Below are 55,156 nucleotides of genomic sequence, written 5' to 3'. Positions count from 1 at the left end.
CGGCGGCGCTCGTCTTTCTGATGACGCTCGGCTGGATCGGGGTGAACACCTACTTCCCCGTGAAGATCTCGATGGGCATCCTCGGCCAGTTCGGCGTTCCGGACACGGCGGGCCCGAACCTCGTCGTCATCACGATCATCATGGCGCTGCAGATCGCCATCGGCACGTACGGCTTCTATGCGATCCGGACCTTCGAGAAATATACCGTGCCCGCGACCATTGCGATCATGGCTGTGATCAGCGTCGGCGCCTGGACCCAGCCGGGCGTCGTAAACTGGGACCTGACCAGTTCCCTTCCGCCCGCCGAGCGTTTCGCCATGCTGACGCTTCTGATCGCCGCCATCGGAATCGGCTGGGGCATCTCCTGGGTCACCTGGGCGTCGGACTACTCGCGGTTCGTACGCAAGACGGAGTCCTCCACCTCCGTCTTCTGGCACAGCTTCTTCGGCATGTACGTCCCGGTGGTGTGGCTCGGCGTGCTCGGAGCGACGATCGCGAGCGTCACCAACGACGCCGATCCGGCGAAGATGGTGAGCGCGGTGTTCGGGGGACCGATGGCGGTGCTGGTGCTCGCTCTCGTGCTGCACGGGCCGATCGCGACCAACATCCTGAACGTCTACTCCGCAACGCTCGCCTTGCTGAGCATGGGCATCAAGATCCCGCGCATCGTGCTCGCCTTGCTGGTCGGCGCCGCGGGCTACGCCGTGACGTTCTACTTCGTCTTCGCGCCGAACTTCGCACAGGCCTTCGACCACTGGATGATCGGCCTCATCATGTGGCTGAGCCCGTTCGCGGGCGTGGCGCTGGCGGACTTCTACATAAAGCGGAAGGGCAAGATCGACGTCGCGGAGCTCTACCGCTCGCCGGAGACCAGCGCCTACGGCGACGTCAACTGGCCCGGCGTCATCGCTTTCCTGGTCGGGCTGGTCGCAGGCTGGTTGTTCCAGAACGGTCTTCTGCCCGTCTTCCAGGGGCCGATCTCCGTCAACCTGCTCGGGGGAGCCGATCTGAGCTGGCTTGCAGGCACGCTCGTCGCAGGCGGCGTCTATCTGGCGCTCAGCCGGAAACCCGCCATCGCCGGGGCCGTGGTCGCGCGCTGACAAAACGGACCTTAAGCTGGAGGCCGCCACGTCCGGCGGCCTCCAGCCGATTCTTACGATATCAAGGCTCGCGGCGTCCGCTGCCGACGTTCGATCCGTCGCGGGCGAACGCGCCTCCAGCCGAACGAGCGCCCCGATGCATCATGATCTCATCGTCCGCAACGCCAGGCTGCCCGACGGCCGCGACGGACTGGACATCGCCGTGCGCGGCGGCCGCATCGTCGCGATCGAGCGGGACATCGGCGGCGAGGCTGCGCGCGTCATCGACGCCGCTGGCCGTCTCGTCGCGCCCCCCTTCGTCGACGCGCACTTCCATATGGACGCGACGCTCTCGCTTGGCCTGCCGCGCCTCAACCAGTCTGGCACGCTGCTGGAGGGGATCGCGCTCTGGGGCGAGCTCAAGCCGCTTCTGACGGTCGACGCGATCATCGAACGCGCTCTGCGCTACTGCGACCTCGCGGTCTCCCAAGGGCTGCTCGCGATCCGATCGCATGTCGACATCTGCGACGACCGGTTGCTGGCGGTCGACGCGCTGCTCGAGGTCAAGCGCCGCGTCGCTCCCTATCTCGACCTGCAGCTCGTCGCCTTCCCGCAGGACGGCTATTACCGATCGCCGACCGCCGCGGCGAACCTCGTCCGCGCGCTCGACCGCGGCGTCGAGGTGGTCGGCGGCATTCCGCATTTCGAGCGCACGATGGCGGAAGGCGCGGCGTCCGTCCGCGCGGCCTGCGAGATCGCGGCGGAGCGGGGCCTTCGCGTCGACATCCATTGCGACGAAACGGACGACCCGCTCTCGCGCCACGTGGAGACGCTCGCTTACGAGACGCAGCGGCTGGGATTGCAGGGGCGGGTCGCCGGCTCGCACCTCACCTCCATGCACTCCATGGACAATTACTACGTCTCGAAGCTGATCCCGCTGATCGCCGAGGCTGGGATGGCCGTGATCGCCAATCCGCTCATCAACATCGTCATCCAGGGCCGGCACGACACCTATCCGAAGCGCCGCGGCATGACGCGCGTGCCGGAACTCCTCGCGGCCGGCGTGCCCTGCGCCTTCGGGCACGACTGCGTCATGGACCCCTGGTACGGGCTCGGCTCCGGCGACATGCTCGACGTCGCCCACATGGCGGTCCACGTCGCGCAGATGACCGGCCGCGATGCGATCCGATCCGCCTTCGAGGCGGTGACCGCGACGCCGGCCAAGATCATGGGTCTCGAGGGCTACGGGCTCGAGGTCGGCGCAAACGCCGATTTCGTCGTGCTCCAGGCGGCCGATCCCATCGAGGCGATCCGCCTGAAGGCGGCGCGGCTGTTTGTCGTGCGCAGAGGGCGCGTGATCGCCGAGACGCCGCCGCGGATCGCCACCCTCGATCTCCAGGGCCGTCCCGCGGAAGTCGATCCCGCGTCCTACGCTCCGGCGTTGCGGGAAGAGCGAGCATCGCTTTGAAGCGCCGAACCACAGCTTTCGCCAACGCGGTGACGCGGCGCAATCTGCACAGCAGGCGCGCAACGCGCGCCTAAGCCGAGGGCATTCCGCTCGCCTGGCGACCCTCGTGCGCGGCGACCGCGCGCTTCAGCAAGGCGATCAGCGTCGCCTGTTCCGTCGCGCTCAAGCTCTCCACGGTCGCCTCATGCGCGGCATGGGCGGCCGCCTCCATGGCTGCGAGCAGGGCTTCGCCTTCCGGCGTCATTCGGCAGGCCTGCGATCGGCGGTCGCGATCGGAGGTGACGCGGCGCAACAGGCCGCGGACCTCCAGGCGTTTCAGAGCGCCGGTCGTGGTCGTGCGGTCGATCGCGACCGCGCGCGCGAGCCTGGTTTGGTCGGCTTCTTCGAGTTCGGAAAGCGCCGAGAGCAGGCTGTATTGGAGCGGCGTGATGCGGAACTTCGCGCAACGCTCCGCAAAGAGGCTCACGTGGATCTGGTGCAGACGCCTGACAAGGAACCCGGGGCGCTCCAGGAGGGGCCAGCTGTCCTTGTAGGCATCTGATCCGACGGAATTTTCTGTCACGGTTTGCGCCTCTTGCGGATCTCGGTCAGTCGCTCGCTGCAGAGCTGCCCTCATCTTGGCATATGGCGTGCATGTGCAATTGCGAAGCATACTTCGCTTTTCAAACCGCTTAGGATGCCCGGCGGGTCTTGGCGATGGAGAACAAAAATGGCGGAAGCGAGCGGTTATGATCTGCTGTTGAAGGGCGGTCGCGTGATGTGTCCGGCTTCCGGCATCGACGCCGTGCGGGATGTGGCCGTCAAGGGCGGCAAGGTCGCGGCGATTGAGGAGGCGATCCTGCCGAGCAGCGCGCGAGAGGTGATCGACGTCTCGGGTAAGCTGGTGCTGCCGGGGCTGATCGACACCCACGGCCATGTCTATCAATACGTCACGGGCCGCTTCGGGCTCGACCCCGATATGGTCGGCGTGCGTTCGGGCGTCACCACTGTCGTCGACCAGGGCGGCCCCTCCTGCATGACTCTGCCGGGCTTCCGCAAGTTCATCGCCGAGCCCGCGAAGACCAACATCTACGCCTTCCTGTCGGCCTACCTCGTCGGCGGGCTCGAGGGGCATTTCTATCCGAACCTCTACAGCCCGGACGGCGTCGACATCGACGCCACGGTGCGCTCGGCGAACGCCAACAAGGACATCGTCCGCGGCATCAAGGGCCACGCCGAGATCGGCGGCTTCGCGCGCTGGGGCATCCGCGTGATGGAGATGGCGGCCGAGATCAGCCGCCAGACCGAGCTGCCGCTCTACGTCCATTTCGGCACGCTCTGGGGCCTGCCGGAGAGCGGCGCCAATGGCGAGGACGCCGACACCATCATCGAGCGCGTCATCCCGCTGCTGAAGGAAGGCGACGTGCTGGCCCACCCGTTCACGCGCCACCCCGGCGGCTTCGTGAATCGCGAGGGACAGGTGCACCACGTCATCCAGGCGGCGCTGGACAGGGGACTGAAGGTGGACGTCGGCCACGGCAGCCACTTCTCCTACCGGCTCGCGCGCAAGGCGCTCGACGCCGGCGTCGTTCCGCATACGCTCGGGGCCGACATGCACGGCTACAACACCGAGGTTCCCGCGCCCGCAGGCACCCCCGAGGAGCACTGCGACGACGAGAACCACCCCTTCAAGGGACAGGCGCGTTTCAGCCTGACGCAGGCGATGAGCTCGATGATGGCGCTGGGTCTGCCCCTGGAGCAGGTCGTGCCGATGGTGACGATCAACCCGGCGAAGATGCTCGGCCGCACGGACGAGATCGGTTCGCTGGCGATCGGTCGCGTCGCCGACATCTCGGTGTTGAACGACGACCGCGGCCGCTTCCTGCTGCGCGACAACGAGGATCACCGCGTCGTCGCCGAGCGGCTGCTGCGCCCGGCCTTCTGCCTGCGCGCCGGCGAGCGCTTCGACGCCGACAGCCCGATCCTGCCGCAGGCGATCGCGGCGTGAGCGACGCCGGCGCCGGCGGGCGCGCGCAGAAGCCCGATTGGCCTCAGGAGGTCTGGGAGACGCTCTCCCAGGCCGAGCGCGACGCCGCCTACAACAACAACCGGGCGGTCCGGAACAGCACGACGCTGATCCGCGAACGCGACGCTCTCGCCGCCGCCTATCGCGCCGCGAATCCCTCGGGGCTCGACATTCCTTACGGGACGGCGCCTCGGATGGCGTTCGATCTGTTTCCTGCGTCCGATCCGGCGGCGCCCTGTCTCGTCTTCATCCACGGCGGCTACTGGCAGCGGAACTCGCGGGAATCCTTCGCGCATTACGCCGAAGGGCTTCGCGCCGCCGGCTGGTCGGTCGCCATGCCGGGTTATTCGCTGGCGCCCGACGCGACGCTCGGCGAGATCGTCGCCGAGATCGGCGCGGCGTTGGACTGGCTCGGGCGCGAAGGGCCGAAACACGGTGTCGCCGGACCGATCGTGGTCTCGGGCTGGTCCGCCGGCGGCCATCTCGCCGCGATGGCGCTCGGGCACCCTGCCGTCGACGCCGGACTCGCGATCTCCGGGGTCTACGATCTCGGGCCGATCCGCGACACCTTCCTGAACGCGCCGCTCGGCCTGACGGACGACGAGATCGCGACGCTGTCGCCGCTCCGTCTCCCGCCGGTCCCGAAGCCGCTCGCGATCGCCTATGGCACGGCGGAGCTGCCCGCACTCGTGCGCGACTCCGAGCGGCTGTCCGAAATCCGCGCCGTCGGCGGCGCTCCGGGCGCCCTGATCCTGATCGACGGCGCCGACCACTTCACCATTCTCGACGAGTTCCGCTCGGCCCATGGCGCGCTGACGCGGGCGGCGCAGGACATCCTTGCGCAGGCGCTCGCCGCGAGGGCGGCCGCGTGACCGGCCCCGGCGCGCCGAAAAACCAGGAGGGCTATTCGAATCCCAGGACTATTGCCCGAGATCCGCACTATTTCCTCAGGCTCATATTATAGGCGGTAATTTTTCTTATCTCCTCGCGAGATTTTTCAATGTGCGTCCTGATAAGTTTTTCGGAGCTTTCGAAGTCGCCAGCGATCAGGGCTCTTACGATCCGGCAATGCTCGTCATAGGTCTCATCGATGCGTCTCTCGGAAATGAAATCGACCCGCCTTATTATCCGTATCCTGTCCGTAATCTCGGAAAACGTACGGAGCATGGATGTGTTGCCCGCAAGACCGACGATCGCCAGGTGAAACTTCTCATCGCTCTCGGCGACGAAATCCGAATCCCTTCGACGTTCGGCTTTTTGCGCGCACCAAAGCTCTGCGAGCGCGTCCAGTTGCGGAAATGGACCGGCCTTCGCTGCTAGCCGGATCGCCAGGGCTTCCAACTCTAGCCGGAAATCGTAAAGATCTTCATAGTAAGAAAAGTCGAGACCCCTTACCTGCCAGCAGTTGTGTCCCCCAACATTTTGTAGATAGCCTTCGTGCTCAAGTATATGAAGCGCGAGACGCAGCGGCGTTCTCGATACGGCCAGCATGTCGGCGAGCGCGGCTTCGGAATAGCGCTGCCCCGGCGGCAGGCTGAAATCGAAAATGCCGCGCTTCAGAGACGCATAGACCTCCTGAGAGAGCTTGCCGCGCTTGATCTCGCTCAACTCGTGGATTTCCACCGTCGACGGAGCCTTGATCACGTCCCGTCTCCCGGCGCGGACCCAAAGCTCGGGCTGCGCTGATGCGCGCACGCAATCAAGGCGCGGAATGGCTGCATCGCCGACGGCTCCATCGCTCGAGATCCTCGGGCGCCCTACGCGTACCGCGCCACGCCGAGATGGTCGCGGAGGTGCGGACCGGAATACTCTTTCCGGAAAATCCCGCGGCGCTGCAGCTCCGGCACCACAAGACCGGTGAAATCTTCCACGCCGCCCGGGAAATGGGTCGGCACGGCCAGGAAACCGTCGCAGGCGTCGCCCTCGAGCCATTCCTGCATGCTGTCGGCGATCGTGGACGGGGAGCCGACCAGCTTCATGTAGCTTCCTTCGGCGAAGAACCGGGCGGTCTGGAGGATCGAAAGGTTCCCGCGACGCGCCAGGGCCATGATCGCCTCCCGATGCGACTTGCCGGCATTGGTTTCCGGCAGATCCGGCATCGGCCCGTTGAGATCGAAATCCCGGAAGTTCAGGCCTCCCGAATGAGGCGCCAGATGGCTGATGGCGAGCTCTTCGGGGATGAGATCTCTCATCCTCTCACGATGGCCCTGCGCGTCCTCGTCGGTCCGGCCGACGATCGGCGTGATGCCGGGAAGCACCTTGATCGTGTCGGGATCGCGGCCGAAGCGGACGGCCCGGGCGCGAATATCGTCGCGGAACGCGCGGCTCTCGGCCAGATCGGTCTGCAGCGTGAAGACCACGTCGGCCGTGCGCGCCGCAAGTTCGCGCCCGGGCTCGGAAGACCCGGCCTGAAAGATCACCGGACGCACCTGCGGGCTTCGCCCCATGGGGAGCGGCCCGCGAACTTTGAAGAATTTCCCCTCGTGCTGAAGGAACCTCACTTTGTTGACGTCGAAATAGACGCCGCTTTCCTTGTCGCGCGTGACGGCGCCCGGCTCCCAGCTGTCCCACAGCCCGGTCACGACATCGATGAATTCGCTTGCGCGCTCATAGCGGAGTGCATGCTGGACATGCGTGTCGAGGCCAAAATTCTGAGCCTCGTTCTCGTTGAACGACGTGACGAGGTTCCAGCCGGCGCGCCCGTTGCTGATGAAGTCGATGGAGGCGAATTTGCGCGCGACGTTGTACGGCTCGTTATACGTCGCGGTCGAGGTCGCGGCCAGGCCGAGATGCTTGGTCTTCATGGCGAGAGCCGGAAGCAGCATCGTCGGATCGAAGTGGATCGCGCGCGGATGCGCGGCCCCGTAGGTGTCGCCCTTCAGCAAGTCGTTGGCGCGCGGAATCGCCGCCTGGTCCTCGAAAAAGATCGCGTCCATCTTGGCGGCTTCCGCAAGCTGCGCGGCCCGAACGTAATGCTCGACGCCGACGTCCAGTTCAGGGATCGCTTCGGGCAGTCGCCATGCGCCAAGGTGCTGTCCCGGAAACAGGAACAGGGCGAGACGCAGCATTTTGTCGGTCATCGGCGGCTCCTCGCCTGAGGACATGCGCCGTCATCCGGATGGCGCCCTCAGATGTGAACTCAGTTTGGGATCCCAATCGGGACTGCATTCAGCTACGGTCGGCCCGTCGGATCGTCAAGCGGAAATCCAACACCGGGGGACCCGCGCGGCATCATGGGACGATCGGGATGAAGGCGACCCCGGCACCCTGCCCGCGCTGCGCGTGTCGAGCCCAGCGAGGCGAGCCGCTTGCCGCCGATTTGAGCCCCGTGCCGCCTTTTCAGGCTCACGTTTCCGACCCGACGGATTGTATGGTTCAGGCACTGAGTTGGCGGCTAGGGTTCCGCGTCGGGTTCGACGGTCTGGTCCGAGAGCTGCCGCCCCGCCGGGAGAAATCCGGCAGGGACACGGCGGGACAAAATCCCGGGAGACCTCAACGGCCTTGAGCAGGCGCCGTGATGGTCCGCGCCCGTTCTCCAAGGTCCGACGACGTTTCGGAACGGAGCTCAGAATGCCTGCTCAGACCGACTCCCCTCTCCACCGGCGACCGATTCCGTCCGTCGTCCGGCTTCGACGCGCCGCTGCGTCGTGACTGTCCGCGCCGTCCTTGACCACGGCGGCGCGGCGACTTCCGTTCGCGCCGCGCCAACCGCGCAGGCGCCCTCCCCGGCCGGGACGCCCCGGCGCCCAAGAGGCACGTCCCCATGACGAGCGACGAAGACAAGGCCGCGCGCATCGCGGAGCACCGCAAGCGTTATCTCGAGCTGAAGGCCGCGGGCCAGACCGCGACGCCGAAGACCCTGCCGCCCCCGACGCCGCGGGACGCCGCCGCCATTGACCCGACCGCCGTACGCGAGCGCGAGACGTTGCCGGGCGGCTGGTACTGGGCGGGCAAGCTCATGCAGGGCGAGGCGCTTCGGGTGCTGAACGCTTCCGGCACGCCGGGCGTCTCGCTGTTCTTCTGGAACGCCGCCGATCCTTCGGAGCGCTACAACAGCGCTGACACGATCAAGGTCCAGTGGACCTCCGAACTCCGCAAGGGCCGCGTGCTGTTCTCCGATATGGGCCGTGCGCTGATGTCGATCGTCGAGGACACCTGCGGCGCGCATGACGCGATCGTCGGCGGCTCGACGCCAAGCTCCAACCTCAGGAAATATGGCGACGCGACGCTGCGCTCGACCCGCGAGAATCTGCTGCTCGCGGCGTCCAAGTTCGGCCTGGGATCGCGCGACGTCGCGCCGTCGCTCACTTTGTTCGCCCCGGTGTTCCACGACGAAAGCGGGCGCATGGCGTTCCGCCCTGGCGTGGTGCAGGCGGGCGATTTCGTGGATCTCCGCGCCGAGATGGACCTGCTGGTCGCCGTCTCGAACTGCCCGCATCCGCTGGCGCCAGACGAGCTCTTCGCCCCCGGCGAGGTCGAGCTGATCGTGCATCGCGTGGCCGAACCCGCCGACGACGACCTCTGCCGCACGGCGACGGCCGAGGCCGCCCGCGGCTTCGAGAACAACGCCCGCTATCTCCGCGTGAACTGAGGAGCGACGCCCATGCAACCATCGTTCTCCGCCGCCCCGTCCTCGACGGCCTTCGCAGCGCCCGTCACGCTCGAGCCCAAGGACGCGTTCTACGACTTCACGATCCCTGCGAACCGGCCATGGTCCGGACTGGTCGAAAAGGGGCAGATCCTGCGGATCATCGACCTCGAAGGCTGCCAGGCCGTCGACACCCTGTTCTACAACGCGCACGACCATGCCGAGCGCTACAGCGCTCAGGACACGATCCTCGCGCAGGGCGCGCCTTACGTGACGACCGGCACGCGGCTGATCTCGAACGAGGGCCGCCTGATGGGCGCCGTCATCGCAGACAGCTGCGGGCGACACGACACCTCGGCGGGCGCCTGCTCCTGCGAGGCGAACACGGTGCGCTTCGGTCAGCACACCCGCCATATGCATGCCTGTCGCGAGAACTTCGTCCTCGAGGTCTCGAAGCACGGCATGACGAAGCGGGACATCGTTCCGAACATCAATTTCTTCATGAACGTGCCGATCGAACCCACTGGCGCGCTTGCGATCGTCGATGGCGTCTCGTCGCCCGGCGATTACGTCGACGTGCTTGCGGCGACCGACCTGCTCTGCGTGATCTCGAACTGTCCGCAGATCAACAACCCCTGCAACGGCTTCGATCCCTCGCCCGTCAGGGTGCTGATCTTCGACCCTTCGAACGCCTGAGGGCTCGTCCTCCTCCGAAGAGCCCCCTCACCCGCTCGCTTTGCTCGCGACCTCTCCCCGCCGGGGAGAGGTCGCCATGGCTGACGCCATGGCGGGTGAAGGGGCGGCCCGTCTCCAAGTATCGATCTCACTCTCACCGGCGGGCGCCCCCCGATGTTCAACAAGGTCCTGATCGCGAACCGCGGCGAGATCGCGGGGCGCGTCATCGCCACGCTGAAGAAGCTCGGCGTCGCCTCCGTCGCGGTCTACTCCGACGCCGATCGGTTTTCGCGGCCAGCGCTTGACGCCGACGAGGCGGTTCGGATCGGGCCGGCCCCCGTTCGGGAAAGCTATCTCGACGTCGACGCGATCATCGACGCCTGCCTGAGGACCGGCGCGCAGGCGGTCCACCCCGGCTATGGCTTCCTGTCGGAGAACGCCGAATTCGCCGAGCGGCTGGCCTCGCACGGGATCGCCTTCGTCGGCCCGCGGCCGGAGCACCTGCGCGGGTTCGGCCTCAAGCACACCGCGCGCGAGATCGCCCGACAGGCGGGGGTCCCGCTGCTCGCCGGCTCCGGCCTGCTGGAGTCAGTCGACGAGGCGGCCGCTGCAGCGGAGAACGTGGGCTTCCCCGTGATGCTGAAGTCGACCGCCGGCGGAGGGGGCATCGGCATGCACCTCTGCCACGACGCCGATGAGCTCCGCGACCGCTTCGGCGCTGTGCAGCGCATGGCTGGCGCGAGCTTCGGCGACGCGCGGGTCTATCTCGAGCGCTTCGTCGCGGTCGCCCGCCATGTCGAGGTGCAGATCTTCGGCGACGGTAAAGGCGGCGTGGTGGCGCTTGGCGAGCGCGACTGCTCGCTCCAGCGCCGCAACCAGAAGGTCGTCGAGGAGACCCCGGCCCCCAACATGACGGACGCCGTCCGCGCGCGCCTGCATGCGGCTGCGATCGCGCTTGGGCAGGCCGCGAACTACGAATCCGCCGGCACGGTCGAGTTCATCTACGACGTCGCGCGCGAGGACTTCTCCTTCCTCGAGGTCAACACCCGCCTCCAGGTCGAGCACCCGGTGACGGAGGCTGTGTTCGGCGTCGACCTCGTGGAATGGATGCTGTTGCAGGCGGCGGGCGACTTCGTGCTGCCGGCGCAGGATAGTCTGGTTCCCACTGGCGCCGCCATGGAGGTCCGGATCTATGCCGAGACGCCGCAGGCGGACTTCCGGCCCTCGACCGGGCTGCTGACCCGCGTGGCCTACCCCGAGGACGTCCGGGTCGACGGCTGGGTCGAGACCGGGACCGAGATCACGCCCTGGTACGACCCGATGCTCGCCAAGGTGATCGTCCACGGCTCCGACCGGCCGGACGCGCTGGCGAAGCTGCGGGCGGCGCTCGCGGCAACGACCCTGCTCGGGATCGAAACCAATCTCGACTATCTCCGCGCGATCGCAGCCTCCGACGTGCTGGCGACGGGCGAGGTTTCGACCGCGGCGCTGAAGAGCTTTCCGTTCTCGGCGCGCGCGATCGAGGTGCTGGCGCCTGGCGCGCAGACCAGCGTGCAGGACTGGCCGGGCCGCATCGGCCTCTGGCATGTCGGCGTGCCGCCGTCGGGCCCGATGGACGACCGCTCGTTCCGGCTCGCGAACCGCATCGTCGGCAATCCCGAAGGCGCTCCCGCGCTCGAATGCGCCGTCAGCGGCCCCACGCTGAAATTTCACCGCGACGCGGTGATCGCGCTGACAGGCGCCGCGATGACGGCGACGCTCGACGGGGTGGAGGTCCCCTATTTTGCGCCCGTCAGGGTTCCTGCGGGTTCGACGGTCGCCGTCGGCCGTATCGAGGGGCCGGGACAGCGAACCTACCTCGCGGTCCGCGGCGGCTTCGAGGCGGCGGAGGCGTTCGGATCGAAGTCGACCTTCATGCTCGGCCGCTTCGGCGGTCACGCCACCGGCGCGCTGCGCGCCGGCGACATGCTGAAGATCGACGACGCCGCAGTCGCCGAGCCGAAGGCCGCGCGAGACGACGAGAAGACGAAGTTGACCAGCGCCTGGACGCTTGGGGTGCGCTCCGGACCCCACGGCGCGCCGGATTTCTTCGCCGACATGGACATCGTCGACATCTTCAATGCGGCTTACGAGGTGCACTTCAACAGCGACCGCACCGGGGTGCGGCTGGTCGGACCTCAGCCGAGATGGGCGCGGGCGGACGGCGGAGAGGCCGGGCTTCACCCCTCCAACATCCACGACAACGCCTATGCGGTCGGCTCGCTCGACTTCACCGGCGACATGCCCATCATCCTCGGGCCCGACGGGCCGAGCCTCGGCGGCTTCGTCTGCCCGGTCGTCGTCGCCCGCGACGAGATGTGGAAGATCGGCCAGCTCCGCCCCGGCGACACGGTGCGCTTCGCGCCTTACGGGCTCGCGGCGCCTGCGGTGAAGCGGGCGGCCGACGTGGCGAGCCCGATCCTCCGCTCAAGCGATTCAGGCCCGACGCCTGTGGTCTACCGCCGGGCGGGCGACGACAACCTGCTCGTCGAATATGGGGCGATGACCCTCGACATCGCTCTCCGCATGCGGGTGCATGTGCTGGCGGAGGCGCTCGCGAGCCTCAACTTGCCGGGCGTGATCGAGATGACGCCGGGCATCCGCTCTCTGCAGGTGCATTTCGACAGCGCGACGCTCTCCGCCGACCGCCTACTCGGCGCCCTCGCGGAGATCGAGCGGACGCTGCCGATCCCCGAGGACGTCACGGTCCCGAGCAGCACCGTGTATCTACCCCTGTCGTGGAACGACCCGTCGATCCGGCTTGCGATGCGCAAGTATCAGGAGCTGGTGCGGCCCGACGCGCCATGGTGCCCGGACAACATCGAGTTCATCCGCCGCATCAACGGGCTCGGCTCGATCGAGGACGTCAGGCGCATCGTGTTCGACGCGGAGTACCTCGTGCTCGGCCTCGGCGACGTCTATCTCGGCGCGCCGGTCGCGACCCCGGTCGACCCTCGTCACCGGCTCGTCACCACCAAGTACAATCCGGCCCGCACATGGACGCCGGAGAACGCCGTCGGCATCGGCGGCGCCTATATGTGCGTCTACGGGATGGAGGGACCGGGCGGCTACCAGCTGTTCGGCCGAACCATACAGATGTGGAACGCCTGGCGGACCACGAAGGCCTTCATGCCCGGCCACCCCTATCTGCTGCGCTTCTTCGACCGGGTTCGGTTCTTCCCCGTCGAGGAGGCCGAGCTCGCCGAGATGCGGGAAGCCTTCCCGCACGGGCGCTACGACGTGCGGATCGAGGACAGCGCGTTCTCCTACCGCGACTACGCCCGCTTCCTCGCCGACAACGCCGAGGGGATCGTTGCCTTCCAGACCCACCGACAGGCGGCGTTCGAAGCGGAGCGCGCCGACTGGAAGGCGCGCGGTCTCGACAGCTTCGTCAGCGATTCCGGCGGTCCGGCGGCCGACGACGAAGGCGCGGTCCCGGACGGCTGCACCGCCGCGCCGAGCCACATGACCGGAAACGTCTGGAAGCTGCTGGTGGAGGAAGGCGACCACGTCTCCGCCGGCCAGCCGATCGTCGTGGTCGAGGCGATGAAGATGGAGATGGAGATCTGCGCGCCGGTCTCCGGCAAGATCGTCGGCATGCGGGCGAAGCAGGGCCGGACGGTGCGGGCCGGCGACGTGGTGGCGGTGATCGAGGACGATTGAGGGCGTCGGGATCCGCGCTACGCCGGACGGCCCCGCTCGGCGATCCATTCGCGTCCCGCCTGCGCGACCGCCGCATAGACCGAGGCCGCGATCGCGACCCCGACATCGGTGTGAAGCCCCGCGAACGGCGCGCCGCCGGCCTCGTCAGGCGCAGCGACGACGATGCAGTCTGTCCCGGTCCCCGTGGCGACGGCGCCGTCGACCAGCCAGTTGAGATCCATCACGGCCGCGGTCCGCGCCTCGGCGGCTATCGAGAGAGCCTCGACCAGCGCAGACTGCGCAAGCGGCGCCGACACCGCGGCGAGCAGATTGATCGTGCCGAAGCCATGCCGTTCGGTCGCGGCGGAGCCGCCCGCCCGAACGGCGTTGTTAAGGCCGACGGTCGCAAGGCACTGCGCCGCCACGGCGCCCGATCTCGCCTCCGCCGACCGCGCCGACCGCACGTCGCGCGACGTCATCATGGCGACCGCATCTGTCAGATCGGCGCGCGCGATGCTGTCCGCCAACAGCGAATACGGATCGACCTCCAGCGTCAGGTCGGCGCGGCTCACTTCGAGCCAGGCGACGCGCGACATCGTCTGGAAGCCGGGGCGGGCCATCGCCCAGCTGAGCGCGGCCTGCGGGCGCTCGAAGGACGCGACCAGCAGCGGCCGCTCGCAGCGCCAATGGAACAGCGGCGCCGGTCCGATCGATCGGTTCGCCGCCGTGCTATCGTGCGCAGCAGTCCCCCCCATATTTCCCATCCCCGGCATGAAACTCACAAAGTCCTCGCGGCACTCGCAGATCCTAACGCAGATCACGCAGACGCCGAGCCTGCGCGTCGCGGAGCTCGCCGCGCGCATGGGCGTCTCGACCGAGACGATCCGGCGCGACCTCGACGAGCTCACCGGCCAGGGGCTCGTCAATCGCACCTATGGCGGCGCGGTCCGAACCCCGAGCACCGAGCCGTCGGTCGGAGAGCGCCATGCTCTGTTCGTCGCCGAGCGCGAACGAATCGCGCGCGCCGCCTCCGCGCTGATCCGGCCCGGCAGCCTGCTGATGATGGGGGCCGGCGCCACCACGACCCATGTCGCCCGCAGGATCGGCGTCGAGCACAAGGGCCTCACCGTCATCACCCACTCGTTCGGCGTCGCGACGGTGCTTGCGCTCAACCCGACCATCACCGTGCTGATGGCGCCGGGCGCCTATCTCCCCAGCGAAGGGGCGACGGTCGGCGCGCACACCACGCGCTTCCTCAATCAGTTTTCCGCCGACCTCGCGATCCTTGGCGCGAGCGGGCTGACGGAGGAAGGCGCGACCGACGCCCTGGTCGAGCCGGCCGCAGTCTATGGGGTGATCGCGAGCCGGGCCGCCGCGACCATGGTGGTCGCCGATCAGTCGAAGTTCGACCGCGTCTTCGCCGCGCGCTACGCCTCGTGGCGGGAGATCGGCGTGCTCGTCACCGACGCTGCTCCGACCGGCGGACTCGCGGAGGCGCTCGGCCGTCACAGGATCACCGTGGTCGAGGCCTGACCCAGCGCCCATGTGGCGGGTCGCTCATCTTCTGTTGCAATCGCCACATCGCCATGGGATGTCTCGTGCGGGACCTTGGCGGGGCTACGGATGTACGACGACGCGTTCCTGGAGCGGCTGGAGACGCGGCTGCGTGAGACGCTGCCGCAATGGGGGTTGTCGCCGGAGGCGCCGCTCCGGCTGCTGACGATCTCCGAGAACGCCACCTTCCTCGGCGAGGACCGAAACGGCGCGCCGATCGTGTTTCGGGTCCACCGGCCCGGCTATCATTCGCGCGACGAGATCCGCTCCGAGCTCGCCTGGATCCAGGGGCTGCGCGCCGATGGCGTCGCCGCGACGCCGGAGCCGCTTGCGATGACCGACGGCGATCTGCTCGGCGGCTTCGAGGACGGGGACGACTGGCGCGACGTCGTTGCGTTCGAATTTATGAGCGGGCGAGAGCCGACGCCCGGCGAGAACCTGCCGGCCTGGTTCCGAACGCTCGGCGCCATCACCGCCCGGCTTCATGGCCACGTGCGCGCATGGGCGCCGCCCGCGGCCTTCCGTCGGAAGAACTGGGACTTCGACGCGATGCTCGGCGACCGGCCGCTCTGGGGCGACTGGCGTGCGGGGATGGGCCTCGACGAGGCCGGCCGCGCGGTCATCCAGCGCGCATCGAACCTGCTCCGGGAGCGGACCGCGGCGTACGGCTCCGAGGGCCGGCGCTATGGCCTGATCCACGCCGATCTCAGGCTCGCGAACCTGCTGGTCGATGGCGACCGGCTGGGCGTCATCGACTTCGACGACTGCGGCTTCTCCTGGTTCATGTATGATTTTGCAGCGGCCGTGAGCTTCATGGAGCACGAGCCGTTCATTCCCGAACTTCAGGAAGCATGGCTCTCGGGCTACGCGACGGTGTCGCCGGTGAGCGCCGACGACGTGGCGATGATGCCGACCTTTCTGCTGCTCCGCCGGATCCTGCTCACGGCATGGGTCGCCTCGCGTTCCGAAGCGCCGATGGCCCAGGCGATGGGCGTCTCCTACAGCGTCGGAACGGTCGAACTCGCGGACCGCTACCTCATGGCCCACGGCTGAGGGGCCGCAGATCGAGATGAAAGCCAGCCAGAAGATTCTCGCGCTCAACGCCTTCGACGCCGCCCGACCCGGCGAGCTTCCGCCGGAGACCCAGGCGCTGGTGAAGCGCCGTCAGCAGTCTTTCGGGCCGACCTCCGTGCTGTTCCATGAAAAGCCGCTGCACGTCGTCTCGGCCGACGGCGTCTGGCTGCAGGAGGCGGACGGCTCGCGATATCTCGACGTCTACAACAACGTCCCCTCGGTCGGGCACTGCAACCCCCGCGTGGCGCAGGCGGTGTCCAGGCAGATCGCGACGCTGAACGTCCACACCCGCTATCTCTACGACATCGTCCATGACTATGCGGACCGGCTGCTTGCGACCTTCCCCGAGGGCCTCGACAAGATCGCCTTCACCTGCACGGGCAGCGAGAGCAACGACGTCGCGCTCCGCCTCGCGACGATCGCCACAGGCAAGCGCGGCTTCGTGGTGACCGACAACGCCTATCACGGCAACACCACGGCGGTGGCCGAAGTCTCGCCCTCCTCCCGGCCCGGCAAGCCGCTTAGCCCGCATGTGCGCGTTGTTCCCGCCCCGATCGGCGGCGCGGAGGTCGGCGCGAAGCTCGAAGCCGACGTGAAGGCCGCGATCGCGAGCCTCGAGAAGGATGGCCACGGCTTCGCCGGCTTCCTCGTCGACACGATCTTCTCAAGCGACGGCGTGGCGGCCGATCCCGCAGGCTTCCTCAAGGGGGCGGTCGACGCCACGCACGCGGCCGGCGGCCTGTTCATCGCCGACGAGGTGCAACCAGGCTTCGGCCGCACAGGCGCCGGCATGTGGGGTTTCCAGCGCCACGGCGTCCTGCCCGACGTCGTGACCATGGGCAAGCCGATGGGCAACGGCATCCCGATCGGCGGCGTCGTCTCGCGGCTCGACCTGATGCAGGGCTTCGCGGACAGCGTCGGCTACTTCAACACCTTCGGCGGCAACCCCGTGGCCTCGGCGGCCGGACTCGCCGTGCTCGCGGAGATCGAGGAGCGCGGGCTGGTCGCGAACGCGGCCGACGTCGGGGGATACATGATGGCGCGGCTTGGCGCGCTGATGCAGCGCCACGAGGCGGTCGGCGCGGTGCGCGGCGCCGGGCTCTATCTCGGCGTCGAGTTCGTCAGCGACCGCGACGCGATGACGCCCGCGCCGGAAATCGCAAGCCACATCATCAACGCGCTGCGCGATCGCCACATCCTGATCGGGGCCGCCGGCCGCTATGGCAACGTGCTGAAGATCCGCCCGCCGCTGATCTTCGGGCGGGACCATGCCGACCTGCTGGTCGAAACGCTCGACGCGTCCCTGACGCAGCTCTGAAGTCCTCTCCCGCCTTGCGCTGCGAGGACCGCCGGACACTTCAATCAGGCGTCCATCGCCTCCAGTGCGCCGGCGCTCTCGGGCAGCACCTGGCCGCCGTCGACCACAATGGTCTGGCCGGTGATGTAGCCCGCGGCGTCGCTTGCGAAGAACAGCGCAGCGGCGGCGATGTCGTCCACCGAGCCCAGCCGGCGCATCGGGATCGAGGCCGCCATTTTGGCGAGATACTCTTCGCCCAGTCCGTCGAGACCCTCGGTTAGGATATTGCCCGGCATGACCGCGTTGACGGTGATGCCGAACGGCGCGAGCTCGATTGCGGCGGTGCGCATGAAGCCGAGCTGTCCGGCCTTGCTCGCCCCGTAATGCGACCAGCCGGGATAACCGGTGATCGGCCCCGTGATCGACGACGTCAGCACGATGCGTCCGCGCTTCGCGGCCTTCATCGCCGGCAGCACGGCGGAAACCGAAAGGAATGTGCCCTTCAGGTTGATTCCGATGACGTGATCGAAATCGGCCGCGGTCATCTCGCCGAGCTTTGCGGCCGGGAAGACGCCCGCATTCGCGCACAGGACGTCGATCGAGCCGTAGCGCTCCACGGCCTTGGCCGCCATCGCCTCGACCGATTCCGGATCGGCGACGTCGACTGCGAGCCCGCTCGCGCCGCCACCGATCTCGGCTGCGATCGCGTCAGCCTCGGCCCCATTTCGCGAGACGACGAGCACCTTGTAGCCCGCCCGCGCGAAACCGTGCGCGATGCCTCGGCCGATGCCCTTGGTGCCGCCAGTCACGATCGCGGCGGGGGTCGTCTCGGATGCCATAGGGCGCCTCTCGAATGGATGATGCAGAAGCAAGCTTGCTCAGAAAAAGGGCGTTGTAAACCCAACAGAACGCGCGATACTCGACCACAGATTTTGACCGACTTGCAACGTTTCAGGCGCGCGGAGGCCTCGGCCGCCGCATGGACGGAGGACACGGACATGACGGGCATCAGCAAGCGCGACGTATTGAAGATCATGGGCGGCGCCGCGCTTGCGGGACCGTTCGTCAACATGCAGTCCGCCTTCGCGGCGCGCGACAAGGAGCTGAACATCCTCTGCTGGGAGGGATACAACTCCGCTCAGGTGCTCGATCCGTTCCGCAGCGAAAAGTCGGCCAACGTCAAGGCGGAAAGCCTGACGAACGATCCCACCATGATCAACCGCCTCCGCGCCGGCGAGACCAAGGTGTGGGACCTGATCAACGTCAACAATCCCTGGGCGCGGAAGATCATGTACCCCGAGGGGCTGATCAAGCCGCTGCCCAAGGACGAGTTCGAGCCCTTCTTCGAAAAGATGCTGCCGCAATTCAAGGCGCCGTACCGCTGGGCGATGAGCGACGACGGCAAGGAGCTGCTAGGCATGGCCCAGCGCTTCGGCCCCTACAGTTTCGTCGTCAACACCGACAAGGTCAGCCGCAAGACCGCCGAAGAGCAGGGCTGGGAGATCTTCAACGACCCCTCGCTCAAGGGCAAATACGGCATCCTCGAATCCGACGACTGGAACGTCTTCAACATCTTCCTGATCGCAGGCCTCAACCCGTTCAAGGAGCATGACGCCGCCGAACTGGAGAAGTTCACCGAGACTGCGAAGCGCATCTTCGGAGGCGCCAAGCTCGTCGGCGACATCGCGGCGATGAACCAGGCGCTGGTGTCCGGCGAGATCGATCTGCACATGACCGGCGGGACCTATTCGGTGTCGCCCGCCCGCGCCGACGGCCACCCCAACCTGCGCGCGGTGACGCCGCTCAAGGGGCCGATCGACGGCAAGGGTGGCGTCGCGTGGATCGAGATCACCTCCACGGTGAACAACCCGAACCTGTCGCCGCTCGCGACCGAGTTCCTGAAACATGTTCAGGACCCCGCGGTCGCCCACACCGTCGCCTTCGCCGAGGGCACGTTCAATCCGGTCGCCCAGATGGGGAATAAGGCGTGCTTCGACCTCTTCACCAAGGAGGAGCTCGACGCGATCCAGTACGACAGCCTCGAGGAGGAGATGTCGCGCTCGGCCGAATACGACATCGTGCCGGACTACGACAAGGCTCTCGAAATCCTGACCGCCGCCAAGCGCGCCAAGGGCTGAGTTCGGCCACGCGGGCGGTCCCGCCCGGACCGCTCGCGTCGGCAACAGACACGCATGACAGCAGGATTTAGATGATGACGGCCGCCGCCCATCCGCTCGCACGGGCCCAAGCGTCCGCGCCGCCGATCCTGCAACTCGTCGGCGTGCGCAAGACGTTCGGCGACTTCGCGGCCGTGGAGCGCATCGATCTCGACATCCGCGACGGCGAGTTCCTGACGATCGTCGGTCCGTCCGGCTCCGGCAAGACCACGCTGCTCAGGATGCTGGCCGGGATGGAGGCTCCGAGCGAAGGAGAAATCTCGCTACGCGGGCAGCGACTGAACGACGTTCCGTCGAACCGGCGTCCGACCTGCCTCGTGTTTCAGTCGCTCGCGCTGTTCCCCCACAAGTCGGTCGGCGAGAACATCGAGTTCCCGCTGAAGGTGAAGAAGATCGCGCCGGCGGCCCGCAAGGCTCGCGCGCTGGAGCTTCTCCGGATGGTGCGTCTGCCCGAGAGCTATTACGGCAAGAACGTCATGAAATGCTCCGGGGGCGAGCGGCAGCGCGTCGCGCTCGCCCGCGCGCTCGCCTACGACCCCGAGGTGCTGTTCTTCGACGAACCGCTCTCCGCGCTCGACTACAAGCTGCGCAAGGCGATGGAGAAGGAGCTGAAGGATCTGCACCGCGAGAGCGGCAAGACCTTCATCTACATCACCCACAGCCTCGAGGAGGCGATGGTGATGTCCGACCGCATCGGCGTGATGCAGGCCGGCCGTCTGGTGCAGGTCGGCACGCCGGAGGAGATCTACACCAGGCCATCGACGAAGTTCGTGTCCGAGTTCATGGGCGAAGTGAACGTCTTCGAGGCCGCCCGCGAGAACGGCGTCTGGCGCATCGAGGGGATCGAGGCGCCGATCAGGCTCGCGCTGCCCCCTTCCATGAGCGGCGCGGACAAGGCGGCGGTCGTCGTCCGCCCCGAGTTCATGCGCTTCGTCGACGCTCCCGGCGGCGCCGACAACTGCCTTTCCGGCGTCGTCTTCAACGAATATTCCCTGGGCTCGCGCATCCAGTATCAGGTGAGAGTGGGCGAGAAGACCTTCCTGCTCGAGCTCTCCCGCGCCAACGCCCGCAAGGGCGAGGGCGACGCCGCGCTGATCGGCTGGGACTCCGCGGACGCCATCGTGGTCGGGACCTGACGCGGTGGCCGACGTGACGCTGAACCGTTCGGCCGCGGTCGAGGCCGCCCGCGGCGACGCGCAGGGAAAGGCCGCAAACCCCGCCTCCCCGCGCAAGCTCTCGCGAGGCATGCTGTGCTCGCTGCCCGTCCTGCTGACGCTGCTGCTCGGCTTCGTCGCGCCGCTCGCCACCGTCGCGGCCTACGCCTTTGCGACGCCGCGAAGCTTCGACGTGTTCCGCTCCTTCACGCTCGAGAATTTCGAGACGATCTTCGATCCCGCGAACACGGTTTGGACGTCGTTCGTCTGGTCGCTCGCCCTCGCGACGGCGACCGTCGTGCTGCTCGCGATCATCGCCTACCCGATCGCGTGGGGGCTCGCCCGGGTGTTCGGCCGCTGGGCGGGCTTTGTGAGCGTCCTGTTCGTGTTCCCGCTCTTCGTATCGGAGAACGTGCGCCTCTACGGCTGGTCGCTATTCTTCATCAAGAACGGCGTGCTCGACGGCGCACTTAAGCTCATCGGCATGGCGGGCCCTGACGTGCTCTACACCCCCGGCGCCACGCTGTTCGGGATGGTCTACGTCTACCTGCCCTTCATGCTGTTCCCGATGGTGCTCGGGCTCGCGATGGTGCCGAAGGAGCTCGTCGAGGCGGCCCGCGACCTCGGCGCCTCGCGGCTGATGATCTGGCGCGAGATCGAGCTGCCGCTCGCGATGCCCGGCATCATGATCGGTATGCTGCTGACCTTCGTCCTCGCCGTCGGCGCCGTGGCGGAGTCGAAGATCCTCGGCGGCCAGTCGGTGATCGTCGCAACCCACGACATCGAGATCGCCTTCACCTATGCGCAGAACTGGCCGCTCGGCTCGGCGCTCGCGCTGATCCTCACGGTGATCGTCGGCGTGCTCTCGCTGGTCGCGATCTCGCGCCTCGACCTCGACCGCATTCTGGGGCGCCGGTGAGAGTTAGATCCAACCTATTAGGCGCCGCCGCCGCCCGCTCACCTTTAAAATTCGTATCATGGATTAGAATATATGACTTCAACTAGTGAACGCCATCAACGCGAGGCCTAAAACCGAGAGGACAATACCCGACATTCCGATCAGAGCGATTATCCTTCCGCCGTTACGATACGCTGGGAAGAAGATCACGACTAAAGCAAAATGAATACCGAGAGTGACGAGAAGCGAATTCCTCAGCGTGCCTGCATTCCAGTCTGGCCAACCGTTTATAAATCCGAACGTCTTCAGAACAAATGGATTAAGGGCGACGCTAGCGACGAGCACAAGGCTTGATTGAATAACAATGACTCTCAGGCGGGCACGATCAAATTGAACCATCTCAGCCATCCTCATCGAGAGATTGATATGACAATCTCTTTAGGCGAACTTAAAAAGCGGCTTTTTTCATCTCTGCCCTGGCGAGCGATGCGGGAGGGGGCAAGTCCCCTCGGTGAGGGGGCGGACGACTTCAGGACGCGCATGGCATGAACCAGTCCGTCCGGCGCTCGAACGCCTTCGTCTGGAGCTGGACTGCGCTCGCGCTGATCTTCATCTACCTGCCGATCGCCTGCGGCGCGCTCGCGGGGCTCTCGAAGAGCCGCTATTTCGCCTTCCCCGTGGCGGCGTGGTCGACCGACTGGTGGACGCGCGCGATCGCCTCCTTCGAGGTGCAGACGATCGTGAAGACCTCGATCGCGATCGCCTTCATCGTCACGATCGTCGCGGTCGTCGTCGCCTTTTTCGGCGCGCTCGCGTTCGCGCGCTATGACTGGCGCGGACGCCGGCTCTACCAGAAACTGGTGCTGCTGCCGATCTTCTTTCCGCAGCCGGTGCTCGGGCTCGCCTTGCTGCTATGGATGAACGCCGTCGGCATCCAGCCAACCTGGCAGACCGCGATCTTCGCTCATCTCGTCTGGATCGTGCCCGTCGTGACGCTCGTCATCTCGATCCAGGTCTACGGGTTCGATCCGACCCTCGAGGAGGCCGCGGCCGACCTCGGCGCCGGGCGGCTCTTCATCCTGCGCGAGGTCACGTTGCCGATCCTGTGGCCGGGAGTATGGTCCGGGGCGCTGTTCGCGTTCTTGTTGTCATGGGGCAACTTTCCTCTGTCGCTTTACACGACCGGCGCCGACTCTACTGTGCCGGAATGGCTGTACGCCAAGATGGTTGCGGGCTATACTCCAATGGTTCCGGCCATCGGCACGATGAGCACGCTTGCAGCCGCCGCCCTGCTTCTGACGGGCGGACTGATCGCAGCGTTTCTTCGATTGCGAGCCGCCGGCAAGGCAATGGATTGACCGACGGGGCGTTCGATGTGGCGTGAGAGCGAACCTGACGAGCGCATCGAGCTCGACGTCGACGGCTACACCATCGTTGCCTACAGCTTCGGCTTCGGCGACGAGACCGTGCTCTGCCTGAACGGCGGTCCGGGGCTGCCGTGCGACTATCTCCGCGAAGCGCATTGCTGCCTTGTCGATCACGGCTACAGGGTCGTCGCCTTCGACCAGCTCGGCTGCGGAGAATCGGATCGGCCGACCGATCCGTCGCTCTGGAACATCTCCCGCTACGTCGCGGAGACCGAGACGGTCCGGCAGTCCCTGAACCTCGGGAAGGTCCATCTGCTCGGCCACTCCTGGGGCGGCTGGCTCGGCATCGAGTACGCCCTCGCCTACCCCGACGAGCTGAAGAGCCTGATACTCGAGGACACGGTGGCCGACATGCCGGCCTCGATCGCCGAGCTTGACCGGCTCCGCGCAGCGCTCGGCTCCGAGACCGTCGCGATGATGCAGCGGCACGAGGCGGAAGGCTCCTACGACCACCCGGAATACCAGGCAGCGATAACCCTGCTGAACTATCGGCACGTCTGCCGCCTCGGCCAGTGGCCCGCGCCGGTCATGAGATCGCTGGCGGACTGGAACCAGGGCCCCTATCGCGAGATGCAGGGGCCGAACGAGTTCCACTACACCGGCAACCTGAAGGACTGGAGCAGGCTCGGCGACCTCTGGCGAATTCCCGTTCCGACGCTGATCACCTGCGGCGCGCACGACGAGTTCACCCCCGCCGGCGCGCTGAAGATGAAGCTTGCGCTGCAGAACGCGGAGCTGAAGGTCATCCCCAACGCGAGCCACATGCCGTTCTACGAGGCGCCGGAGACCTATTATCCCGCGCTGCTCGACTTCCTCAGCCGGGTGACCGGACCGCTTCCCTGAGCCGTCGAGCGATCAGAACGCCGAGGTCAGCGCGTAGCACGCCGCGGCGATCAGCGCGGCGGCGGGGAGCGTGACGACCCAGGCGACCACGATGTTGCTGGCCACCGCCCAGCGCACCGCCGAAGTGCGCCGCGCCGCGCCGACGCCGACGATCGCGCCCGTGATGGTGTGCGTGGTCGAGACCGGCACGCCGAGCCAGGTCGCTGCGAACAGCGTGATCGCGCCGCCGGCTTCCGCGCAGAAGCCCTGCATCGGGTTCAGCCGGGTGATCTTCGAGCCCATCGTGTGCACGATCCGCCAGCCGCCGCAGAGCGTGCCGAGCGCCATCGCCGCCTGGCAGGACAGCACAACCCACAGCGGAATGTGAAACTCGCCGCCGAGATAGCCCTGGCTGTAGAGCAGCACCGCGATGATCCCCATCGTCTTCTGCGCGTCGTTGCCGCCGTGGCCGAGCGAATAGAGCGACGCGGAAAAGAACTGGAGAATGCGGAACAAGCGGTCGACTGCGAACGGCGTCTGGCGCACGACGAGCCAAGAGACCAGCAGCACGAGCGTGAGCGCGAGCAGGAAACCGACCAGCGGCGACAGAACGATCGCGGCCGCCGTCTTCGAAAGGCCGCCCCACAGGATCACGCCGACGCCGCCCTTGGCGGTCGCAGCGCCCACAAGACCGCCGATCAACGCATGCGAGCTGCTCGACGGGATGCCGAGCATCCAGGTCGCGATGTTCCACCCGATCGCGCCGACGAGGGCCGAGAAGATCACGCGCGGATCGATCGCGCCGGCCTCGACGATTCCGGTGCCGATGGTCTGCGCGACGTGCAGGCCGAAGAACATGAAGGCGATGAAGTTGAAGAAAGCCGCCCACATCACGGCATAGCGCGGCGCAAGAACGCGGGTCGAGACGATCGTCGCGATCGAGTTCGCGGCGTCGTGCAGTCCGTTCAGGAAATCGAACGCCAGGGCGACGACGATCAGGCCGATAAGATACGGCAGCGCAAGGACGGCGACGTCGGTCATCGCGCTCAGACGTTCTCGATCACGATGCCGCTGATCTCGTTCGCGACGTCCTCGAACCGGTCCACGACGTCCTCAAGGTGGCCATAGATCTCGGCGCCGATGAAATATTCCATCGCGTTGGTGCGGCCACACTCCTGGAACAGCTTTTTCAGGCCCGCGTCGTGCAGGTCGTCGGATCGGCCCTCGACGCGCGTGATCTTCTCCGTAAGCTCGCCGATGCGTGTCTGGTGCTTGCTGATCGAACTGAGCAGAGGAATAGCCTCTGCGGTTAGTTTGGCGGCTTCCAGGACAGTGACGCCCATCTCGCGCATCAGCGGGTCGAAGGTTCTGACCTCATAGAGCGTGATCGCCTTGGCGGTCTTGTTCATCTGGTCGATCGCGTCGTCCATCGACTGGATCAGGTCCTTGATATCGCCGCGGTCGAAGGGCGTGATGAAGCTGCGCCGGACGGTCAGCAGCACCTCTCGGGTGATGTCGTCGGCCTCGTTCTCGCGCCGGACGATCTCCTCACAGAAGCTCGGAACGCGATCTCCGCCTTCGAGCAGACCCTGCATCGCCTCCGCGCCCGCGACGAGCGTGCGAGAATGCCGCTCGAACAGATCGAAGAAACCTTCCTCCTTCGGCATCAATCGCCGAAACAGTCCCAGCATCGCCGCCCGCCTCCGGTCGTCCTGTCTGCACGCGCCATCGTCGCGCCGTGCGCCCCGCCCGGCACGTGAAGAGCAAAAGTCAGGCGCTGTCCAGTGCTAAGCCCCAGGCCCGCGGCGGTCACGCCGCACGCGACGGCTCGCGCTCCCAGTAGCCGACCACCTGATGCCGGTCGCGCGCGAGCCCGCGTTCTGAACGCAAATACTGCCGGATCTCCTTGGCCGATCCGAACTCGCAGGCCACCCACGCATAGACGTCCTCAGCCGCGGGCATCGGCGCGGCCCGGATCGCATCGAGCAACAGCGAGGTCTCCCCCGCATGGGCAGGCGCCCGATGCAGCCATCGGAGGTCCATTCCAGACGGCGCGGCGAGCGGCAGTTCATCGGTGGCGTCCTGCACCTCGATCAGCGCAAGTCCGCGCGCGTCGGGCGGCATCCTCTCCAGCATGCGCGCGATCGCTGGCAGAGCGGTCTCGTCGCCAGCCAGCAGGGTCCATGACGCCTGCGGCGCCATTCGGCCGACGGGACCCGCCATGCCGCAGAGCGCGCCAGAAACGGCCTCGGCGGCGAAAGCCGCGCCCGGACCGGCGTCCTCATGCATCAGAAAATCGATTTCGATCTCGCCGACGTCGAGATCGACACGCCGCACGGTGTAATAGCGCACCGCCGGCCGGCGCTCCTCCGCGGGCCAGACGATTCGGCCGTCATCTCCCGGTCGCGGCCATTCGGGAACGGCCAGTCCAGCCGGGGGAAAATACAGCCGGACATGGATCTCCTCGTCGGAGGCGAAGCGGGCGACGTCGTCGCCCGCGAAAGTCAGCCGCTTCATTCGCGGCGTAAGGTCGACGGCGGATTTCAGACGCACCTCGCGGAAATTCGCCAGCGTCGGTCCGTTCGTCAGGTTCCCGCGCCAGACGATCGCCGGCTCCGGCTCGTCCGCGAACTCAAGAACATGCGAGGAAATGAACAAGCGCAGCGACTCCAGCGCGCCGAGGTCCGCGGCCTCGACGCGGATCTTGAGCACGGTTTCCGTCGGCTCAAGCACGCCGGATCCGATGCCGAGGTCGGCGAAGGTGCAGGCGTCACGGGTTTCGCACACCACGTCGTGTTCGAGCATGTGGCCGATAAGCGCCGAGGCGAGCGCGGACGGGTCGTCGAGCGCTATGTCGGCTTCCGATACGAGTCGCGTCATCAAGCGTCTCCCGACGCGCCGGGCTTTACACGGTTCCGGCCGAGGGGAGGACGTCTAAACTCGACGTTCATGGACCGCAATCAACCATCGAAAGATTAGATTCGTTCGAACATCAACTGTCGGCGAGCGTTGATAGGTCTCATCCTAGCCAGGAACGTCGGCTGCTTCGCCGAGGTTTAGGGCGGAACGCCTCGTCGTGGCGATAGCCGGGCGTCGCCCGAGCGAAGTCCGACGGTCGTCCATCAAGATCCACTGCAATCTCTGAGAGGTCCACGAAATGATTGTCGCGATGACCGGCCGGAACGGTCTGCGCGAAGGTCTCGAAAGCTGCGACTTGAGCGCCGCGGATCACGCTCTCGCATTGACAGCCACGGTCGCGAACCCCACTGTTTCGGCAGTCCGAGGGGTGCCTGAAAGGGCTGAGACGGCTTAACAAGCCGAACCCTTTGAACCTGATCCGGGTCATGCCGGCGAAGGAACGGGGCTTTCCGCGGGCGTCCCCGACGCCGCAGCCGTTCGTTCAGCCATCATCTCCGGACCGTCTCGCGGCGTTGGCCGAGGGAGGATTTGGGCATGCGCGTCACCATCGTCGGCGCCGGCGTCGCCGGCCTCGTCGCAGCAGTCGAACTCGCCGAACGGGGCGTCGCGGTCGAGATTCTCGAACGCGGCTTGGCGATCGGCGAACGCGCATGCTCGTGGGCGGCCGGCGGCATGCTGGCGCCATGGTGCGAGCGCGAGAGCGCAGAGCAGGACGTCGCGGTCCGCGGGGAGGCCGCGCTGGTTTGGTGGCCGAAGCATATCGGCGGGGTCGAGCAAAACGGCACGCTTGTCGTCGCTCCGCGCCGCGATGCCGCCGAGCTCGCCCGTTTCGCCCAGCGCACCGAACGCTTCGAGCGCATCGATGGAGCGGAGATCGGGGCGCTCGAACCCGACCTCGAAGGCCGCTTCGACGCCGGCCTGTTCTTTCGCGAGGAAGGCCATCTCGACCCGCGGAGAGCGCTCCAGGCCCTCGCCGCCCGGCTCGGCGAACTCGGCGTTCCCATCCGTTTCGGCGTGACGGCCAACCCCGAGGAGATCGACTCCGACGCGGTTCTCGACTGTCGGGGGTTCGTCGCCCGCCGCGACCTCGATGACCTGCGCGGCGTCCGCGGCGAGATGCTGCTGCTGCGGACGAGCGAAGTCTCGCTCTCCCGCCCGGTCCGTCTGCTGCATCCGCGCATCCCGCTCTATGTCGTGCCGAGGGCCGACGGCCTGTTCATGGTCGGCGCCACGATGATCGAAAGCGCCGCGCGCGGCGGCGTGACGGCCCGCTCCGCGGTCGATCTGCTGAACGGCGCCTATGCCCTGCATCCCGCCTTTGGCGAAGCCGAGATCGTCGAGACCCGCGCCGATGTCCGCCCGGCTTTCCCAGACAACCTGCCGCGCGTCGTCCGGGACGGCCGCGTGCTCCGCCTGAACGGGCTATACCGTCACGGATTCCTGCTCTCGCCGGCGTTGGCCGGCGAGGCGGCGGCGGCCGTGTTCGACATGCTGGAGACCCCTGATGAAGCTGATCGTCAACGGCTCACCGCTTGAGGTGGAGGCGAGCGATCTCGCAGGAGCTCTCGCAGTCCTCGATTACGCAGACGCGGTCGTCGCGACCGCGGTGAACGGCGCCTTCGTGCCCGCCGGGGCGCGGCCGCTTCAAACGCTGCATGACGGCGACCGGATCGAAATCGTCGCGCCCCGGCAGGGAGGCTGACCCCATGGATTTCTATGGCGTTCCCATTCGCTCGCGGCTGCTGATCGGCACCGCGCAGTACCCGTCGCCCGCCATTCTCGCCGACGCCGTCCGCGCCGCCGGCTCCGACATCGTCACGGCCTCGCTCCGGCGCGAATCCGGCCGGCTGCGCGAGGGCCAGGACTTCTGGACACTGATCCGCGACCTCGGCGCCCGCGTGCTTCCGAACACCGCCGGCTGTCATTCCGCGAAAGAGGCGGTGACGACCGCACAGATGGCGCGCGAAGTGTTCGGCACGCCCTGGATCAAGCTCGAAGTCATCGGCGACGCCGACACGTTGCAGCCCGACGTGTTCGGCCTCGTCGAGGCTGCGCGTATCCTGACCTCCGACGGCTTCGAGGTGTTTCCCTACACGACCACCGATCTCGTGGTCGCCGAACGGCTGCTCGGCGCCGGCTGCAAGGTGTTGATGCCCTGGGGCGCCCCGATCGGCACGGGACTTGGTCTGAACGACGTCTATGCGCTCCGCTCCCTCCGGGCGCATTTCCCCGACGTGCCGCTCGTCGTCGACGCCGGGATCGGCAAGCCGAGCCACGCGGCGGCCGCGATGGAGCTCGGTTACGACGCCGTGCTGCTCAACACGGCCATCGCGAAGGCCGGCGATCCCGTGGCGATGGCCGGCGCCTTCGCCCACGCGATCGAGGCGGGCCGTGCAGGATATCTCGCGGGGCCAATCGAACCGCGCGACATGGCCGCGCCTTCGACTCCCGTCTTCGGCCGCGCGAGCCTCGCATGAGCGCGCGTCTTGATCCGTTCTACCCGGTCGTCGACAGCGCGGATTGGGTGCGCCGGCTCGTCGGCGCCGGCGCGAGGCTGATCCAGCTCCGCATCAAGGACCGTCCAGAGGCCGACATCCGCGAGCAGGTGCGGGCGTCGCTCGCGATCTGCGCGGCGGCTTCGGCGCGGCTCGTCGTCAACGACTACTGGGAAATCGCAATCGACGAGGGCGCGTCCCATGTCCATCTCGGCCAGGAGGATCTGGACGCCGCGGACGTCAAGGCGATCCGCGCGGCGGGCCTGCGCATCGACGTCAGCACGCACACCTATGACGAGCTGGACCGGGCGCTGACGATCAACCCCGACGCGATCGCCCTGGGGCCGATCTGGCCGACGATCCTGAAGCAGATGCCGTTTGCGCCGCAGGGACTGGAGCGCATCGGCGAATGGAAGCGGTCGATCGGCGATCGGCCCCTGATCGCGATCGGCGGCCTCACCCCCGAGCGCGCCCGCGCCTGCCTCGACGCAGGCGCCGACATCGTCGCAGTCGTGAACGACGTGCTGGGAGCCGCCGATCCGGAAGCACGGGCCGCCGAATGGATCGCGGCGACGCGCAGCGCGGCGTGACTCCCGCAGGTCGTCGGTAAAGCCCGACAGATCGACGTCAGGAAGCCCCGTCGTCGTTCTCTGTGTTCAGATCGCCCGGCGCGATCGCGCCGGGCGCCGGCTTCCCGGCGTCATGATCGTTTTCCCGATCGCCCTTCGACCGGGCGTCGCCGGCGCCAGGAGCGTCTCCAGCGCCTCCGGTCGCGCCGGCCTTGTCGGGGCCCGCGTCGGGCCGTTTCTCTAACCTGACCGGATGGGCGGCGTCCGCTTCGGACTTCCCGGCGCCGGGCAGAGCATTGTCGGTTTTAGGCGAACCCGGCCCCATGGCGTCCTCGTATGAAACAGCGTCTTCTCCGGAAAGCGCCGGAGAGGCTCCGGGGTTCCGCGGCCGTCGCCAAAATGCTTGACGGCCCAACGCGCAGGCCCGCATGAACCCGAAAGCCGGCAGGCCCAGCGAGGTTTTCAAGCATGGCGACCCCGACAGTTCGAAAATTCGGCTCGATGACTGACCTCGTCCTCGGGGGACGCGATCCCGGAGCTCAGTTCGGATTCGTGAATCCACCGATCGTCCGCGGCTCGACGGTGCTGTGGCAGACCGTCGAGGATTATCGCGCCGTCACGGGTCGCTACACTTACGGCCGCCGGGGAACCCCCACATCCGACGCGCTTTGCGACGCGCTCAAGCGGATCGAGGGCGGGGCCGAGGTGGCGCTTGCGCCATCGGGCCTCGCCGCGGTGACGCTCGCCCTGCTCGCCACGCTCGGCACCGGCGACCACCTGCTGATGGTCGACAGCGTCTACGAGCCGACCCGCAGGTTCTGCGAGGGCATGCTGCGCCGCCTGGGCGTCGAGACCACCTATTACGATCCCTCCATCGGCGGCCAAATCGCCGACCTGATGAGGCCGAACACCAAGGCGGTCTATGTCGAGAGTCCCGGCTCGCTGACTTTCGAAGTTCAGGATGTGCCGGCGATCGCGGGTGCGGCGCATGCGCGGGCGGCCGCCGTGATCATGGACAACACCTGGGCGACGCCGCTCTATTTCAACGCCCACGATCACGGCGTCGACATCGCCGTCTCCGCAGGCACGAAATATCTCGGCGGCCACGCCGACGTCATGATCGGCTGGGCCTCGGCGAACGGCGCCTATGCCGGCGCGCTCAAGGAGACGCACGGGGCGCTCGGGCTCTGCGTCGGGCCGGATGACATCTTCCTCGCGCTGCGGGGACTAAGGACGCTCGCAGTCCGGCTCGCGCATCATCAGGCGGCCGGATTGCGCGTGGCGCGTTGGCTGGAATCACGACCGGAGGTCGCCCGCGTCATGCACCCCGCTCTGGAGAGCGATCCCGGCTATGCGCTCTGGCGGCGGGACTTCTCCGGCGCATCGGGCCTTTTCGCGATCGAACTGAAGCCGGGCGCGACTGGCGCGGTCGCCGCCATGCTGAACGGGTTGGAGCTGTTCGGGCTGGGCTACTCCTGGGGCGGCTTTGAGAGCCTCGCGATCCCCTTCGACGCCAGAAACATCCGCACCGCGACCCGCTGGGCGCCCGAGGGGCCTACGATCCGCCTGCATATCGGCCTTGAGGACGTCGGCGATCTGCTGGCCGACCTCGAAGCCGGGCTCGCGCGATACGCCGCGGCCGCGGGCTGATCCGGCAGGCGTTCAGACAAAGAGAAACCCCGCCCGGCTTTCGCCGGACGGGGTTCCGAATTCGTTCAGGACTGAGCGTTAGAGCTCAGAGCTCAGCCGGGCTGTACGAGGTGACCTCGAGGCCGACGGGGGTCTCTTCGACGATCGGAGCGGTCCAGATGGCCATGATAGCCTCCATAGATCAGCGCGGTAAGCGCACCGCGTTTGCGTCGGATCGCTGTATGCGTCCTGTAGGAGATAATATGGATCCCCACGCCGAGGATGACGAGTTAATTCTCTGTCATGTTTCCGGCGTTTCTGACGTCTTCTGTATAAGAGATTGATAAGTCCCCTCGCCGCGCCGGGCGGGCCTCCGCACTCCGTGTGGTTGCCGACGCCGGTGCGCTGCCGGTATCCTGAGGCGTCGACTTAAGTCGCAGCCCTTCCTCGTTGCGACAGCGCCCTCAAGCCAAATGCGTTAGACCCCGCCCGTGAGATGGCCAACCTGGAGCCCTCGACAGGATGACTCGATGAAGCTGAAGCGCGGCCCTGACCTCGTCGCCTTGTTCAAAGCGATGCCCGGCCTTCTGGACTACTATCCTAACGGAGTGACGGCGCCGCTGCCCGAGCAGCTCACGCATATCAGGATATATCTGGCGAATAAGGGGGTTCTGGCCTTTTCGGCGATCGAGGCCGAGGGCGTAGGGTCGCTCGACGCCCTGGCGAGCGCCATCAACTCATCCGAAGTCGGCCGCCGCTCGCCGTCGGCGGCGGCCGCGGCTCGCCTCGGCATCAGAACGAAGCGCGTCGCAGCTCCCTTCTGGCAGATCGGTTTCGCCGACGCGCAGAGCCTAAAGTCCCTGAAGGTCCGGCTTCAGCGCGGGGTGAAGGGCTCAAACCCCGCCGCTCTAAAGATCGAACTTCAGACGCAAACCGGCGAAAGAACAGAGTTTTCGCCCGGATCGCCGGCCGCGCTCAAAGGTCAGCTTGAGACGTTTCGCTCGCAATGGAGACGGTTCTCAAAAGGCTACCCCAGGCTGGCGGCGCTTGGCGACGGCTTCGCCGACGCCGTTGCGAGGGCGCTCGACGGCCGGCGCGGCGCGCTCAAGGCCGCGTCTCGCGCCGCGTTCATAACGCAGCTCTTTAGCTACATGCAGGACAAACAGGGCGACGAACTCCGCCGCTATCTCGCGGCGTGCAGGCGGATATTGCCTTGGTTGATAGACTGCCGATCGAAGCGGGCCCCCGGCGAGGTCGAGATTCACGACCTGCAGGCCATTGCGATGATCTTCACGTCGATGATCCTGACCAAGGGACGTGTGCCCCGCCGGAAGGTGCTCAACGTCTATCTCGCGCTGCTCATTGGATCGCAGGAGCACCTTTTCGTCGAGCGTCTCGTCGGAGAGCTTTACCGCCGCGCGGGCGGCGATGCTTCGGCGGAACCGATCATGTTCCGCAAACACGGATTGCGCGGCAGCAGCCTCATCCGCGAGGCGCCGATCTACCTCAACGCCATGCAGGAGATCGAGGAGCTGTTCCGCAAGCTCGGATACGACGCCTGCCTGCATTACGGCACGCTGCTGGGCGCTGTCCGCGAACATGCTTTCATTCCCCATGACGACGACGTCGACATGGCCATCGTGCTGCGATCGGTGACGGCCGCCGATATCGCGACCGAGGCGGGTTCGATCGTCAAGGGTCTGGCCAAGGCCGGGATTCGCGCAAAGAACGCGCTGCATGGCGGCCTGCCGCTCATCCAGGTCAAGTGCCCGGAGGCGAAGAAGGTCATCGACGTCTTTTGCATGGCCCCGACGTCGGACGATGGCGTGCGCATGCATATGGAACGGCTGAAGCCTCGCAGCCTTCCCGCCCGCATGGTGATCCCGTTCGGAAGCCTCACGTTTTACGGCCGCACGTTCAAGTGTCCGGCGGACAGTCCCGGCGTGCTCGCAGAGCGTTACGGCGCCGACTGGATGACCCCACGGCGGTGGGTCAGCAGATCGAAGTCGATCGACGCCGCTCCCCCTGCGAGCGCTGTTCGGGCCAGAGTCGACGCCTGAGGCCGCGGACGCCCCTCAGCACTTCCTGATCGGGCGGGCGGCTTTGGCTGCGAGCGTCGGGCGGGCGGCGGCCCAGCAGCGGAAGATGGCCTCGTGGCAGGCCCAGGCTTCGGTGGCGAGGATTCGGCAGACGATGGCGTTTCCGCTGCGGCTCGCGCCGCTGGCCACGACGGCGGGGCCCGAAAGCTGAAGCTCGATCTCCTCTTCGAGCCCCTTCGGCAGGTCTGGCGCATGGATCACGACGGTGGCGGCGTGGGTGGCGCCGTCCCAGAGCCGGGCGAGCGCGGCGACCTCCTCTCCTTCGCAGACCAGCCGGTCGGTGAGCAGCGGCCTGCCCTTCGCCACCACCTCGAACTCGGAGAACAGCTCGTCGAACGCGAAGGCCTCGCCGGCGCCGTAATGGATCCGACCGGCGGCGATCATGTCGGTCGCGAACAGCCGCGAGCTGTCGTGCAGCTCGATGCGGGTGCGCCGCTCGACGCGCGAGCGCGCGAAGGGGATCGACTCGTCAGGATAGTATTCGAGCAGCGCGTCGGGGCCGACCCGGATGTCCACGAGTTCGCGCGAGGTCGCTCCGTCCGGGCACTTGTAGAACTTGCTCGCCGCCGTGGTGGTGATCAGCGTCCGCGTGCCCGCGTCGAGCGTGGCGTGCAGCTCCGCCACGTCGCCCTCGACGAAGCCGCCGCCGCTGTTGATGAGCAGCAGGAACGGCTGATCGTCATTGTCCTGATAATGGCCGCCCTGCCACTGATAGGGGATCCGCCAGGAATGCGGGTCGATCTCGGTGCGGCCGTTCCGGCGCATCGCCCTCAGGTTCATCAAGCCGTGTTTGCCGATGATCCAGTCCGGCTGGGGGAGGACGATCGCCATCAGGCGGCGTCCTCGAACAGCACGTCGGTCTCGATCCAGGCGACGACCTCGTCGAGGCCCTTGCCGCTCTTCATGTCGGTGAAAAGATAAGGCTTGCCGGGCCGCATGCGCTTGGCGTCGCGGTCCATCACGCCGAGGTCGGCGTCGACATATTGCGCGATGTCGATCTTGTTGATGATCAGCAGCGGAGACCGAGTGACGCCGGGGCCGCCCTTGCGCGGGATCTTCTCGCCCTCGCCGACGTCGATGACGTAGATGTGGCTGTCGGCGAGCTCGGGGCTGAAGGTGGCCGCCAGATTGTCGCCGCCGCTCTCGATGAAGATGATGTCGAGGTCCGGAAACCTGCGGACGAGTCCCTCGACCGCGACCATGTTCATCGAGACGTCCTCGCGGATCGCCGTGTGCGGGCACCCGCCGGTCTCGACGCCGACCACTCGCGCAGGGTCGATCGCCCCGCTCTTCGTCACGAACTCCGCGTCCTCGCGGGTGAAGATGTCGTTGGTGATCACGCCGATCGAACGGCGCGGCCCCATCGCGCGGCACAGCTGGACGAGGAGCGCCGTCTTCCCCGAGCCGACGGGGCCGCCGATGCCGATCCGGACGGGCTTTCGCATGGGTGAACTCCGCTGCGTCGAGGCGGTGGGCCTCAGGAAATGCAAAGGCGAGTGGGCAGACGCTCGTGGCGCATCGCGGCCGCGTCGAGCGCCGCGCATGCCGAACACATCCGTTCCGCCGGACGGCTGCGCGCGATCGCGGAGCATTCGTCGATCAGCGGCCCGGCTGCTTTTACGATGCGCTGGGCGTCCACCTGGCCGAGCGGGACGAGGCGCTGGGTCACCGCGACGAGGTTGGCGATCGAGCTCCAGAGATAGCTCGTGACCGTCTCGGCCTCGCCGAGCGCGAGGCCGGCGCCGGCGATCCCGTAGAGCACGGCGTGGTGGCCCTCGCAGGCGCCGTCCGCGACGATCGCCTCGAAGCGCCGCGTGCCCTCGAGCTCGAAGATGTCCCGGCAGGCGGCGAGCAGCGCCTTGCCCGTCATGACGGAGGCCGAGCGGGTCTCGCGGCTGAGCTTCAGCGCGCCGACCTGAGCGTCGAGCGCCACGAGCGCGTCGACGTCGCCGTCGAGCGCGGCCCGGTATGAGAGCGCGACCGCGACCGCGTCGCCGGTCGCGATGGCGTAGCGCAGCCAGTCGCGGCTGCGCCGCTCGGCTTCGGCGGCGTCGGCCACGACCTGCGCGTCGATCCAGGTCTCGAAGCCGAAGGAGTGGGTGAACGCGCCCGTCGGGAACGAGGCGTTGGTGAGCTGCAGCAGGGCGAGCAGCTGGTCTCCGCCGTTGCCCTGCGGACGGAACGCGGCCCGCGCCTTATCCGTGGCGGTGGGCCGCTTGGCCATGAGCCGCATCGTGGTCATGGTCGTGGCCTGCTCCGTGATCATGGTCATGGTGATGATGGGCGCCCGCGGCGCCGAAGCGCCGGCCGACGAAGGGGCGCGTCACGCGCTCGACCTCGATGTCGAGGCCGTGGAGCATCTGCGTCACCAGCGGATCGCGCGGGGTGAGCACCCCGTCCTCAAGAAAGCGCGCAGGGCGATGCAGGTTGCCGAGCTGATAGCAGGCCGCCGACCATTCGACGGCGTTTCCGCGCGGGCGAAGCCAGAGCAGATCCTCGGCCGCGGCGCGGACCACCACCGCCGCCTCGCCGTCGCGCAGCAGGACGTCGCCGTCCTGCAGCTCGACGCCCCGCGGCAGCGAGACCCGGACGAGCCGGCCACCCGGCGTGCGGGCCGAGAAGTGCGCGCTCGCGCGCTCCTCGGAGGTGAGCTCAAGCGGGTCGATCTCGACGCCCGCCGCATCTTCGGGGAGCCTCGCCGCGAGTTCCGTGACGATCTCCGGGGACGGGCTCACCGGAAGTAGAACAGCTGCGTCAGCGGCAGCGTCTTCGCCGGCTTCACCGTGATCCGCTCGCCGTCGACATAGACGTTGTAGGTCTCCGGATCGATCTCGATGTTCGGCATGGCGTTGTTGTGGATCATGTCGCGCTTCGAGATCGTGCGGGTGCGCTTCACCGGCTTCAGCGTCTGGTGGCTGCGCAGCCGGCCCTCGAGGCCTGCGTCGAGCGCCGCCTGGGTGACGAAGGAATAGCTGAGGCGGCCCGGGTTCGCGCCCATCGAGCCGTATTGCGGCCGGTACTTCAGCGGTTGGCAGGTCATCAGCGAGCCGGCCGGATCGCCCATCGCGCCGTGGGTGATGAAGCCCCCCTTCACGGTCACCTCGGGCTTGGCGATGAAGAACTTCGGCCGCCAGAACACGAGGTCGGCGAGCTTGCCGGGGGTGATCGAGCCCACATAGGAATCGACGCCGAAGGTGATCGCCGGATTGATCGTGACCTTCGCGAGGTAGCGCTTGATCCGGAAGTTGTCGTTGCCGGAGCCGTCCTCGGACAGCCGTCCGAACCGCGCCTTGTTGACGGCGGCGAGCTGGAAGGAGCGCTGCGCGCTTTCCGCCGCGCGGCCGACGCCCTGGCTGTCGGAGCCGATCATCGAGATCGCCCCCATGTCGTGCAGCACGTCCTCGGCCCGCATGGTCTCGGCGCGCGCGCGGCCCTGGATGAAGGCCATGTCGGTCGGTACGTTCTTGTTCAGGTTGTGACATGTGATCAGCATGTCGATTTCTTCGTCGTAGGTGTTGATCGAGAACGGATTGGTCGGGTTGGTGGAGCTCGGCAGGCAGTTCGGCTCCATCACGCAGCGCATGATGTCCGGCGCGTTGCCGCCGCCCGCGCCTTCCGCGTGATAGATGTGCATGACGCGGCCGTTGATCGCCGCCAGCGTGTCCTCGTAGTAGCCGGTCTCGTTCAGCGTGTCGGCGTGCACCTGCACCTGGAAGTCAAGCTCGTCGGCGAGATCCATGCAGGTCTCGATCGAGGCCGGCGACGACGACCAGTCCTCGTGGATCTTCAGACCCGTCGCGCCGCCGATCACGACCTGTTCGATCAGCGCGCCCTTGGTGGCGGCGTTGCCCTTGCCGAAGTTGCCGAAGTTCAGTGGGAAGTCCGCCATCGCCTCGAGCATGCGGTGGAGGTTGAACACGCCGGGGCATTCGATGCCGACAGTCTTCGGCCCGGAGCCGCCGCCGATCACGGTGGTGAAGCCGGCGTTCTGGTATTCGTAGAGCTGCTGGACGCTGTCGAAATGCGGATGGATGTCGACGAAGCCCGGCGTCACGATCATGCCCTCGACCGACAGGATGTCGGTGTTGGGGGAGACGATCAGGCCCGGGGTGATGTTCATCGTGTCCGGGTTGCCCGACTTGCCGACGCCCACGATGAAGCCGTCCTTGATGCCGATGTCGCCCTTCACGACGCCGAGCACGGGATCGATGATCACCGCGTTGGTGACCACGAGGTCGAGCGCGCCGTCGCTCGCCTTCCACTTCGAGGCCTGGCCCATGCCGTCGCGGATGGTCTTGCCGCCGCCGAACACCAGCTCGTCGCCATAGGTCGTGTAGTCGTGCTCGATCTCCGCCACGAGCCCGGTGTCGGCCAGGTGGATCTTGTCGCCGGTCGTCGGGCCGTACTGAACCGCGTAGTCGGGCCGGGTGATCTTCATGCTCATGGTGTCTGTCCGGGCTCGGTTTGCGGGCGGCTAATCACGACTTCTTCTTCGTCGACGCGAAGCGGTCGTCCGGCTTCGGGCGGACCTTGTAGCGCTCGCCTTCGAAGCAGTAGCCGTGGGCGCGGAGCTTCTGCATCGTCAGATCCTTGATGATCTCGGAGCGGACGGTGCCGTTGGTCATGTTGTTCATGCCGTAGGCCACCTCGCGGCCCGCATAGGTCGTGAGCTGGACCTTGCGGCTCTGGCCCGGCTCGAAGCGCACCGCCGTGCCGCTCGCGATGTCGAGCCGCATGCCGAAGGCCGCCTCGCGGTCGAACGCCATCGCCTTGTTGCATTCGGCGAGGTGATAGTGCGCGCCGATCTGGACCGGCCGGTCGCCGGTGTTCACGAGAACGAGCTCGATCGAGCGCCGGCCCTCGTTGATCTCGATGTCGTCGTCAGCGAAGTCGATCGCTCCGCACTTCTCCGGCTCGCCCACCTCGAAGGCCTCGGACGGGACGACGGATTTCGGAAGCGGCGGGCGCGTCCACTTGGCGGTCATGGGAGTCTCCGGAAGGCGTGCAAGCGACCGGTCAGTCGCGAATGGGGTTCATCACCGTCACGAGCTTGGTGCCGTCCGGGAACAGCGCCTCCACCTGCAGGATCGTCAGCATCTCCGGCACGCCGGTCATCACGTGCTCGCGCTTCAGGATGGTCGCGCCGTACTCCATCATGTCGGTGAGCATCGGGATGACGCCCTCGCGGGCCCGCTCCAGGATCTCGTCGCTGATCACGGCGATCGCCTCCGGGTAGTTGAGGGCGACGCCCTTCTCCAGGCGCCTGCGCGCCATCTCGGCGGCGGCCCAGAGCTGGATGCGTTCTTCTTCGCGGAGAGTGAGATGCATTGGTCCGCCAATCCTGCGCTTGGGCGGCGAAGCCCGCCGGCGTTGGGCAATCGAAGGGTGAATAGAGCCCGTTGGAGACGGGTTTGGGCGCCTACCCGTCCGGGTAGGATGCGGCCGCGAGGGTCCCCGGGCGAACGCATGACCCGTCATCCGGAAGCGGGCGAGCCCCCGGCCGTGGGTCGTCGCGTTCGCCCGAAGTCTGGTTGGCGAGCGACCGTCAGAGCGCCCCGCCAAGAATGGCCGCGCCCGCCGCCGCGAACGCCGCGCCGGCGACGCGGAAGACCCTCGGCCTGAGGCCGGAGCGAAGTCGGCGCGCGCCGAGCCCGATCGCAATTCCGGTGAGGTGCAGCAGGCCGGTGGCGGCTATGAAGCCCGCGCCGTAAGCGAGGCCCGCCGCCGTGTCCGGCATTTCGGCGCCGTGCGCATGGCCGTGGAAGATCGCGAAGAAGCCGACCAGCGCCGCCGCGGCGGGCGCCGGGAGGCCGACGCCGAAGGCGAGGACGAGCCCGAGCACGACGACCGACAGCCCGATCCCGAGCTCCACGAACGGCACGTCCACATGCGCGACGCCCAGCGCGCCGCCGACCACCATCATGCCCATGAAGGCCAGCGGCGTCGCCCAGAGCGCTCGTCCGCCTTGCCGGGCCGCCAGCAGCCCGACGGCGACCATTGCGAGGACGTGGTCGGCGCCGCCGATGGGGTGTTCGAAGCCATGGGCGAACCCGTCGACATGGCCGAGGCCGACATGCGCGAACGCCGCGGTCGGCAGCATCGCGAGAGCGACGCCGAGCAGAGCTTTCTTCATCTCAAGGCCTCCGAACAAGATCGACAGGCGGCGGAGCGAAGCGCGGACAGCCTACGCCGCTTCGCTGGACGCCCCGAAAACGCTCTTCCGAGCGCCGCCCGCGTCGGGCGTGTCCAATTGATGGCTCGACGAAGCCGGCGCTCGCATCCCCCCTTTTTGGGTAGCGTGTCCGGCCGAGACTGCGTCGTTAGGCTCGGGGTGCAAGGTCCAGCTCCCCGCTCCCCGGAAGGCAGTCCCGATGAAGATTTCAACCAGACGCGGCCTTTCCCTGTCGGTGCTGACTCTTGGCCTGCTCGCAAGCGCGGCGGGGGCGACGCCGGCGATGGCCAAGGACAAGATCGTGGTCTGCACGATCGACGACCTCTCGGGCGACTTTTCGATCATGTCGACGCCGAAGACCTACGGCTACAGGCTCGCCGTGAAGGAGATCAACGACGCCGGCGGCGTCGAGGTCGACGGCAAGAAGAAGCTCATCGATCTCGTCCAGTTCGACGGTCAGTCCGACGTCAAGCGCTACCAGGAGCTCGCCCAGCGCTGCGTGTTCGACAAGGAGGCCGATGTCGTGATGGCCGGCTACACCGGCGCCGAGCGCGAGGCGGCCCGCCGCGAGGTGGTGCGCAACAAGACGATCTACTGGCACAACAACCAGGGCGAAGGCGGCATCGCCGACCATTACTCGTTCTTTTCCGGGCCGACGCCGGAGCAGCAGGTCCTTCCCGCCATCAAGCAGATGATCGAGAAGTTCGGCCCGCGCATGACCTTCATCGGCGCCGACTACAATTTCTGCCGCGCGATCGGCCAGTGGGTGCGCGTCGCGGCCGGCCTCGCCGGCGGCAAGATCGAGATGGAGGAATACTTCCCCTTCGGCGTCTCGCAATGGCAGGCGACGATCGACAAGATCAAGGGCGTCAATCCCGACTTCCAAGTGCATTGCCTCGTCGGGGCCGAGCAGGTGCAGTTCTATCCGCAAGCGCAGGCGGCCGGGCTGAAGACTCCGGTCTGGTCGAACGTCACCATCACCGACGGTTACGAGCACAAGCGCTTCGCGCCGCCCTCCCTCGCCAACATCTTCGTGCCGCCGGGCTATATCGAGGATGTGCCGGGCGAGGCGAGCAAGACATTCGCGAGCAAGATCCGCGCGATGTTCCCCGAGACGGTCTACGTCAACGAGCATGCGGCCTTCGGCTATGTCGCGGTCAAGGCGATGGCGGAGGCCTGGAAGAAGGCCGGCACGACCGACACCGAGAAGACCATCGCGGCGCTCGAGAGCGACATCTCGATCCCCGACGCGCCCGGCGGCCCCTGGTCCATGCGCGGCTCGCAGCATCATGCGGCGATGCACACCTACCTCTTCAAGGTGAACGACGACCATACGCTCTCGCTGGTCTCCGATCTCGGCATGACGGAGCCGACCTTCCTGACGGACATCGGCGTCGACATGCGCAAGAAGGCGCCGAACCGCCAGTTCCTCCCGGCCGACAACCCGGCCTGGAAGCAATACCTCTCGCAGTCGAACTGACGATCCGAACCTGATGGTCCTGCGCCGCGCTCCGGCGCAGGACTTGCCTCTCCGGAGGCGAAGCATGCGCCGTCGCAGGCGCGCAGGAGTCCCAGATGGAACTGTCCGGCCAGATCTTCAGCTGGGTCTACCAGTACTTCGACAACATGGCGTTCCTGTTGCTTGCGGCGTCCGGACTGATCCTGATCTACGGGATGATGGGCGTGATCAACATGGCCCATGGCGAGATCATGATGATCGGCGCCTATATCGCCGCCAGCGCCTTCCACGCCGGCGCTCCCGCTCCGGTCGCGATCGTCGCAGCGGGGGTGGGCGCGGGCCTCGCGGGGGTGGTTCTGGAGCGGCTCGTCATCCGCCATTTCTACAACCAGCTGCTCTCATCGCTGGTCGTGACCTGGGGCCTCAGCCTCATCATCAGCCAGGCCGCCCTCCTCATCCTCGGACCGTCGATCATGAACATGCCGACGCCGTTCGGCAGTTTCAGCGTCGGCGGCTTCTCGTTCGGCGTGTACCGCATGGTGCTGTTCGCGGTCGCCGTCGCCCTGATCGTCGCGGTCTGGGCGCTGTTTCGCTTCACGGCTTTCGGGATCGCCGCCCGCGCCGCGATGGAGAATCCCCGCATGGCGGCGGCGCTCGGGGTCGACACCAAGCGGATCTACACGCTGACCTTCGCCATCGGGTGCGCGCTCGGCGGGATCGCGGGCGGCATGTTCGCCCAGACCGCGACGATCTCGCCGTTCTTCGGGCAGAACTACACGCCGATGGCGTTCATCACCGTGGTCATGGGCGGCAGCGCCAATGCGATCCTGGGGCTGATCTACGCCGCGCTCTACCTCGCCGGCGTCCAGACCGTCGCTTCGAACGTCTTCAACCCCTATGTCGGCTATGTCTCGATCATGGCGTCGGCGCTCATCGCTCTGCTCGTGATGCCGGCCGGCATCTCCGACTTCATCCAGCGCCGCCGGGCGCGGGCGATGGAGCGCTGAGGGCGATGCCGCAGTCCCCCAGAGCCGCCCTGCCCGTCCGGATACTGGCGTCCTTCAACGGCCCGCAGACGCTCGGCAATTCGCGTTTCTTCTGGTGCTGTTGGCTCGTCGCCATCCTCGCGCTCGCGCTGCTTCCTTGCTTCGCCTCGCGCTATCACGTGCTGACCGCAAGCAACTTCCTGATCTCGTCGATCCTCGCGCTCAGCCTCTGCCTGATCTGGGGCTATTGCGGCATTCTGAGCCTCGGCCAGGCGGCGTTTTTCGGCGTGGGCGGCTACGCCTACGGCATCGTCGGCATCAATCTGATCGAGCCGATGGGCAACACCGATCTCGCGCTGCTGGCGGGCGTTCTGGCGCCGGCCGCCTTCGCCGCCTGCATTGGCGGCCTGATGTTCTACAGTCGCCTCAAGGGCGTCTATGTCGCGATCCTTATGCTGGTGGTTTCGCTGCTGCTCGGGCTGTTCATGCGGCAGACGGCGGATCCGAGCTACACGATCGGCGGGGCCTATCTCGGCGGCATGAACGGGCTCGGCCCTGCGACAGCGTCCGATCCCGCGCTGCCGAGCCTCACGCTCGGGCTCGCGGGCTATGCGGTCGAGTTCGACGGCCGGGGGCGGGACTTCTACTGGTTCGTGCTGGGCGTTGGAATCGCGGTCTATCTCGGCCTGCGCTGGCTGGTGAATTCGAGCTTCGGCTATTTGCTCGTCGCCTGCCGGGAAGACCTGCAGCGCACCGAGACGTTCGGCTATGACGTGCGGCTCGTGCAGCTCGGAGTGTTCTGCCTGTCGGCTGCGCTCGCGGGGCTCTCGGGCGCGCTCTATACCGCCTGGGGCGCCTACATCCACCCGGACGGTTTCAGCGTCGCTCCCAACATCCTTGTGGTGATCTGGGTGGCGGTCGGGGGCCGCAAGGACCTGACGTCGGTCGTCGTCAGCACGCTCGCCCTGAACGCCATCTCGATCGAGCTTGCCGCATGGGGCGAAATCTCGCTGCTTGCGCTCGGCGTCATCCTGGTGACCGCGATGCTGGCCGCGCCGGAGGGCGTCGCCGCGACGCTCGGGGCATGGATCGGCGGGATCGTCGGCCGGAAACGCGCGGGATCCGCGACGTCATCGGTCCCGGCGAGACTCGGGGCCGCGCTGTGACCGCGACCGTAGCGGCGGAGGACGGCGCCATCCTCTCGGTGCGCGACGTCTACAAGGTCTATGGCGGCGTTCGCGCGCTGAACGGTCTCTCGCTCGAGGTGGCGCGGGGCGAGGTGCATTGCGTGGTCGGCCCGAACGGCGCCGGCAAGAGCACGTTCTTCAAGACGCTGATCGGCGTGGAGACGCCGACCTCGGGGAAGGTGTTCTACAGGGGCCGGGACGTGACGCGGATGCCCGCGTTCCGCCGCGCGCGGCTCGGCCTCTCGGTGAAGTTCCAGAACATCAGCGCGTTCGGCGAACTGACGGCGCTGCAGAACCTGTTCGTTCCGCTGCGCCGCAACCATCGCAAGGCCGATATTCCGGACCGCGCCGCGGCTGTGCTCGCACGCGTCGGACTCGCGGGCCTTGAGCACCAGGAGGTGCGGCGGCTCTCACACGGTCAGCAGCAATGGCTCTCGATCGGGCTTTCGATCGCCGCCGAACCCGACCTGCTGCTGCTCGACGAGCCGGCGGCCGGCCTCTCGGCGGAGGAGACGACCAAGACCGCGAGTCTCATTCGCGAACTGAACAGGCAGGGCATGACGATCATCGTCATCGAGCACGACATGGGCTTCATCCGCAGCCTGAAGGCCCGCACCAGCGTGCTGCATTACGGGCGGTTGTTCGCCCAGGGCGAATTCGACGAGATCGCCGCGAACGAGGACGTCCGCCGCATCTATCTCGGGACCGCGTGATGGCCGCAGCGGCGCAGCTTTCGCTCAGTTCTGTGAAGTCCGGCTACGGCCGGGTGAAAGTAATCGACGACGTCTCGCTGACCGTCGCCACCGGCGAGATCGTCGCCGTCATCGGCCGGAACGGGGTGGGCAAGACCACCCTTATGAAAACCGTGATCGGCGCAGTCCCCGCGCTCTCGGGCGCCATCACGTTCCGTGGCGTCGACGTCACGCGCCTCGACGCCACGCGGCGCGCCCGGCTCGGCGTCGGATATGTGCCGCAGGGTCGCGAAGTGTTCGCCCGCATGACGGTCGCCGAGAACCTCGCCCTCGGCATGCGCGTCGGCGACGCGGGCCGAACGAACCTCGACCGCGTCTTCGGCTTTTTCCCGATCCTCGCAAAACGCCTGTCGCAGCAGGCCGGATCGATGAGTGGCGGGGAGCAACAGCAACTCGCGATCGGGCGCATCCTCGCCGGGCGGCCTGACGTCATCCTGCTCGACGAGCCGTCCGAGGGCGTGCAGCCGAACATCGTCCAGGAGATCGGCCGCATCATCCGCCGTCTGCAGGCGGAAGAGAAGCTGACTGTGCTGATCGTGGAGCAGAACCTCGCTCTGATCCGCGCGGTCGCAGACCGCTGCCTGATCATGGATAAGGGCCGCGTCGTCGCGGAGATCGCCCCTCAGGAACTCGACGACCCGGAGACTGCGGCGCGCCACCTCTCGATCTGAGCCGCCCGCCGCGCTGTCAGATCAGGCCCATCTGGACCGCCGCCGCCACCGCCTGCGCGCGGTTGCAGGCGTCGAGCTTGCGGATGGCGTTCTTCAAATGGAGCCGAACCGTCTCGACCGACCGCCCGATGATGATGGCGGTGTCGGCCGACGTCTTTCCCGCGGAAGCCCACTGCAGGCATTCGAGTTCGCGCGGCGTCAGCCTGACCGGCTGGATGGTGTCGATCTGGTCCTCGAAGCCGCGGTCGAGGACGCTGCGCGTGAAGGCGTGGGTCAGCCAGAACAGCCGATCGCGAGAGGTCGCGCGGATGTTGATCCAGTTCGCGCAGCTGCGGTCGACGATCGCGCTCACCACGGCGAAGCGGCCGAACGGCAGATGCACCGGCACGGTGATGCCGCGGGACAGGCCGAAATCGTTGAGATAGGCGCACGCCGCCTTTTGCTGCGTCGAGAGCTGCGGCCTACGCTGGACCTCAGTCCACTCGATCGGCATCGTCCCTTCGAAACAGGCGCGATAATAGGGGTCGACGCTCATGAACTGCCGCCAGTCGTCCTCCCAATCGTCGGGGAAGTTCCGGACGTTCAGCTTGAGGGGCGACCACTCGCCGTTCGGGCGGCGGGCCGGACTGGCCAGATAGGCGTAAAGCACCTGGGTGAATCCCAGATCGGCCGTGACCTCCATAAGACAGTCGAGCGCCGAGGCGAAGTTTTCCGTCCGGCCGATCTTCTCGGTCAGGCCGTCGCAGATCGACTCTGTGGCCAGCGCGCTCATCAAGGAATCCGATCGTCGCCTCTTGCGTTCGCTTGACGTCTTCGCGCGGGCGTTCGCAACGCGCCGCTCGCCGGCGTCAAGGGCGCCGCCGACTCCTATGCAGGAGTCATGCCAGGCTTTGCGAATAGGATTACTACGGAGAGCCGCATGAGGGTCTTCCGAAGAGACGCGCTCTACATATCCGCGGCGCACAGCGCGGCTGAGGACTTGACGCTGATTGGCTGCGTCTTCGAGACGACGGCGTAAGGTCGCGTGCTTTAAGGCGCCTACCAACTAAGCAAATGACCAGCTGGCCGTCGCCACGCTGCCAGCCGCATTCATCTCCAAGCCAGCCTTGGGCGGAGAACGCGACAAAAAGTTACGCCGCGCTCTCCGAAGAGAAGCGCGGCGTCATGCTCCCAGCAGGGATGCGGAGATTACTTGATCTTGCTGAGCGACGTGTCGAACGAGATGCTGGCCATGTAGCGCGAGCCGCACGAGCTGCGCTGACCGATGAAGAGATTGCACTCGCGGCGCGACAGATCGCTGTCCGTGTAGCGCAGGTCGACCGTCATCGCCTTGTAGGTCACGCCGACGCCGGCGTTCCAGAACACGTAGTCAGGCGCGAAATTCTTGCTGACCCACTGCTTGCCGACTTCGCCCGAGACGTAGAAGCCGATGTCGGACGGAATGCCGTTGATCGGGGGCAGCGTGTACTTGCCGAACAGCGAGGAGTGCGTGCCATCGATCTTCGAGTAACCGATGAAATCGCTGGTCCAATAGAGGTTGGCGCCGATCGTCAGGTTTTCATTGAACGCATACTTGACGGAGCCGTAGACCTTCCAGAAGTCGAGCTCATGGAGACCCGACTTCTCGCCGACATAGTCGATGTAGAGGAAGCCGCCGTCGAGGGTCAGGCCATCCCAGGTGTGACGCAGACCGGCGTAGTAATCGACCTCAGCAGAAGGATCAGTGCCTCCGAAATCGACGTTCGACGCCCAGACGCCAGCGTAAGCCCAGTCATAGAACGAAATTTCCGCATAACCCTGGACCGCCGGATGACCCTTGGTCTGGCTCACGCTGCGGAGGTTATATTCGGTAGCGAGCTTCACGCCGAACGAGACGTCGATCGGCGACTTGGTGACGTCTATGACTTCCGGGGCGGCAAGGTCGGCCGCAGAAGCCTGATTGAGCGCCGGCGCGCTGGCCGCCGCCGCGATGAGGGCCCCGCAGGCCATCTTCAACATCAGTTTCATTTCAGTCCCCCGAACGGTTGATTACTGACTCTAAAATACATCTAGACACAAAGCCTAGGGTAAAATTGCTGCATTGCGACGACAGCGTGACGGCTGTTGCCAAATTACCTCATAATCTCCGATAGATAGATTGATTTTTACAACCCGCGCTTGCACGTAAATGCGCGCAGGGTCGGACGTGCCTATACTGCAACTCTTCGTTAACGCGTCTAGACGCCAGAGGGTGCCACGGTCGTCCGCTTGTAGAGATAGATCGACGAACCGCCGCCCTGCCCTTCAGCCGCGGGAACGCGGAACTGCTCGGTCATGTATTTCAAAACCGTGTTCGCCGCGGCCGGCGACAAGGCAGGCTTCCACAGCCAGATGTCGCTGACTTCATCGACGGACTGCTCGTTGAACAGCGCCTGGGGCGCGTCGGTCGCGACGCCTACCCGCCAATCGCTTCGCTCTCCGCCGAACTCCTTGATGTACATAAGGAATTCGAACTTGATCTGCTGCACGCTGTAGACCATCTCATTCACCCCGGGGTCGGCATGAGACGGGCGTGCTGCGAGGAGTCGGCGGTGCGGGAGCGCCAACGGTCGAACATGGCGGCGCCGCGCCGCTTCTCATCGGAAGACATCTGCGAGACCACGCCCTCGAGCGCGTTCAGCGCATTGCCGACGCCATGTTGCGCCGCGAGCGACAGCCAGACATAGGCCTCGACCCTGTCTTTCTCGACGCCGACGCCGTTTGCGTAAAGGAAACCGAGGCGCGCCTGCGACGGATAATGCCCGCCTTCCGCAGCCTTGCGGTACCAGCCCGCGGCGATCGCCTCGTCATGCGGAACGCCCTGGCCTTTCGAATAGAGCGTCGCGAGATTGTACTGGGCGAACAGATCGCCCTGCTCGGCCGCCCGGGTCAACCATTCGGCGCCCGCGGCGGCGTTCTGCTCGACACCCTGTCCCATCACGAGCATCGCGCCGACATTGGTCTGCGCCAGCACGTTGCCCGCTTCGGCGCCCTCGAGATAGAGCGCAAACGCCCTGGGAAGCGAGGCCTTCACCCCTTCGCCATGCGCAAACAGCGCCCCGAGCCAAGTCTTGGCGTCGGGATCGCCCGTCTCCGCGAGCGTGGAAAACCGCTCGAAGGCGTCCTCGAACGCGCCCCGGTTATATGCGGACACAGCGCCGGCGATTGCAGAGCGGTCGTCGACGTCGATGCGAAGCGAAAGCATTCGGTCAGCCTCTCGGGTTGTTGAACAGCGGCTGTTCGATGTCGTCCTGCGGGATGCGTGCGACGCGACGGGCGAGCGCCTGCTGCATCCAGGCGCCGTGAACGTCGCTCTGCAGAGGACGCGGCGCGCCGATCGTTTCGGGCCGGAAGCTCGTCGCCCAACGCGCGAGATCGAGATGCCCGGCCTCGGCGAGCGCCGCCCTCGTCTCGACCTCCGCCGTCCAGCGGCCGTCATCGAGCCGATCGCTCTCGCCGTAGACGCAGAGCCGGCACAGCGTCCGGCCGATCGCCGTCTGCTGAAGCACGATCGCGCAGGTTTCGCTTTCCGTCGCAATCAACACGAGGTTTGGAAAGAGCCACGCGGTCACAGCCGGCGCGCCGTCGGCGAGCGTCGTTTCGGCGAAGATCCAGTTCCCTTCGCCCTCCTCGCCGGCCGGCGTTCCGCCCGCCAGCGCTTGGCCGAGCAGTTTCCAGTTCGCTGAAAACTCCAGCCAGCGTTCGGCGGAACGGGTCGGCTTGTGGTTTCCGAAGAAGCGGCCGGCCTTATTCAGCGCGGCGAATCCGGGCTCCGGCGCGGTGGGCGCGACATCGAGATTGACAAAGATCAGCGGGCCCCAGCTGCGAACATGCGCCGTCAGCAGCCGCTCCGGCCGAAGCCCGAGATATTGGTGCATCTCGGGCGTGCCGTCACCGAGTTCGCCCGCGGGGATCGCTCCACGGTCGCGGCTGTAACCGCATGACGTGAAGGAGCAGCGCGTCTTCGCACCGGTCTGGCACTGAAGCGGCACCGTCCGGCAACCGCCATGCTGCGCCTTGTTGAAGCGGGCCTGCAATCCGTCTTCGGCGCGCTGGACGTGGATTCCATGAGTGCCGACCGTGAACGGCAGCAGATCGCCGACGGCCGGGATCGATTCATGCGAGCCGACGCAGATCCAGTCGCGCGTCCAGATCGCCTCGTCCTCGAGCCGCGTGAAGTTGAGCGACCGGAAGGCCGCGGGCGGCAGCACCCTGGCGGCGTCGGAATAAAAATCGGGATCTGCGAGATCCCATCCTTCGTCGCGGTAGCCGAGATCCGGTCGATGCGACATTGGCGCGGCCTTTCGATCTACCCCTGCGAGAAGGCGTCCGCGGCGGAAACCGCGGACGCAAGGAGCGGGACTAGCCGCTCAGTTCGCTGCGACCGAAGGCGACTCGTAGTCTGCGCGTCCACGATGCTTGATCGCGTCGGCCGGCGGGGGCGGCAACGGGCCGTCCTGCATGAAGTGGTTCAGCACGTTGCCGACCAGCTTCGAGATGTTGTTGTCGCCGTTGTTCCAGGGCAGCGAGCCGCAGAACGCGATCGACGAGAACGAGAAGCAGGCGCCACCGTTCGGCGTCTCGTGGAAGGCCACGTCGCCGCGCACGCGCGGATGCGTGGTGCCGTCGAGGCCCTGCTGGTTGAAGCCGAAGTCCTCCATGACGAGCAGATAGGCTTCGGTGTGGCGCCCCGCCGAAGTCGCGACCGCGAGCGTGTGCGGCGGCGACCCCAGCGTGACGTCGACGATGTCGAGCTCGAGACCCGCGCAGCCGCCGCCGACGAGGCCGAAATTGCCGAGCTTCTCGTCGTAATCGAGACCCTCGAACGCGAAGGCGACCCGGGGATCGAGGCTGTCCGGCGTGCGCGAGTAGTAGGTCGAGATGTCGAAGCCTTCGTTCGTCATGCCGACGCCGGCGACCGAGTACAGCGAACGGCCGCGATAGCGCCACATGCCGCCGAGTTCGCCGGTGCCCTGATGGTAGTACTCGCCAGGCTCCGCGCGCCAGGTGCGGATGCCGGACTCGCAGCGCCGCATCTCGGTGATGACGCCGCGGCCCTTGTCGTCATAAGCGGGGTGGAACGAGTGCACCCAATACCAGGCGTCGGCGCCCATATACATCAAGCGGCCGCCGCGCTGGGTGTAGTTGTGGATGGCGTCGAGCTGGGTTCCAGAATTGTGCTCGGGATGCGAGCCCGTGATCACGACGTTGTAGTTTTCGAGCCGGGCCACGCCGTCATAGGTGACGTCCTCGTCAGTGATGACGTCGTATTCGTAGCCCATCTGCTCCAGCCAATAGATCAGATGGAGGTCGGCGGGGTACTGCCACGGCGCCTGGGCGAGGAAGTGGTCGTATTTCGGACGGATGCTCAGGATCGGGCGCAGCCGCGACGACAGGCAGATGCCCGAGCCGTCGGTGTGGGTGTCGTAGATCGAGCCGCCATATTCGCGGTGCTCGGCCAGGAACATGTTCTGGTGCTGCATGATCGGCACGCGGTAGACGAACAGCTCCGCCCCGCCGGCGTTGCAGGCGACATGCTCGTTGGCGTAGGCCATGTAGCTGATCGTCGGCACCATGACCGCGATCTTCGACTGTTCCTTGCCGATCTCCGGCACGACCCAGAACGGGATGTAGTCCTCGTCGCCTTCGGTCGTGGTGAGCTTGAGCGCGTAGAAGCGGCTCTTGATCTCTTCCGGGACGGTCCATTCGACGCCGGCTTCCCAGCGCGCGTCGTCGACGTCGTCGTCGTGGAAGTGAATCCCGCCATATTCTTTCTTGGCGTATTTCCAGTCGAAGTTCTGGCCGGCCCAGTTGTAGCCGGTAAGCGCCCGGGTCGGGCAGTTCACCAGGCGGGCGTCGAGCCGATAGGGGCCATTGTCCTTGGCGACGATCGTGTCGATGCCGTCCCAGAAGTCCCAAGCCGCGACGATGACTTCCGACAGAGCGCCGGTCGGGCCGGAGTTGCGGCGTTCGGTGAGGCCCGGCTGGGCGCCGAGCTTCATCTGCTCGATCTCCAGACGGCTGAGCGCCTTCTTCGAGATGCGCGGGCTGTCGATCTTGCCGTTGTACTTGCCGGCGAACACGACGCCGGCCGGCAGCGAAGACTGCGCGAGCGGGCCGTCGTCAAGCTTCTCGACATAGGCGGCGAGCGCGACCGGAATCGCGGAGTGCTCGATCCTGGTCTTGATCGTGGCCTTGACCGGCTCGATCACGGGATCAAGCGCATAGACGACCTGAGGCTCGTGATAGAGCACGACCTCGCCAGTCGCGGCGTCGAAGGACGCGGCGACGAAGTGCCAGGCGTGGTCGCGGATCGGAACGCCCGTCGTGACCTTGTGCTCGTTGATGCGGAGCTCGACGAAACCCTCTTCGTTGATGAAGAGGCCGTAGCCCTTGCCGTCGGACCACTTGGTCACGAGGCCCTGCGCGCCGTGCTTCCAGTAGCGCGGGTGCGTCTTCGGCGTCGTCGGCCAGATCCAGCACTGCAGCGTGAAGCTCTCGACGTGGAACGGCTTGGCGTCCGGCGCGAAGCCATAGGAGCCACCATGGATGATCTGCTTGCGGCCCTTGTAAGTACCGTTGACGTCGGCCTCGATGAGCTTCTCGATGAAGCCAGGGCCACGCGGGTTGGTGTCGCCGTGGATCATCTGGACGATCTCGGCCTTGTATTCGGCCGGGCCGTCGCAATTCACGTAGAACTTGATCTTGTCGCCGGGGTGGACGCCGAACTTATCGGCATATCCAGTCAACCGCATGGCGCACATCTGACTCTCCAGGGATAAAAGCTTTTCGCAGGCAAAGACCAGCGGTTCGCGATCCTTGACAGGATCGCGTCTCGGAGCGGCTTCGCGATGTCTGATCCGTTCCGAAGGGTCGCTTCAGGAACGGGAAGGTCGTCTGGTCAGGTGACCGGCCAGTTGTCGTCCCTGTGCTTCCAGCCCTCTTCGAAATTCTCGGGATTGCCGGCAGTCTCGGGCAGTTCGTCCAGCCGCATCAGGAAGATGTCGTGCTGGATTTCCTGCTCGTCGGTGTAGATCTTGTCGTTGACGAACTCCGGCGGCACGCCGCGGACGCCCGACAGCCGGCCGATGCGCCACTCGGCGTCGATCTTGGTGCAGATCACGATGAGCTTGCCCTTCGGGGATTCGCCGCGCATGCGCAGCAGAACCCGGCGGAGCACCGGGTGCTCGTGAACGCCGCCAGTCACGACCGTGGTGTCGCCGGGCGTCTCGCATTTGAGCACGGAGAAGCCTGCGACGCCCTTCATGGACTCGACGCACTCCTTGTGCAGCCTGATAAGCTCGTCGCGCTCCGGAGTGCCTTTTTTCGGAATCGAGATCATCGTGGTCCTCTTTGAAGCAACGACCGAATTCAAGCGCAGTTTCTCAATCAACGCGCAGAGGCGCATCCATTGAATACAGTCAACGGTGACACCGTTGCTTAATTTTTCTAGTTAAAGACTACACCGCGCGGCTGCGGGACGTCAACTTCTGAAAACAATTTTTCTAGATAGGAAACACGCGATCATCTAGATCGTCATGTGTTTCTCGACGAGTTCGTCCGTCATCTCGGCGATGGGGCCGCGCGCGACCACGCGGCCGTTGTCGACCATCAGGAAGGCGTCCCCGAGCTTGCGGGCGACCTTGATGTGCTGCTCGGTCAGGATCAGGCTGATGCCGAGCTCCTTGTTGAGCATTTTCAGGATTTCGCCGATCTCGTTGACGATGTTCGGCTGGATTCCTTCGGTCGGCTCGTCGAGGAGCAGGATCTGCGGACCGACGGCGAGCGCCCTGGCGATCGCGAGCTGCTGCTTCTGGCCGCCGGACAGGAGTCCCGCGCGCTTGTCGAGATTCTCTTTCAGGTAAGGGAAAATCCTCAGGCAGAGCTCAGGGATTTCGGGCGCCTTGTCGGCGCGCGCGAAGGTGCCGAGCAGGATGTTCTCCCGGACCGTGAAGTCCGAGAGGATGCCGCGGCCCTGCGGAACGTAGCCGAGGCCGTAAGTGGCGCGGATATGCGGGGGCTTGCCGGAGATCTCGGTCCCGTTGACGCGGATCGCGCCCGTCGACTTGTCGGTCAACCCCATGATGGTGCGCATCAGCGTCGTCTTGCCGACGCCGTTGCGGCCGAGCACGCAGAGGCACTGGCCCTTCTCCATCTCGAAGGTGAAATCCTTCAGGATCTTCGTCGCGCCGTAGTACGACGCCACATTGTCGAAGTTGAGCAGCATGGTTAGGCCGCCTCCTGCTCGCCGAGATAAACGTCGCGGACGCGCGGGTCGGATTCGACCTGCTTGATCGTGCCCTGCGCGAGCAGCGACCCCATATGCATGACCGTGACGACGTCGGCGATCTCGCGGACGAAGCCCATGTCGTGCTCGACGACGATCAGCGTCGCCGTCTTGCGCAAATCCTTGAAAATTCTGGCGGTTTTCTCGATCTCGCCTTCCGTCATGCCGGCGATCGGCTCGTCCATCAGCAGGAGGCGCGGCTCCTGCATCAGGACCATGCCGATCTCGAGCCACTGGGTTTCGCCATGGGACAGGATCCCGGCGCGCTCGCCGAGCCTGTCCTTCAGGCCGGCCAGCGTCGCGATCTCGTCGAGCTTCTCCTTCAGTCCGGCGTTCCGAAACTTGAACAGGTTCCAGAACGGGTTGGTCTGACGGCTGTAGGAGACCTCGAGGTTTTGGCGCACCGTGAGGTCGCGGAGCACGGCGGGGACCTGGAACTTCCGCCCGATGCCGGCCCGCGCGATCACGTGCTCATGCTTGGCCGTGATGTCCTCGCCGGCGAAGATGATCTTGCCCGATGTCGGCTTGATGCGGCCGGTGATCAGGTCGAGCGTCGTCGTCTTGCCGGCGCCGTTCGGCCCGACGAGGCAGCACAGCGTGCCCTCCACGACCTCAAGGCTGAAATCGTTGATCACCTTGGTCGCGTCGAAGCTCTTGGAGAGATTGTGAATCTCGAGAAGGCCTGCCATCCGCCTCACTCCGCAGGCATGGGATTGGCGTCGCCGTTCCGCTCGACCGCCGCGGAGGACGACCGCCGCTTGGCGGCGAGCAGCCCCAGTCCGGACTCGAGCAGGCTGGCGAGGCCATTGGGAAGGAAACGGACGACTATGATGAAGAAGCCGCCGAGGATGAGCAGCCAGGTCGCGAGGAACGTGTCGCCCAGATAGCTCTGCGCGCCCTGGATGATGAAGGCGCCGAAGATCGAGCCGAGCAGAGAATGCCGGCCGCCGATCGCCGCCCAGATCACCATCGAGAGGCTGAAGCTGACGTCGAGCTGCGCCGGCGAGACGTACTGGACCAGCATGACCCAGCAGCAGCCCGCGATTGCGGCGATCAGGCCCGCCACGGTGTAGATCACGGTCTCATAGCCCGCGACGCTGTAGCCGAGGAAACGCACGCGCTCGGCGTCGTCGCGGATCGCCTGGGTGACGAGGCCGAACGAGCTTTGCGTGATGAGCTTCGCGACGACCGTGGCGCCCATAAGGAAGCAGAACACCACCCAGTAAGCGGTCGGGCTGTACGGATCGACCTCAACGCCAGCGAACTGGAACGCCGAGGGCGGCGTCAGGCCGTTCACGCCGCCGGTGTAGGGCTGACGGTCGATGATGATGGTGTAGAAGGCGCTTAGCATTGCGAGCGTCATGATCGCGAAGAACGGTCCCGAGACGCGGGCGCGGAACATGATGCCGCCGAACACCGCGCAGAACAGGGTCGGAACAGCGACCGAGAGGATCAGCCCGGCTGTCGTGTTCTGGAACGGCTGCCAGAGTAGCGGCAGGTGATCCAGGCTGTTGTTCAGCATGAAGGGCGGGATCGGGTTGGACGCGTCCTGCGACTGCATCTGCATGGTCATCGCCATGCCGTAGGCGCCGAGGCCGAATGCGATGCCCTGGCCGAGGTTCAGGATGCCCCCGAACCCCCAGCACAGGCTGATCGACAGAGCCAACATGCCGTAGACGCCGTAGGTGGCGAGCTGGTTCAGCAGGAAGGAGTCGTCGATCTTTATCGGAATGACCGCAAGGATCGCGAAGAAGACAGCGTAGACGATCCACTGCGCTGTTTTGTTGTGATAAATATTGCCCATCGTCTCAGCGCGCTCTGTTCTTGTGGTTCCCGGCGGATGCGAACGGGCTCATCGCCGCGCCCCCGCCTGGGCGAAGAGGCCCTGAGGCCTGAACCTGAGGAACACGACGATCAGAACGAAGATGATGAAGCGGGCGAAGGTGTCGTTGGTGAAGAAGGCCAGCACCGACTGGAGCTCGCCCGTCGCTCCGCTCGCCGCGACGCTGCCCGC

Annotated in this window: 55 protein-coding genes and 2 riboswitches (2 of these 57 cut by a window edge); of the genes, 26 read left to right on the top strand and 29 right to left on the bottom strand. The window is 66.5% G+C overall.

Features of this window, described 5'->3' with window-relative positions:
• Both PKE75_RS03020 and PKE75_RS03015 read left to right on the top strand, forming a co-directional pair.
• Positions 1-1,100: the 3' portion of a purine-cytosine permease family protein gene (locus tag PKE75_RS03020; protein ID WP_271167214.1), read on the top strand. It extends 307 nt beyond the left edge of the window; only the last 1,100 of its 1,407 coding nucleotides appear in the window; its start codon lies off the left edge, out of view; the stop codon is at positions 1,098-1,100.
• A 136-nt stretch (positions 1,101-1,236) separates the two neighbouring features.
• The gene (locus tag PKE75_RS03015; protein WP_271167213.1) at positions 1,237-2,547 is read left to right on the top strand and encodes an amidohydrolase family protein; all 1,311 of its coding nucleotides are present in this window, start codon (positions 1,237-1,239) and stop codon (positions 2,545-2,547) included.
• 70 nt (positions 2,548-2,617) lie between these two features.
• Here PKE75_RS03015 and PKE75_RS03010 read toward each other — a convergent pair whose 3' ends face one another.
• Entirely contained in the window at positions 2,618-3,013 is a 396-nt protein-coding gene (locus tag PKE75_RS03010; protein WP_309298797.1) for a MarR family winged helix-turn-helix transcriptional regulator, read from the bottom strand.
• Between the two features lie 243 nt (positions 3,014-3,256).
• Between PKE75_RS03010 and PKE75_RS03005 the strand changes: the two genes are divergently transcribed.
• Together PKE75_RS03005 and PKE75_RS03000 are read left to right on the top strand one after the other, a co-directional pair.
• Complete coding sequence (locus tag PKE75_RS03005) at positions 3,257-4,534, top strand: amidohydrolase/deacetylase family metallohydrolase (RefSeq protein WP_271167211.1); 1,278 nt, start codon at positions 3,257-3,259, stop codon at positions 4,532-4,534.
• Positions 4,531-5,424, top strand: coding sequence for an alpha/beta hydrolase (locus tag PKE75_RS03000; protein ID WP_271167210.1), 894 nt, complete (start codon positions 4,531-4,533; stop codon positions 5,422-5,424). The genes PKE75_RS03005 and PKE75_RS03000 overlap by 4 nt, the downstream gene beginning before the upstream one ends.
• Positions 5,425-5,491: 67 nt before the next feature.
• Here PKE75_RS03000 and PKE75_RS02995 read toward each other — a convergent pair whose 3' ends face one another.
• Positions 5,492-6,196 (bottom strand): GntR family transcriptional regulator, encoded by a 705-nt coding sequence (locus PKE75_RS02995; protein ID WP_271167209.1) that lies wholly within the window; start codon positions 6,194-6,196, stop codon positions 5,492-5,494.
• 113 nt (positions 6,197-6,309) lie between these two features.
• Positions 6,310-7,632, bottom strand: coding sequence for an LLM class flavin-dependent oxidoreductase (locus PKE75_RS02990; protein WP_271167208.1), 1,323 nt, complete (start codon positions 7,630-7,632; stop codon positions 6,310-6,312).
• A 303-nt stretch (positions 7,633-7,935) separates the two neighbouring features.
• Positions 7,936-8,043: riboswitch (guanidine-I (ykkC/yxkD leader) on the top strand.
• Between the two features lie 272 nt (positions 8,044-8,315).
• Here PKE75_RS02990 and PKE75_RS02985 point away from each other — a divergent pair.
• The 3 genes from PKE75_RS02985 to PKE75_RS02975 all read left to right on the top strand — a co-directional run bounded on the left by PKE75_RS02985 (position 8,316) and on the right by PKE75_RS02975 (position 13,517).
• Positions 8,316-9,143 carry an urea amidolyase associated protein UAAP1 gene (locus PKE75_RS02985; RefSeq protein ID WP_271167207.1) on the top strand — a complete coding sequence of 276 codons (828 nt, stop codon included), beginning with the start codon at positions 8,316-8,318 and terminating at the stop codon, positions 9,141-9,143.
• Between the two features lie 12 nt (positions 9,144-9,155).
• On the top strand, positions 9,156-9,836 hold the full coding sequence (locus PKE75_RS02980; protein WP_271167206.1) for an urea amidolyase associated protein UAAP2: 681 nt from the start codon (positions 9,156-9,158) through the stop codon (positions 9,834-9,836).
• A gap of 153 nt (positions 9,837-9,989) precedes the next feature.
• Entirely contained in the window at positions 9,990-13,517 is a 3,528-nt protein-coding gene (locus tag PKE75_RS02975) for a 5-oxoprolinase/urea amidolyase family protein (protein ID WP_271167205.1), read from the top strand.
• 17 nt (positions 13,518-13,534) lie between these two features.
• Here PKE75_RS02975 and PKE75_RS02970 read toward each other — a convergent pair whose 3' ends face one another.
• On the bottom strand, positions 13,535-14,251 hold the full coding sequence (locus PKE75_RS02970; protein ID WP_271167204.1) for an adenosylcobinamide amidohydrolase: 717 nt from the start codon (positions 14,249-14,251) through the stop codon (positions 13,535-13,537).
• Positions 14,252-14,267: 16 nt separating this feature from the next.
• Here PKE75_RS02970 and PKE75_RS02965 point away from each other — a divergent pair, with 16 nt between their 5' ends.
• From PKE75_RS02965 to PKE75_RS02955, 3 genes are all read left to right on the top strand, one after another.
• Complete coding sequence (locus PKE75_RS02965; protein ID WP_271167203.1) at positions 14,268-15,029, top strand: DeoR/GlpR family DNA-binding transcription regulator; 762 nt, start codon at positions 14,268-14,270, stop codon at positions 15,027-15,029.
• Positions 15,030-15,119: 90 nt separating this feature from the next.
• Positions 15,120-16,103 (top strand): phosphotransferase enzyme family protein, encoded by a 984-nt coding sequence (locus tag PKE75_RS02960; protein ID WP_271167202.1) that lies wholly within the window; start codon positions 15,120-15,122, stop codon positions 16,101-16,103.
• A gap of 16 nt (positions 16,104-16,119) precedes the next feature.
• Positions 16,120-17,442 (top strand): aspartate aminotransferase family protein, encoded by a 1,323-nt coding sequence (locus tag PKE75_RS02955; RefSeq protein ID WP_271167201.1) that lies wholly within the window; start codon positions 16,120-16,122, stop codon positions 17,440-17,442.
• 44 nt (positions 17,443-17,486) lie between these two features.
• Here PKE75_RS02955 and fabG read toward each other — a convergent pair whose 3' ends face one another.
• Entirely contained in the window at positions 17,487-18,260 is a 774-nt protein-coding gene (fabG, locus tag PKE75_RS02950) for a 3-oxoacyl-ACP reductase FabG (RefSeq protein ID WP_271167200.1), read from the bottom strand.
• A 159-nt stretch (positions 18,261-18,419) separates the two neighbouring features.
• Here fabG and PKE75_RS02945 point away from each other — a divergent pair, with 159 nt between their 5' ends.
• From PKE75_RS02945 to PKE75_RS02935, 3 genes are all read left to right on the top strand, one after another.
• Complete coding sequence (locus PKE75_RS02945) at positions 18,420-19,559, top strand: ABC transporter substrate-binding protein (protein ID WP_271167199.1); 1,140 nt, start codon at positions 18,420-18,422, stop codon at positions 19,557-19,559.
• A 74-nt stretch (positions 19,560-19,633) separates the two neighbouring features.
• On the top strand, positions 19,634-20,734 hold the full coding sequence (locus tag PKE75_RS02940; protein WP_271167198.1) for an ABC transporter ATP-binding protein: 1,101 nt from the start codon (positions 19,634-19,636) through the stop codon (positions 20,732-20,734).
• 4 nt (positions 20,735-20,738) lie between these two features.
• Positions 20,739-21,671, top strand: a complete 933-nt coding sequence (locus PKE75_RS02935) for an ABC transporter permease (RefSeq protein WP_271167197.1) — start codon at positions 20,739-20,741, stop codon at positions 21,669-21,671.
• Between the two features lie 78 nt (positions 21,672-21,749).
• Here PKE75_RS02935 and PKE75_RS02930 read toward each other — a convergent pair whose 3' ends face one another.
• A complete protein-coding gene (locus PKE75_RS02930) occupies positions 21,750-22,049 on the bottom strand; it encodes a hypothetical protein (protein ID WP_271167196.1) in 300 nt (99 codons plus the stop codon).
• 146 nt (positions 22,050-22,195) lie between these two features.
• On the opposite strand from PKE75_RS02930, the gene PKE75_RS02925 reads away from it, so the two are divergent.
• Positions 22,196-23,008 (top strand): ABC transporter permease, encoded by an 813-nt coding sequence (locus PKE75_RS02925; RefSeq protein ID WP_271167195.1) that lies wholly within the window; start codon positions 22,196-22,198, stop codon positions 23,006-23,008.
• 15 nt (positions 23,009-23,023) lie between these two features.
• Positions 23,024-23,920, top strand: coding sequence for a proline iminopeptidase-family hydrolase (locus PKE75_RS02920; protein WP_271167194.1), 897 nt, complete (start codon positions 23,024-23,026; stop codon positions 23,918-23,920).
• A 12-nt stretch (positions 23,921-23,932) separates the two neighbouring features.
• On the opposite strand, the gene PKE75_RS02915 is transcribed toward PKE75_RS02920, so the two are convergent.
• The 3 genes from PKE75_RS02915 to PKE75_RS02905 all read right to left on the bottom strand — a co-directional run bounded on the left by PKE75_RS02915 (position 23,933) and on the right by PKE75_RS02905 (position 26,779).
• A complete protein-coding gene (locus tag PKE75_RS02915; protein WP_271167193.1) occupies positions 23,933-24,940 on the bottom strand; it encodes an inorganic phosphate transporter in 1,008 nt (335 codons plus the stop codon).
• A 5-nt stretch (positions 24,941-24,945) separates the two neighbouring features.
• On the bottom strand, positions 24,946-25,590 hold the full coding sequence (locus PKE75_RS02910; RefSeq protein WP_271167192.1) for a DUF47 domain-containing protein: 645 nt from the start codon (positions 25,588-25,590) through the stop codon (positions 24,946-24,948).
• Positions 25,591-25,708: 118 nt separating this feature from the next.
• Positions 25,709-26,779 carry a siderophore-interacting protein gene (locus tag PKE75_RS02905; RefSeq protein ID WP_271167191.1) on the bottom strand — a complete coding sequence of 357 codons (1,071 nt, stop codon included), beginning with the start codon at positions 26,777-26,779 and terminating at the stop codon, positions 25,709-25,711.
• Positions 26,780-27,171: 392 nt separating this feature from the next.
• Positions 27,172-27,275: riboswitch (TPP riboswitch) on the top strand.
• A 77-nt stretch (positions 27,276-27,352) separates the two neighbouring features.
• Between PKE75_RS02905 and thiO the strand changes: the two genes are divergently transcribed.
• The 5 genes from thiO to metC all read left to right on the top strand — a co-directional run bounded on the left by thiO (position 27,353) and on the right by metC (position 31,532).
• Entirely contained in the window at positions 27,353-28,354 is a 1,002-nt protein-coding gene (thiO, locus tag PKE75_RS02900; protein ID WP_271167190.1) for a glycine oxidase ThiO, read from the top strand.
• On the top strand, positions 28,323-28,520 hold the full coding sequence (thiS, locus tag PKE75_RS02895) for a sulfur carrier protein ThiS (RefSeq protein WP_271167189.1): 198 nt from the start codon (positions 28,323-28,325) through the stop codon (positions 28,518-28,520). The genes thiO and thiS overlap by 32 nt, the downstream gene beginning before the upstream one ends.
• 4 nt (positions 28,521-28,524) lie before the next feature.
• Positions 28,525-29,295, top strand: coding sequence for a thiazole synthase (locus tag PKE75_RS02890; RefSeq protein WP_271167188.1), 771 nt, complete (start codon positions 28,525-28,527; stop codon positions 29,293-29,295).
• A complete protein-coding gene (locus PKE75_RS02885) occupies positions 29,292-29,903 on the top strand; it encodes a thiamine phosphate synthase (protein ID WP_271167187.1) in 612 nt (203 codons plus the stop codon). Before PKE75_RS02890 ends, PKE75_RS02885 begins: the two co-directional genes overlap by 4 nt.
• Before the next feature lie 480 nt (positions 29,904-30,383).
• Positions 30,384-31,532: a cystathionine beta-lyase gene (gene metC / locus PKE75_RS02880; RefSeq protein ID WP_271167186.1), complete on the top strand. Its 1,149-nt coding sequence runs from the start codon at positions 30,384-30,386 to the stop codon at positions 31,530-31,532.
• Between the two features lie 85 nt (positions 31,533-31,617).
• On the opposite strand, the gene pqqA is transcribed toward metC, so the two are convergent.
• A complete protein-coding gene (gene pqqA, locus PKE75_RS17880; RefSeq protein WP_128776471.1) occupies positions 31,618-31,698 on the bottom strand; it encodes a pyrroloquinoline quinone precursor peptide PqqA in 81 nt (26 codons plus the stop codon).
• A 343-nt stretch (positions 31,699-32,041) separates the two neighbouring features.
• On the opposite strand from pqqA, the gene PKE75_RS02875 reads away from it, so the two are divergent.
• Positions 32,042-33,571 carry a LicD family protein gene (locus PKE75_RS02875; RefSeq protein ID WP_271167185.1) on the top strand — a complete coding sequence of 510 codons (1,530 nt, stop codon included), beginning with the start codon at positions 32,042-32,044 and terminating at the stop codon, positions 33,569-33,571.
• A 15-nt stretch (positions 33,572-33,586) separates the two neighbouring features.
• Here PKE75_RS02875 and PKE75_RS02870 read toward each other — a convergent pair whose 3' ends face one another.
• From PKE75_RS02870 to PKE75_RS02835, 8 genes are all read right to left on the bottom strand, one after another.
• Positions 33,587-34,441: an urease accessory protein UreD gene (locus tag PKE75_RS02870; RefSeq protein ID WP_271167184.1), complete on the bottom strand. Its 855-nt coding sequence runs from the start codon at positions 34,439-34,441 to the stop codon at positions 33,587-33,589.
• Complete coding sequence (gene ureG, locus PKE75_RS02865) at positions 34,441-35,055, bottom strand: urease accessory protein UreG (protein WP_271167183.1); 615 nt, start codon at positions 35,053-35,055, stop codon at positions 34,441-34,443. The genes PKE75_RS02870 and ureG overlap by 1 nt, the downstream gene beginning before the upstream one ends.
• Positions 35,056-35,087: 32 nt before the next feature.
• Entirely contained in the window at positions 35,088-35,882 is a 795-nt protein-coding gene (locus PKE75_RS02860) for an urease accessory protein UreF (protein WP_271167182.1), read from the bottom strand.
• Positions 35,806-36,345 carry an urease accessory protein UreE gene (locus PKE75_RS02855; RefSeq protein ID WP_271167181.1) on the bottom strand — a complete coding sequence of 180 codons (540 nt, stop codon included), beginning with the start codon at positions 36,343-36,345 and terminating at the stop codon, positions 35,806-35,808. The genes PKE75_RS02860 and PKE75_RS02855 overlap by 77 nt, the downstream gene beginning before the upstream one ends.
• A complete protein-coding gene (gene ureC, locus PKE75_RS02850; RefSeq protein WP_271167180.1) occupies positions 36,342-38,054 on the bottom strand; it encodes an urease subunit alpha in 1,713 nt (570 codons plus the stop codon). The genes PKE75_RS02855 and ureC overlap by 4 nt, the downstream gene beginning before the upstream one ends.
• A 34-nt stretch (positions 38,055-38,088) precedes the next feature.
• A complete protein-coding gene (locus PKE75_RS02845) occupies positions 38,089-38,595 on the bottom strand; it encodes an urease subunit beta (RefSeq protein ID WP_271167179.1) in 507 nt (168 codons plus the stop codon).
• 31 nt (positions 38,596-38,626) lie between these two features.
• Positions 38,627-38,938: an urease subunit gamma gene (locus tag PKE75_RS02840; RefSeq protein WP_271167178.1), complete on the bottom strand. Its 312-nt coding sequence runs from the start codon at positions 38,936-38,938 to the stop codon at positions 38,627-38,629.
• Positions 38,939-39,155: 217 nt separating this feature from the next.
• Positions 39,156-39,743 carry a HupE/UreJ family protein gene (locus PKE75_RS02835; RefSeq protein ID WP_271167177.1) on the bottom strand — a complete coding sequence of 196 codons (588 nt, stop codon included), beginning with the start codon at positions 39,741-39,743 and terminating at the stop codon, positions 39,156-39,158.
• Positions 39,744-39,981: 238 nt separating this feature from the next.
• Here PKE75_RS02835 and PKE75_RS02830 point away from each other — a divergent pair, with 238 nt between their 5' ends.
• The 5 genes from PKE75_RS02830 (at position 39,982) to PKE75_RS02810 (ending at position 44,837) form a co-directional block, all read left to right on the top strand.
• Positions 39,982-41,262, top strand: a complete 1,281-nt coding sequence (locus PKE75_RS02830) for an ABC transporter substrate-binding protein (protein WP_271167176.1) — start codon at positions 39,982-39,984, stop codon at positions 41,260-41,262.
• A gap of 95 nt (positions 41,263-41,357) precedes the next feature.
• The gene (locus PKE75_RS02825) at positions 41,358-42,248 is read left to right on the top strand and encodes an ABC transporter permease subunit (protein ID WP_271167175.1); all 891 of its coding nucleotides are present in this window, start codon (positions 41,358-41,360) and stop codon (positions 42,246-42,248) included.
• Positions 42,249-42,253: 5 nt separating this feature from the next.
• Positions 42,254-43,393: a branched-chain amino acid ABC transporter permease gene (locus PKE75_RS02820; RefSeq protein ID WP_271167174.1), complete on the top strand. Its 1,140-nt coding sequence runs from the start codon at positions 42,254-42,256 to the stop codon at positions 43,391-43,393.
• Positions 43,390-44,127, top strand: coding sequence for an ABC transporter ATP-binding protein (locus tag PKE75_RS02815; RefSeq protein WP_271167173.1), 738 nt, complete (start codon positions 43,390-43,392; stop codon positions 44,125-44,127). Before PKE75_RS02820 ends, PKE75_RS02815 begins: the two co-directional genes overlap by 4 nt.
• Positions 44,127-44,837: an ABC transporter ATP-binding protein gene (locus PKE75_RS02810; RefSeq protein WP_271167172.1), complete on the top strand. Its 711-nt coding sequence runs from the start codon at positions 44,127-44,129 to the stop codon at positions 44,835-44,837. Before PKE75_RS02815 ends, PKE75_RS02810 begins: the two co-directional genes overlap by 1 nt.
• 16 nt (positions 44,838-44,853) lie before the next feature.
• On the opposite strand, the gene PKE75_RS02805 is transcribed toward PKE75_RS02810, so the two are convergent.
• The 11 genes from PKE75_RS02805 to urtB all read right to left on the bottom strand — a co-directional run.
• Entirely contained in the window at positions 44,854-45,609 is a 756-nt protein-coding gene (locus tag PKE75_RS02805; protein ID WP_271167171.1) for a LuxR family transcriptional regulator, read from the bottom strand.
• A 416-nt stretch (positions 45,610-46,025) separates the two neighbouring features.
• Positions 46,026-46,844 (bottom strand): TorF family putative porin, encoded by an 819-nt coding sequence (locus PKE75_RS02800; protein ID WP_271167170.1) that lies wholly within the window; start codon positions 46,842-46,844, stop codon positions 46,026-46,028.
• Between the two features lie 209 nt (positions 46,845-47,053).
• Positions 47,054-47,356, bottom strand: a complete 303-nt coding sequence (locus PKE75_RS02795) for a hypothetical protein (RefSeq protein WP_271167169.1) — start codon at positions 47,354-47,356, stop codon at positions 47,054-47,056.
• 5 nt (positions 47,357-47,361) lie between these two features.
• Complete coding sequence (locus PKE75_RS02790; RefSeq protein ID WP_271167168.1) at positions 47,362-48,060, bottom strand: tetratricopeptide repeat protein; 699 nt, start codon at positions 48,058-48,060, stop codon at positions 47,362-47,364.
• Between the two features lie 4 nt (positions 48,061-48,064).
• Positions 48,065-49,147, bottom strand: a complete 1,083-nt coding sequence (locus tag PKE75_RS02785) for a Rieske (2Fe-2S) protein (RefSeq protein ID WP_271167167.1) — start codon at positions 49,145-49,147, stop codon at positions 48,065-48,067.
• A 78-nt stretch (positions 49,148-49,225) separates the two neighbouring features.
• A complete protein-coding gene (locus tag PKE75_RS02780; protein WP_271167166.1) occupies positions 49,226-51,610 on the bottom strand; it encodes a N,N-dimethylformamidase beta subunit family domain-containing protein in 2,385 nt (794 codons plus the stop codon).
• 146 nt (positions 51,611-51,756) lie between these two features.
• Positions 51,757-52,197: a N,N-dimethylformamidase alpha subunit family protein gene (locus PKE75_RS02775; protein ID WP_271167165.1), complete on the bottom strand. Its 441-nt coding sequence runs from the start codon at positions 52,195-52,197 to the stop codon at positions 51,757-51,759.
• Positions 52,198-52,383: 186 nt separating this feature from the next.
• Positions 52,384-53,082, bottom strand: coding sequence for an urea ABC transporter ATP-binding subunit UrtE (gene urtE, locus PKE75_RS02770; protein WP_271167164.1), 699 nt, complete (start codon positions 53,080-53,082; stop codon positions 52,384-52,386).
• 2 nt (positions 53,083-53,084) lie between these two features.
• Complete coding sequence (gene urtD, locus PKE75_RS02765) at positions 53,085-53,831, bottom strand: urea ABC transporter ATP-binding protein UrtD (protein ID WP_271167163.1); 747 nt, start codon at positions 53,829-53,831, stop codon at positions 53,085-53,087.
• A gap of 5 nt (positions 53,832-53,836) precedes the next feature.
• Positions 53,837-54,946 carry an urea ABC transporter permease subunit UrtC gene (gene urtC / locus PKE75_RS02760; protein WP_271167162.1) on the bottom strand — a complete coding sequence of 370 codons (1,110 nt, stop codon included), beginning with the start codon at positions 54,944-54,946 and terminating at the stop codon, positions 53,837-53,839.
• 48 nt (positions 54,947-54,994) lie between these two features.
• A protein-coding gene (gene urtB / locus PKE75_RS02755) for an urea ABC transporter permease subunit UrtB (protein ID WP_271167161.1) crosses the window boundary here: on the bottom strand, positions 54,995-55,156 show its 3' end. It continues 714 nt past the right edge of the window; 162 of the gene's 876 nt are visible here — the last part of the coding sequence; the start codon falls outside the window, past its right edge; the stop codon is at positions 54,995-54,997.

Source organism: Hansschlegelia plantiphila (assembly GCF_027922265.1).
Classification (GTDB): Bacteria; Pseudomonadota; Alphaproteobacteria; order Rhizobiales; family Methylopilaceae; genus Methylopila; species Methylopila plantiphila.
Note: the sequence above shows the minus strand (reverse complement) of the source record. Positions and strands in the feature narration are given on the sequence as shown.

Excerpts from the sequence above, each read along its gene's own strand:
- PKE75_RS03015 (WP_271167213.1), top strand. The coding sequence starts at position 1,237 with ATGCATCATGATCTCATCGTCCGCAACGCCAGGCTGCCCGACGGCCGC.
- PKE75_RS03005 (WP_271167211.1), top strand. The coding sequence starts at position 3,257 with ATGGCGGAAGCGAGCGGTTATGATCTGCTGTTGAAGGGCGGTCGCGTG.
- PKE75_RS02990 (WP_271167208.1), bottom strand. The coding sequence starts at position 7,632 with ATGACCGACAAAATGCTGCGTCTCGCCCTGTTCCTGTTTCCGGGACAG.
- PKE75_RS02985 (WP_271167207.1), top strand. The coding sequence starts at position 8,316 with ATGACGAGCGACGAAGACAAGGCCGCGCGCATCGCGGAGCACCGCAAG.
- PKE75_RS02980 (WP_271167206.1), top strand. The coding sequence starts at position 9,156 with ATGCAACCATCGTTCTCCGCCGCCCCGTCCTCGACGGCCTTCGCAGCG.
- PKE75_RS02975 (WP_271167205.1), top strand. The coding sequence starts at position 9,990 with ATGTTCAACAAGGTCCTGATCGCGAACCGCGGCGAGATCGCGGGGCGC.
- PKE75_RS02970 (WP_271167204.1), bottom strand. The coding sequence starts at position 14,251 with ATGGGGGGGACTGCTGCGCACGATAGCACGGCGGCGAACCGATCGATC.
- PKE75_RS02965 (WP_271167203.1), top strand. The coding sequence starts at position 14,268 with ATGAAACTCACAAAGTCCTCGCGGCACTCGCAGATCCTAACGCAGATC.
- PKE75_RS02960 (WP_271167202.1), top strand. The coding sequence starts at position 15,120 with ATGTACGACGACGCGTTCCTGGAGCGGCTGGAGACGCGGCTGCGTGAG.
- PKE75_RS02955 (WP_271167201.1), top strand. The coding sequence starts at position 16,120 with ATGAAAGCCAGCCAGAAGATTCTCGCGCTCAACGCCTTCGACGCCGCC.
- fabG (WP_271167200.1), bottom strand. The coding sequence starts at position 18,260 with ATGGCATCCGAGACGACCCCCGCCGCGATCGTGACTGGCGGCACCAAG.
- PKE75_RS02945 (WP_271167199.1), top strand. The coding sequence starts at position 18,420 with ATGACGGGCATCAGCAAGCGCGACGTATTGAAGATCATGGGCGGCGCC.
- PKE75_RS02940 (WP_271167198.1), top strand. The coding sequence starts at position 19,634 with ATGACGGCCGCCGCCCATCCGCTCGCACGGGCCCAAGCGTCCGCGCCG.
- PKE75_RS02930 (WP_271167196.1), bottom strand. The coding sequence starts at position 22,049 with ATGGTTCAATTTGATCGTGCCCGCCTGAGAGTCATTGTTATTCAATCA.
- PKE75_RS02925 (WP_271167195.1), top strand. The coding sequence starts at position 22,196 with ATGAACCAGTCCGTCCGGCGCTCGAACGCCTTCGTCTGGAGCTGGACT.
- PKE75_RS02920 (WP_271167194.1), top strand. The coding sequence starts at position 23,024 with ATGTGGCGTGAGAGCGAACCTGACGAGCGCATCGAGCTCGACGTCGAC.
- PKE75_RS02915 (WP_271167193.1), bottom strand. The coding sequence starts at position 24,940 with ATGACCGACGTCGCCGTCCTTGCGCTGCCGTATCTTATCGGCCTGATC.
- PKE75_RS02910 (WP_271167192.1), bottom strand. The coding sequence starts at position 25,590 with ATGCTGGGACTGTTTCGGCGATTGATGCCGAAGGAGGAAGGTTTCTTC.
- PKE75_RS02905 (WP_271167191.1), bottom strand. The coding sequence starts at position 26,779 with ATGACGCGACTCGTATCGGAAGCCGACATAGCGCTCGACGACCCGTCC.
- thiO (WP_271167190.1), top strand. The coding sequence starts at position 27,353 with ATGCGCGTCACCATCGTCGGCGCCGGCGTCGCCGGCCTCGTCGCAGCA.
- thiS (WP_271167189.1), top strand. The coding sequence starts at position 28,323 with ATGAAGCTGATCGTCAACGGCTCACCGCTTGAGGTGGAGGCGAGCGAT.
- PKE75_RS02890 (WP_271167188.1), top strand. The coding sequence starts at position 28,525 with ATGGATTTCTATGGCGTTCCCATTCGCTCGCGGCTGCTGATCGGCACC.
- PKE75_RS02885 (WP_271167187.1), top strand. The coding sequence starts at position 29,292 with ATGAGCGCGCGTCTTGATCCGTTCTACCCGGTCGTCGACAGCGCGGAT.
- metC (WP_271167186.1), top strand. The coding sequence starts at position 30,384 with ATGACTGACCTCGTCCTCGGGGGACGCGATCCCGGAGCTCAGTTCGGA.
- pqqA (WP_128776471.1), bottom strand. The coding sequence starts at position 31,698 with ATGGCCATCTGGACCGCTCCGATCGTCGAAGAGACCCCCGTCGGCCTC.
- PKE75_RS02875 (WP_271167185.1), top strand. The coding sequence starts at position 32,042 with ATGAAGCTGAAGCGCGGCCCTGACCTCGTCGCCTTGTTCAAAGCGATG.
- PKE75_RS02870 (WP_271167184.1), bottom strand. The coding sequence starts at position 34,441 with ATGGCGATCGTCCTCCCCCAGCCGGACTGGATCATCGGCAAACACGGC.
- ureG (WP_271167183.1), bottom strand. The coding sequence starts at position 35,055 with ATGCGAAAGCCCGTCCGGATCGGCATCGGCGGCCCCGTCGGCTCGGGG.
- PKE75_RS02860 (WP_271167182.1), bottom strand. The coding sequence starts at position 35,882 with ATGACCATGATCACGGAGCAGGCCACGACCATGACCACGATGCGGCTC.
- ureC (WP_271167180.1), bottom strand. The coding sequence starts at position 38,054 with ATGAGCATGAAGATCACCCGGCCCGACTACGCGGTTCAGTACGGCCCG.
- PKE75_RS02845 (WP_271167179.1), bottom strand. The coding sequence starts at position 38,595 with ATGACCGCCAAGTGGACGCGCCCGCCGCTTCCGAAATCCGTCGTCCCG.
- PKE75_RS02840 (WP_271167178.1), bottom strand. The coding sequence starts at position 38,938 with ATGCATCTCACTCTCCGCGAAGAAGAACGCATCCAGCTCTGGGCCGCC.
- PKE75_RS02835 (WP_271167177.1), bottom strand. The coding sequence starts at position 39,743 with ATGAAGAAAGCTCTGCTCGGCGTCGCTCTCGCGATGCTGCCGACCGCG.
- PKE75_RS02830 (WP_271167176.1), top strand. The coding sequence starts at position 39,982 with ATGAAGATTTCAACCAGACGCGGCCTTTCCCTGTCGGTGCTGACTCTT.
- PKE75_RS02825 (WP_271167175.1), top strand. The coding sequence starts at position 41,358 with ATGGAACTGTCCGGCCAGATCTTCAGCTGGGTCTACCAGTACTTCGAC.
- PKE75_RS02820 (WP_271167174.1), top strand. The coding sequence starts at position 42,254 with ATGCCGCAGTCCCCCAGAGCCGCCCTGCCCGTCCGGATACTGGCGTCC.
- PKE75_RS02810 (WP_271167172.1), top strand. The coding sequence starts at position 44,127 with ATGGCCGCAGCGGCGCAGCTTTCGCTCAGTTCTGTGAAGTCCGGCTAC.
- PKE75_RS02805 (WP_271167171.1), bottom strand. The coding sequence starts at position 45,609 with ATGAGCGCGCTGGCCACAGAGTCGATCTGCGACGGCCTGACCGAGAAG.
- PKE75_RS02800 (WP_271167170.1), bottom strand. The coding sequence starts at position 46,844 with ATGAAACTGATGTTGAAGATGGCCTGCGGGGCCCTCATCGCGGCGGCG.
- PKE75_RS02795 (WP_271167169.1), bottom strand. The coding sequence starts at position 47,356 with ATGGTCTACAGCGTGCAGCAGATCAAGTTCGAATTCCTTATGTACATC.
- PKE75_RS02790 (WP_271167168.1), bottom strand. The coding sequence starts at position 48,060 with ATGCTTTCGCTTCGCATCGACGTCGACGACCGCTCTGCAATCGCCGGC.
- PKE75_RS02785 (WP_271167167.1), bottom strand. The coding sequence starts at position 49,147 with ATGTCGCATCGACCGGATCTCGGCTACCGCGACGAAGGATGGGATCTC.
- PKE75_RS02780 (WP_271167166.1), bottom strand. The coding sequence starts at position 51,610 with ATGCGGTTGACTGGATATGCCGATAAGTTCGGCGTCCACCCCGGCGAC.
- PKE75_RS02775 (WP_271167165.1), bottom strand. The coding sequence starts at position 52,197 with ATGATCTCGATTCCGAAAAAAGGCACTCCGGAGCGCGACGAGCTTATC.
- urtE (WP_271167164.1), bottom strand. The coding sequence starts at position 53,082 with ATGCTGCTCAACTTCGACAATGTGGCGTCGTACTACGGCGCGACGAAG.
- urtD (WP_271167163.1), bottom strand. The coding sequence starts at position 53,831 with ATGGCAGGCCTTCTCGAGATTCACAATCTCTCCAAGAGCTTCGACGCG.
- urtC (WP_271167162.1), bottom strand. The coding sequence starts at position 54,946 with ATGGGCAATATTTATCACAACAAAACAGCGCAGTGGATCGTCTACGCT.